At 67.6% G+C, this 57,671-nt stretch carries 46 protein-coding genes, 1 tRNA gene and 1 pseudogene (1 of these 48 running past the window's edge); 31 read left to right on the top strand and 17 right to left on the bottom strand.

Annotated features, from left to right (window positions below; all coding sequences use genetic code 11):
- Both N5J29_RS08410 and N5J29_RS08405 read left to right on the top strand, forming a co-directional pair.
- Positions 1-176: the end of a LysR family transcriptional regulator gene (locus N5J29_RS08410; RefSeq protein ID WP_279924338.1), read on the top strand. The gene continues 724 nt to the left of window position 1, outside the view; only the last 176 of its 900 coding nucleotides appear in the window; its start codon lies off the left edge, out of view; its stop codon occupies positions 174-176.
- 50 nt (positions 177-226) lie between these two features.
- Positions 227-311 (top strand) — tRNA-Leu (locus N5J29_RS08405).
- A gap of 176 nt (positions 312-487) precedes the next feature.
- Here the strand turns inward: N5J29_RS08405 and emrB are convergent.
- From emrB to emrR, 4 genes are read right to left on the bottom strand one after another with little or no spacing between them, the layout of a single operon-like run.
- Positions 488-2,074: a multidrug efflux MFS transporter permease subunit EmrB gene (gene emrB / locus N5J29_RS08400; protein WP_164150818.1), complete on the bottom strand. Its 1,587-nt coding sequence runs from the start codon at positions 2,072-2,074 to the stop codon at positions 488-490.
- A gap of 7 nt (positions 2,075-2,081) precedes the next feature.
- On the bottom strand, positions 2,082-3,260 hold the full coding sequence (gene emrA / locus N5J29_RS08395; RefSeq protein ID WP_053518354.1) for a multidrug efflux MFS transporter periplasmic adaptor subunit EmrA: 1,179 nt from the start codon (positions 3,258-3,260) through the stop codon (positions 2,082-2,084).
- Between the two features lie 11 nt (positions 3,261-3,271).
- Entirely contained in the window at positions 3,272-4,765 is a 1,494-nt protein-coding gene (emrC, locus tag N5J29_RS08390) for a multidrug efflux transporter outer membrane subunit EmrC (protein ID WP_065174708.1), read from the bottom strand.
- Positions 4,762-5,205: a multidrug efflux system transcriptional regulator EmrR gene (gene emrR / locus N5J29_RS08385; protein WP_053518351.1), complete on the bottom strand. Its 444-nt coding sequence runs from the start codon at positions 5,203-5,205 to the stop codon at positions 4,762-4,764. The genes emrC and emrR overlap by 4 nt, the downstream gene beginning before the upstream one ends.
- A 145-nt stretch (positions 5,206-5,350) precedes the next feature.
- Here emrR and N5J29_RS08380 point away from each other — a divergent pair, with 145 nt between their 5' ends.
- On the top strand, positions 5,351-6,259 hold the full coding sequence (locus tag N5J29_RS08380; protein ID WP_164150816.1) for a helix-turn-helix transcriptional regulator: 909 nt from the start codon (positions 5,351-5,353) through the stop codon (positions 6,257-6,259).
- Between the two features lie 59 nt (positions 6,260-6,318).
- Positions 6,319-8,562: a DNA topoisomerase IV subunit A gene (gene parC / locus N5J29_RS08375; RefSeq protein WP_164150814.1), complete on the top strand. Its 2,244-nt coding sequence runs from the start codon at positions 6,319-6,321 to the stop codon at positions 8,560-8,562.
- A 210-nt stretch (positions 8,563-8,772) separates the two neighbouring features.
- On the opposite strand, the gene bfr is transcribed toward parC, so the two are convergent.
- Positions 8,773-9,261 carry a bacterioferritin gene (gene bfr / locus N5J29_RS08370; protein WP_053518345.1) on the bottom strand — a complete coding sequence of 163 codons (489 nt, stop codon included), beginning with the start codon at positions 9,259-9,261 and terminating at the stop codon, positions 8,773-8,775.
- A gap of 123 nt (positions 9,262-9,384) precedes the next feature.
- Here bfr and N5J29_RS08365 point away from each other — a divergent pair, with 123 nt between their 5' ends.
- Positions 9,385-11,712, top strand: coding sequence for a penicillin acylase family protein (locus N5J29_RS08365; RefSeq protein ID WP_164150812.1), 2,328 nt, complete (start codon positions 9,385-9,387; stop codon positions 11,710-11,712).
- Positions 11,713-11,794: 82 nt separating this feature from the next.
- Here the strand turns inward: N5J29_RS08365 and N5J29_RS08360 are convergent, their stop codons facing one another.
- The 8 genes from N5J29_RS08360 to map form a co-directional block, all read right to left on the bottom strand.
- Positions 11,795-13,183 (bottom strand): cation:proton antiporter, encoded by a 1,389-nt coding sequence (locus N5J29_RS08360; RefSeq protein WP_164150810.1) that lies wholly within the window; start codon positions 13,181-13,183, stop codon positions 11,795-11,797.
- Positions 13,184-13,265: 82 nt separating this feature from the next.
- Positions 13,266-14,957, bottom strand: coding sequence for an asparagine synthase B (asnB, locus tag N5J29_RS08355; RefSeq protein WP_053518338.1), 1,692 nt, complete (start codon positions 14,955-14,957; stop codon positions 13,266-13,268).
- A gap of 364 nt (positions 14,958-15,321) precedes the next feature.
- Positions 15,322-16,449 carry a succinyl-diaminopimelate desuccinylase gene (gene dapE, locus N5J29_RS08350; RefSeq protein WP_164150808.1) on the bottom strand — a complete coding sequence of 376 codons (1,128 nt, stop codon included), beginning with the start codon at positions 16,447-16,449 and terminating at the stop codon, positions 15,322-15,324.
- Complete coding sequence (locus N5J29_RS08345; RefSeq protein WP_180875666.1) at positions 16,446-16,817, bottom strand: arsenate reductase; 372 nt, start codon at positions 16,815-16,817, stop codon at positions 16,446-16,448. Before N5J29_RS08345 ends, dapE begins: the two co-directional genes overlap by 4 nt.
- Before the next feature lie 31 nt (positions 16,818-16,848).
- The gene (locus N5J29_RS08340) at positions 16,849-17,715 is read right to left on the bottom strand and encodes a hypothetical protein (protein WP_164150807.1); all 867 of its coding nucleotides are present in this window, start codon (positions 17,713-17,715) and stop codon (positions 16,849-16,851) included.
- 2 nt (positions 17,716-17,717) lie between these two features.
- On the bottom strand, positions 17,718-18,767 hold the full coding sequence (gene dapD, locus N5J29_RS08335) for a 2,3,4,5-tetrahydropyridine-2,6-dicarboxylate N-succinyltransferase (protein WP_053518332.1): 1,050 nt from the start codon (positions 18,765-18,767) through the stop codon (positions 17,718-17,720).
- Positions 18,767-21,397, bottom strand: coding sequence for a [protein-PII] uridylyltransferase (locus N5J29_RS08330; protein ID WP_053518331.1), 2,631 nt, complete (start codon positions 21,395-21,397; stop codon positions 18,767-18,769). Before N5J29_RS08330 ends, dapD begins: the two co-directional genes overlap by 1 nt.
- A gap of 2 nt (positions 21,398-21,399) precedes the next feature.
- Positions 21,400-22,176, bottom strand: a complete 777-nt coding sequence (gene map, locus N5J29_RS08325; protein WP_111185881.1) for a type I methionyl aminopeptidase — start codon at positions 22,174-22,176, stop codon at positions 21,400-21,402.
- A gap of 240 nt (positions 22,177-22,416) precedes the next feature.
- On the opposite strand from map, the gene N5J29_RS08320 reads away from it, so the two are divergent.
- From N5J29_RS08320 to N5J29_RS08210, 23 genes and pseudogenes are all read left to right on the top strand, one after another.
- On the top strand, positions 22,417-22,947 hold the full coding sequence (locus tag N5J29_RS08320; protein WP_053518329.1) for a spore coat U domain-containing protein: 531 nt from the start codon (positions 22,417-22,419) through the stop codon (positions 22,945-22,947).
- On the top strand, positions 22,947-23,699 hold the full coding sequence (locus tag N5J29_RS08315; RefSeq protein ID WP_065174701.1) for a molecular chaperone: 753 nt from the start codon (positions 22,947-22,949) through the stop codon (positions 23,697-23,699). Before N5J29_RS08320 ends, N5J29_RS08315 begins: the two co-directional genes overlap by 1 nt.
- Positions 23,700-23,706: 7 nt before the next feature.
- Positions 23,707-26,061 (top strand): fimbria/pilus outer membrane usher protein, encoded by a 2,355-nt coding sequence (locus tag N5J29_RS08310; protein WP_164150838.1) that lies wholly within the window; start codon positions 23,707-23,709, stop codon positions 26,059-26,061.
- Entirely contained in the window at positions 26,058-27,104 is a 1,047-nt protein-coding gene (locus tag N5J29_RS08305) for a spore coat protein U domain-containing protein (protein ID WP_164150805.1), read from the top strand. The genes N5J29_RS08310 and N5J29_RS08305 overlap by 4 nt, the downstream gene beginning before the upstream one ends.
- Positions 27,105-27,188: 84 nt before the next feature.
- A complete protein-coding gene (locus N5J29_RS08300; protein WP_239519751.1) occupies positions 27,189-27,437 on the top strand; it encodes a hypothetical protein in 249 nt (82 codons plus the stop codon).
- A gap of 5 nt (positions 27,438-27,442) precedes the next feature.
- The gene (locus N5J29_RS08295; RefSeq protein ID WP_164150804.1) at positions 27,443-28,141 is read left to right on the top strand and encodes a molecular chaperone; all 699 of its coding nucleotides are present in this window, start codon (positions 27,443-27,445) and stop codon (positions 28,139-28,141) included.
- Between the two features lie 219 nt (positions 28,142-28,360).
- Complete coding sequence (gene rpsB / locus N5J29_RS08290) at positions 28,361-29,167, top strand: 30S ribosomal protein S2 (protein ID WP_053518321.1); 807 nt, start codon at positions 28,361-28,363, stop codon at positions 29,165-29,167.
- Between the two features lie 125 nt (positions 29,168-29,292).
- The gene (gene tsf, locus N5J29_RS08285; protein ID WP_053518318.1) at positions 29,293-30,171 is read left to right on the top strand and encodes a translation elongation factor Ts; all 879 of its coding nucleotides are present in this window, start codon (positions 29,293-29,295) and stop codon (positions 30,169-30,171) included.
- A gap of 203 nt (positions 30,172-30,374) precedes the next feature.
- Positions 30,375-31,910 carry a GGDEF domain-containing protein gene (locus N5J29_RS08280; protein ID WP_053518316.1) on the top strand — a complete coding sequence of 512 codons (1,536 nt, stop codon included), beginning with the start codon at positions 30,375-30,377 and terminating at the stop codon, positions 31,908-31,910.
- A 120-nt stretch (positions 31,911-32,030) separates the two neighbouring features.
- Entirely contained in the window at positions 32,031-32,759 is a 729-nt protein-coding gene (gene pyrH, locus N5J29_RS08275) for a UMP kinase (RefSeq protein ID WP_053518314.1), read from the top strand.
- Between the two features lie 97 nt (positions 32,760-32,856).
- On the top strand, positions 32,857-33,411 hold the full coding sequence (gene frr / locus N5J29_RS08270) for a ribosome recycling factor (protein ID WP_053518312.1): 555 nt from the start codon (positions 32,857-32,859) through the stop codon (positions 33,409-33,411).
- 5 nt (positions 33,412-33,416) lie between these two features.
- Positions 33,417-34,184 (top strand): polyprenyl diphosphate synthase, encoded by a 768-nt coding sequence (uppS, locus tag N5J29_RS08265; RefSeq protein WP_065174698.1) that lies wholly within the window; start codon positions 33,417-33,419, stop codon positions 34,182-34,184.
- On the top strand, positions 34,181-35,017 hold the full coding sequence (locus tag N5J29_RS08260; RefSeq protein ID WP_164150802.1) for a phosphatidate cytidylyltransferase: 837 nt from the start codon (positions 34,181-34,183) through the stop codon (positions 35,015-35,017). Before uppS ends, N5J29_RS08260 begins: the two co-directional genes overlap by 4 nt.
- Before the next feature lie 2 nt (positions 35,018-35,019).
- Positions 35,020-36,210 (top strand): 1-deoxy-D-xylulose-5-phosphate reductoisomerase, encoded by a 1,191-nt coding sequence (dxr, locus tag N5J29_RS08255; RefSeq protein ID WP_065174697.1) that lies wholly within the window; start codon positions 35,020-35,022, stop codon positions 36,208-36,210.
- Between the two features lie 60 nt (positions 36,211-36,270).
- Positions 36,271-37,629, top strand: coding sequence for an RIP metalloprotease RseP (rseP, locus tag N5J29_RS08250; RefSeq protein WP_053518305.1), 1,359 nt, complete (start codon positions 36,271-36,273; stop codon positions 37,627-37,629).
- A 74-nt stretch (positions 37,630-37,703) separates the two neighbouring features.
- Positions 37,704-40,124, top strand: coding sequence for an outer membrane protein assembly factor BamA (gene bamA, locus N5J29_RS08245; RefSeq protein ID WP_065181175.1), 2,421 nt, complete (start codon positions 37,704-37,706; stop codon positions 40,122-40,124).
- 373 nt (positions 40,125-40,497) lie between these two features.
- Positions 40,498-41,520 carry a UDP-3-O-(3-hydroxymyristoyl)glucosamine N-acyltransferase gene (gene lpxD, locus N5J29_RS08240; RefSeq protein WP_053519892.1) on the top strand — a complete coding sequence of 341 codons (1,023 nt, stop codon included), beginning with the start codon at positions 40,498-40,500 and terminating at the stop codon, positions 41,518-41,520.
- Entirely contained in the window at positions 41,517-41,975 is a 459-nt protein-coding gene (fabZ, locus tag N5J29_RS08235; RefSeq protein ID WP_053519893.1) for a 3-hydroxyacyl-ACP dehydratase FabZ, read from the top strand. Before lpxD ends, fabZ begins: the two co-directional genes overlap by 4 nt.
- A gap of 18 nt (positions 41,976-41,993) precedes the next feature.
- Positions 41,994-42,785 carry an acyl-ACP--UDP-N-acetylglucosamine O-acyltransferase gene (gene lpxA / locus N5J29_RS08230; protein ID WP_164150799.1) on the top strand — a complete coding sequence of 264 codons (792 nt, stop codon included), beginning with the start codon at positions 41,994-41,996 and terminating at the stop codon, positions 42,783-42,785.
- A 92-nt stretch (positions 42,786-42,877) separates the two neighbouring features.
- Positions 42,878-44,041, top strand: a pseudogene (lpxB, locus tag N5J29_RS08225) (lipid-A-disaccharide synthase); the annotation flags it as partial.
- Positions 44,038-44,697 carry a ribonuclease HII gene (locus N5J29_RS08220; RefSeq protein WP_065181173.1) on the top strand — a complete coding sequence of 220 codons (660 nt, stop codon included), beginning with the start codon at positions 44,038-44,040 and terminating at the stop codon, positions 44,695-44,697. The pseudogene lpxB and the gene N5J29_RS08220, both read left to right, overlap by 4 nt.
- Positions 44,698-44,915: 218 nt before the next feature.
- Positions 44,916-48,506: a DNA polymerase III subunit alpha gene (dnaE, locus tag N5J29_RS08215; RefSeq protein ID WP_053519897.1), complete on the top strand. Its 3,591-nt coding sequence runs from the start codon at positions 44,916-44,918 to the stop codon at positions 48,504-48,506.
- 150 nt (positions 48,507-48,656) lie between these two features.
- Positions 48,657-49,616, top strand: a complete 960-nt coding sequence (locus N5J29_RS08210) for an acetyl-CoA carboxylase carboxyltransferase subunit alpha (protein WP_164150798.1) — start codon at positions 48,657-48,659, stop codon at positions 49,614-49,616.
- Positions 49,617-49,734: 118 nt separating this feature from the next.
- Here N5J29_RS08210 and N5J29_RS08205 read toward each other — a convergent pair whose 3' ends face one another.
- Complete coding sequence (locus tag N5J29_RS08205) at positions 49,735-52,131, bottom strand: autotransporter outer membrane beta-barrel domain-containing protein (protein WP_164150796.1); 2,397 nt, start codon at positions 52,129-52,131, stop codon at positions 49,735-49,737.
- A 231-nt stretch (positions 52,132-52,362) separates the two neighbouring features.
- Entirely contained in the window at positions 52,363-52,818 is a 456-nt protein-coding gene (locus tag N5J29_RS08200; RefSeq protein WP_053519905.1) for a CopD family protein, read from the bottom strand.
- 144 nt (positions 52,819-52,962) lie between these two features.
- Between N5J29_RS08200 and N5J29_RS08195 the strand changes: the two genes are divergently transcribed.
- Complete coding sequence (locus tag N5J29_RS08195; protein ID WP_065181170.1) at positions 52,963-53,553, top strand: class I SAM-dependent methyltransferase; 591 nt, start codon at positions 52,963-52,965, stop codon at positions 53,551-53,553.
- A gap of 93 nt (positions 53,554-53,646) precedes the next feature.
- A complete protein-coding gene (gene phaZ, locus N5J29_RS08190) occupies positions 53,647-54,951 on the top strand; it encodes a polyhydroxyalkanoate depolymerase (protein ID WP_053519900.1) in 1,305 nt (434 codons plus the stop codon).
- 111 nt (positions 54,952-55,062) lie between these two features.
- Here the strand turns inward: phaZ and N5J29_RS08185 are convergent, their stop codons facing one another.
- Positions 55,063-56,052, bottom strand: a complete 990-nt coding sequence (locus tag N5J29_RS08185) for a sensor domain-containing protein (protein WP_111185795.1) — start codon at positions 56,050-56,052, stop codon at positions 55,063-55,065.
- Positions 56,049-56,414 (bottom strand): PadR family transcriptional regulator, encoded by a 366-nt coding sequence (locus tag N5J29_RS08180; protein WP_053519902.1) that lies wholly within the window; start codon positions 56,412-56,414, stop codon positions 56,049-56,051. Before N5J29_RS08180 ends, N5J29_RS08185 begins: the two co-directional genes overlap by 4 nt.
- Positions 56,415-56,550: 136 nt before the next feature.
- On the opposite strand from N5J29_RS08180, the gene N5J29_RS08175 reads away from it, so the two are divergent.
- Positions 56,551-57,453 (top strand): peptidylprolyl isomerase, encoded by a 903-nt coding sequence (locus N5J29_RS08175; RefSeq protein ID WP_111185799.1) that lies wholly within the window; start codon positions 56,551-56,553, stop codon positions 57,451-57,453.
- The last annotated feature ends 218 nt before the right edge of the window (positions 57,454-57,671 follow it).

The following is a 57,671-nucleotide window of genomic DNA, read 5'->3' as shown; positions in this document are numbered from 1 at the left end:
TGCCGCGCACCATCGCCCGCCAGCACCGCCGCGCGACACAGGCGCTGGCAGTGCCCCTCGCGGATGCGTGGGCACAGCGCCGCCTGTGTGCCTGCTTCGCCGACTGGACACGGCTGTCGACAGCGATGCGCAGCCTGCTGCTGCACCTCGGCGTGGAAGCGGAGAAAAAAGCATGAAATGGTGTTGACACATCCGATGCCGTACCGCAGAATTCCCCTCCTGAGTCGCCCAGGTGGCGGAATTGGTAGACGCACTAGTTTCAGGTACTAGCGGGTAAAACCGTGGAGGTTCGAGTCCTCTCCTGGGCACCACGACTCATGATGATGAAACCCGCGAAAGCGGGTTTTTTCGTTTCCGGAATCCGCAGCGTCAACGCAATGGCGACGCCTTCCGCGCGTTGCGCGAACGCCGCCTGGCAGAACTCACCACAGACAAAAACCCCGCCTTGCGGCGGGGTCGACATACAGCGCCGTGTTTGCGGGCAGTTTCAGTGCCCGCCACTGGCCGCTGCACCGGCACCGGCACCGAACGGCGGCTTGGCCAGCCACAGGAAGGTGATGATGGCCAGGAAGATCCAGCCCAGCAGGAAGAAGATGTCGTTGAAGCCCATCTGCGATGCCTGGTGGTTGATCATGGTGTTGAGCACCGCTGCACCATGCTGCAGGTCACCCTGCCCCATCGCCGCAACCTGGTCCTGCATGCCCGGCTGATAGGCCGAAATGTGTTCGGTCAGATCGGCGTGGTGCACCTGCGTGCGACGTGCCCACAGCCAGGTGGTCAGCGATGCTGCAAAGCTGCCGCCCAGCGTGCGCAGGAACGTGGCCAGGCCCGAACCCGCGGCAATTTCGCGACCATCCAGATCCGACAGCAGGATCTGCAGCACCGGCATGAAGAACAGCGCCACGCCGATGCCCATGATCAGCTGCACGCCGGCCACGTGCTGGAAGTCCACCTGCAGATTGAAGCCCGAGCGCAGGAAGCTGGTCATCGACAGGAACACGAAGGCGATGGTCGCCAGCATGCGCATGTCGAAGCGCGAGGCATACTTGCCCACGAACGGCGTCATGATCACCGGCAGCACGCCGATCGGCGCCGTCGCCAAGCCTGCCCAGATCGCCGTGTACCCCATGTCGCGCTGCAGCCACTGCGGAATCAGCAGGGCCACGCTGAAGAATGCGGCATAGGCCACCACCATCGCCAGCGTGCCGGCGCGGAAGTTGCGGTGGCGGAACAGTTTCAGGTCGACGATCGGGTCCTTGTCGGTCAGTTCCCAGATCAGGAACACCGTCAGCGCCACGACCGCCACGCAGGCCAGCACCACGATCCGGGTGGAGGAGAACCAGTCCTCGTCGTTGCCCAGGTCGAGCACCAGCTGCAGTGCGCCGACGCCGATCACCAGCGTGATCAGGCCGACGTAGTCCATCTTCGGCTTCTCCACGTGTTCCGGACGGCCCTTCAGCTGGTTGCCCACCACCAGCGCGGCGAAGATGCCCAGGGGCACGTTGATCAGGAAGATCCATTCCCAGCTGTAGTTGTCCGTGATCCAGCCCCCGAGAATCGGCCCGCAGATCGGCGCGACCACGGTGATCATCGCCAGCAGCGCCAACGCCTGCCCGCGTTTCTCGCGTGGATAGATCGAGACCAGCAACGACTGCGTGATCGGATACATCGGGCCGGCCACGAAGCCCTGCAGGGCGCGCGACACCACCAGCATGCCCATGCTCTGCGCCAGGCCACACAACAGCGAGGTGATGACGAAGGCCAGCGTGGCCCAGACGAACAGCTTGCGCTCGCCGAAACGGCGGCTGAGCCAGCCGGTCAGCGGCAGTGCGATGGCCGTGCTGACCGCGAACGAAGTGATGACCCACGTCGCCTGCTGCGAACTGGCGCCGAGATTGCCGGCGATGGTCGGCAGCGAGACGTTGGCGATGGTGGTGTCGAGCACCTGCATGAAGGAGGCCATCGCCAGGCCCACGGTGCACAGGGCCACGCTCGGCGGCAGGAACCCGGCGGCCGCACCCGGCGCCGCCGGTGCGCCCGGGCTTCCGGGCGCGGCTGGAGCTTGGGCGGACATGGCGACCTCAGCCCACCTTCGACTGCTGCGGCACGTTGCCCTGGATGATCGAGTGGATCACCTCGTCGGCATCATGCAGCTGCTTGGCATAGACGTCGGTGTCGAACACCGTGCCCTTGGCCGGGGCGCTCGGCAGCACCTCGCCCTTCTGGTCGCGCAGGCTCACCTCGGCCTTCATCGACAGGCCGATACGCAACGGATGTTCGGCAAGCTGCTTGGCATCGATGGCGATGCGCACCGGAACGCGCTGCACGATCTTGATCCAGTTGCCGCTGGCGTTCTGCGCCGGCAGCAGCGAGAACGCCGAGCCGGTCCCCAGACCCAGGCTCTGCACGCGGCCCTTGTACTTCACATCGCCGGCGTACAGGTCAGACTTCAGCTCCACTTCCTGGCCCAGGCGCATGTGGCGCAGCTGGGTTTCCTTGAAGTTGGCCTCGACCCACATCTGCTCGGTCGGCACCACGGCCATCAGTGCGGCACCCGGCTGCACACGCTGGCCCACCTGCACCGAGCGACGGGCCACATAACCGGTGACCGGCGCGACGATGCCCGCGCGGGCATTGTTGAGGTAGGCCTGGCGCAGCTGCGCGGCGGCCGCCTGCACGTCGGGCTGGGTGGCGATCACCGTATCGTCGACCAGCGCACGGTTGCGCTCGACGGTCTCGCGCGAACCGGCCACCGCTGCTTCCGCCGCCGCCAGCTCATCGCGGGCATGGGCGAGTTCTTCGTTGGAGATGGCACCGGTGGCGGCCAGATCCCTGCGGCGTGCGAAGTCCTCGCGCACGCGCTTCAGGGTCACCTGACGGGCATTCAGGTCTGCCTGCGCGCCTTCCACGCTGCGATACAGGCCACGGGTCTGGCGAACGGTCTTGGCCAGGTTGGCTTCAGCCTGCTGCAGGGCCACGGACGTATCGGCCGGGTCCAGCTGCACCAGCAGCTGGCCACGCTCCACGCGCATGCCGTCATCGGCATTGATGGCGACCACGGTGCCTGCCACCAACGGGGTGATCTGTACAAGGTTGCCCTGCACGTAGGCATCGTCGGTTTCTTCGAACCAACGGCCGAACATGAAATACCACAGCGCCAGTGCGGCAAGCAGCAGCACGACGATGACGAACAGGCCCCGCAGCAGGTTGCTGCGGCGGTTGGAGGCGGCCGGGGCCGCAGTGTCTTGGGTCTGGCTCATGGCGGGGATCTTCAGGAATGCGAGGAATCGGAATGGGAGGCAAGCGGCGCGCGATCGGCATCACTGGGCTGGAAGCCCCCGCCCAGCGCTTTGCTCAGGCGCACCGAGGTCTGCACCTGCTGCGACTGCAGGCTGGCCAGCTGCTGTTGTGACTGCAGCAGGGTGGACTGTGCGGACAGCACATCCAGGTAGCTGCCGATGCCGGCGCGGTAACGCTGCCCGGCCAGGTCGAACGCTGCACGCGCCGTGTCCACGGCCTGCTGCTGCGACTGCGCCTGCTGCGCCAGCGAGCGCACCGCATTGACCTGGTCGGCCACGTCGCGCAGTGCGTCAAGCACCGCCTGGTTGTAATTGGCCACCGCCAGGTCGTACTGCGCATCGGTGTCGGCCAGGTTGGCGCGCAGCTTGCCGCCTTCGAAGATCGGCAGGCTCAGCGCCGGGCCGATGTAGGCGAAGGTGGAACTGCTCTGCAGCAGATCGCCGACATTCGGCGCCACCACGCCGGCCAGCGCGGTCAGGTTGAGGCTCGGGTAGAACTTCGTCCTGGCGACCTTGATCTGCTTGTTGGCCGCTTCCACGCGCCAGCGTGCGGCGACGATGTCAGGACGACGGCCGAGCAGCTCGCTGGGCAGCACGCCTGGCAGCTGCAGGGCCGTCGGATTCAACGGCTGCGGACGCTCGATCGTCAGGCCACGGTCGGGGCCCTTGCCGACCAGGGCGGCCAATGCGGTGCGGGCGGCGTCGATGCGTTGCTGCGCGGCCTGCACCTGCTGTTGCGCGGCGGGCACGCGGGCTTCGGCCTGGCGCACCTGCAGATCGCTGTCGATGCCAGCGCGGCGACGCTGCCGGGTCAGTTCCAGCGACTTCTGCGACCGCGTCAGTTCTTCCTCGGCGACATCGTCGAGCTGCCACGCGTAAGCAAGGTCCGCATAGGCCTGGGCGATGCCGGTGGACAGGTTCAGGCGCGCGGCCTGGGCCTCCACGGTGGCGGCATGCGCGCCATCCACGGCCGCTTCCCAGGCGGCGCGCTTGCCGCCCCACAGGTCGATGCCGTAGCTGAAGTCGAAAGCGACCTGGCTGCTGCCTGCGTAGTGGCCACCGATCTCGTCGCCGGCCATCGACTCGGGCAGGCGAAGCCCGGTATAGCCGCCGGAAACGGAGAGACTGGGCAGGCGGTCAGCGCGTGCGGTACCGACCTTGGCCTGCGCCTGGCGCAGACGTGCGTCGGCGGCGTCCAGGCTCGGATGACCGGCCAGGCCTTCGGCGATCAGCGCGTCCAGCTGCGCATCGCCCAATGCCTTCCACCAGTCCTGTGCGGGGAAGCCGGTGGCACTGAGATCGGTGTCGGCCAGGGTGCGCTCGCTGTGCAGGCTGTCCACATCGAGCAGGCGGGCCTGCGGTTCGAGGCCGCGGCTGCTGGCACAGGCGGCCAGCGCCAGCGCCAGCGCCGACAGCAGCAGCGCGCGCCCGGACCGGCGGAATGAGGAATGCGGGATCGGGTTCATGGGGTCGTCAGGGAATCACGGATTCGGGTCAGGAGGGACAACAGCAGCGTGCGCTCGTCGGCGGACAGATCGCGCAGGGCGTAATCCATCACCGCGTCGCCGCGCAGCTTCAAGCGCGCCCACAGTGCGCGGCCTTCATCGGTCAGCACGATCTGCAGCGCACGGCGGTCCTGCGCATGTGCCTCGCGGCGAACGCAGCCCAGGGCTTCGAGCTTGTCCAGCAGGCGGGTGACGGCACTGGGTACCTGGTCGATGGCCTGGGCCAGTTCGTTGGCGGTACAGGGGGCCATGTTCGAGAGCACCTTCAACCCGATGTAGTGGGTGAAGCCGATGCCCAGGTCTTCTTCGGCCATGGACGCGTCAAGCTGGCGGACCAGGCCGTCGCGCACCTGGCGCAGCAGCAGGCCGAAGCTGGGGGGAGTGGTTGCAGGACAGATCATGGGAGTGCATTCTCTTCCAAAAAAAATATTTCTCAATGGAAATATTCGATCTGGCATCGAATGCTGTGTTGCAGCAGCGGGCTGGATCAGTGAAGGCGCCTACCTTAATGGCGCCCCAGGATGGCCCGGTAGTACCATCAAGCCAATGAATGACACATTCCAGCCAGCGGACAGGATGAACAAGGAGCACATCGCGCCGGCCCGGCAGCTGCTGCACAACGAGGCGCTGGACTGGTTCGAGCGCAACGATGGCCCGCCGGTCGTCGGTTTCCGCTTCGACAGTCCGCAGGGGCTCGCCCGTGAAGTCGACTGGCACCATCACCAGCGTGCGCAGCTGATCTGTGTCGAGCGCGGCCTGCTGACCACCCGCACCTCGCATGGAACGTGGTCGCTGGCGCCCGGTTCTGCCGGCTGGATGCCGCCCCTGGAACCGCACACGGTCGCTCTGGACGGCCCGCTGCGTGGCTGGGGCATGGCGCTGGCCGCGCCGGCCTGCACTGCCCTTCCCGCCGCCCCCTGCGTGCTGGGCCTGTCCAGGCTGGCGCAGGCACTGGCGGACCGGATCTGCGGCTGGTCGCTCGACCAGGTCGCCACGCCCGAGCACCAGCACATCATCGAGGTTCTGCTGGATGAGATCCGCACCGCACCGCGCCAGCGCATGCACCTGCCGATGCCGCACGATCGGCGCCTGCTGAAAATCGCCTCGCAGCTGCTGGCCGATCCCTCCGACGAGCGCAGCCTGGCCGAATGGGCGCATTGGGCCGGGCTTTCGCCGCGCAGCCTGACCCGCCACTTCCGCGACGAGACCACGCTGAGCTTCGCGCAGTGGCGCCAGCAGGCCCGTCTGTCCGAAGCGCTGCGGCAGCTGACCGATGGCCGCAGCGTGGCCGATATCGCCCATGCGCTGGGCTTCAGCAGCGCCAGCGCCTTCGTCACCGTGTTCCGCCGCCATTTCGGCCTGCCGCCCGGGCGCTACCTGGCGCGGGCCGGGAATGGACTGGAAACCGGCCTGGACCCTGCGCGCGGCTTGGCATCCCCGGCCGCATCCGGATAATCACAGGATTGCGAGCGGCGACCGCCGTCGCCGCCTCCCGACATAGGTAACAACGCCGCATGACCGAACTTGCCCGCCCCGTGTTCCACGGATTCGAACAACTGCCGTTGCGCGAGTACGCCGAACGCGCCTACCTCGACTACTCGATGTACGTGGTCCTGGACCGCGCCCTGCCGTTCGTCGGCGACGGCCTGAAGCCGGTGCAGCGCCGCATCATCTATTCGATGAGCGAGCTGGGGCTGAATGCCGCGTCCAAGCCGAAGAAGTCCGCACGCACCGTCGGTGACGTCATCGGTAAATACCACCCGCACGGCGACAGCGCGTGCTACGAGGCGCTGGTGCTGATGGCCCAGCCGTTCTCCTACCGCTATCCGCTGATCGAAGGCCAGGGCAACTTCGGCTCCAGCGACGACCCGAAGTCGTTCGCGGCGATGCGCTACACCGAATCCAAGCTCACCCCCATCGCCGAAGTGCTGCTGGGCGAGCTGGGCCAGGGCACCACCGACTGGGCGCCCAACTTCGATGGCACGCTGCAGGAGCCGACGTGGATGCCGGCCCGCCTGCCGCACCTGCTGCTCAACGGCACCACGGGCATCGCCGTGGGCATGGCCACCGATGTGCCGCCGCACAATCTCAACGAGATCGTCAGCGCGCTGCTGCACCTGCTGGACGATCCGGACGCCACCGTGCGCGACCTGTGCGAGCACGTGAAAGGCCCGGACTATCCCTCCAGCGCCGAGATCATCACGGCCGCCAACGATCTGCGCACCCTGTACGAGACCGGCAACGGCAGCGTGCGTGCGCGCGCGACGTTCAGCCGTGAAGCCGGCAACATCGTGGTCACCGCACTGCCGTTCCAGGTATCGCCCTCGAAGGTGATCGAGCAGATCGCCGCGCAGATGCGCGCCAAGAAGCTGCCGTGGCTGGAAGACATCCGCGATGAATCCGACCACGCCAACCCGGTGCGGGTGGTGCTGGTGCCGCGCTCGAACCGCGTCGATGCCGAGCAGCTGATGGGCCACCTGTTCGCCACCACCGACCTGGAGCGCAGCTACCGCGTCAACCTCAACGTGATCGGGCTGGACGGCCGTCCGCAGGTGAAGAACCTGAAGATGCTGCTCAGCGAATGGCTGACGTTCCGCAGCAACACCGTCACCCGCCGCCTGCAGCATCGCCTGCAGAAGGTCGAACGCCGCCTGCACCTGCTGGAAGGTCTGCTGGTGGCCTTCCTCAACCTGGACGAGGTGATCCATATCATCCGTACCGAGGACGAACCGAAGGCCGAACTGATCGCGCGCTTCGGCCTGTCCGAAGAACAGGCCGAGTACATCCTGGAGACCAAGCTGAAGCAGCTGGCCCGCCTGGAGGAAATGAAGATCCGCGGCGAGCAGGACGAGCTGGCCAAGGAACGCGAGAAGATCATCGGCATCCTCGACAGCAAGGCCAAGCTGAAGAAGCTGATCCGCGACGAGCTGCAGGCCGATGCGAAGAAGTTCGGCGACGAGCGCCGCTCGCCGCTGGTCCAGCGCCAGGCGGCGCAGGCCATCGACGAGACCGAGCTGGTGCCAAGCGAGCCGATGACGGTGGTGCTGTCGCAGAAGGGCTGGATCCGCGCCGCCAAGGGTCATGACGTGGACGCGTCGGCCCTGTCCTATCGCGATGGCGATGCGCTGCAGGGCGCCGTGCGCGCGCGCAGCACCCAGCAGGTCGCATTCCTGGACAGCGAAGGCCGGGCCTATTCAACGGCGGTGCACACCCTGCCTTCTGCGCGGGGCAACGGCGAGCCGCTGACCGGCCGTTTCTCGCCGGCGCCCGGCACCAGCTTCGTCACCCTGGCCAGCGCCGAGCCGGACGCACGCTTCGTGCTCGCGTCCAGCCATGGCTACGGCTTCGTCACCCGCTTCGAGAACCTGATCGGCCGCAACAAGGCCGGCAAGGCGATGCTGAACCTGTCCGCCGGCTCGTCGGTGCTGCCGCCGGCGGTGGTCGCCAATGTCGAGAGCGACCGCATCGTGGCGGTGACCAGCTCGGGCAACCTGCTGGCGATTCCGGCCAGCGATCTGCCCGAACTGGACAAAGGCAAGGGCAACAAGATCATCGAGATCCCCAAGGCCAAGCTGGCCACGGAACGCGTGGTCGCCATCGTGGCGATCGGGCCGGGGCAGACCCTGCAGGTGCGCGCCGGCCAGCGCACGATGGGCCTGAAGTTCAACGAGCTCGATGCCTACCTCGGCGCGCGGGCGACCCGCGGCCACCTGCTGCCGCGTGGCTGGCAGAAGGTCGAAGGCCTGTCAGTGGAATGACGCAGCGGGGTCGGATCCCTTTCCAACGGAAAGGGCTCTGACCCCAGCTCTGCCCGCCGGGCATGGCCCGGCGCTACCGAAACGCAGCACCAGACACGAAAAAGCCGGGGCATTCCCCGGCTTTTTCGTTGTCGGCTGGCGGGCGGTGGAGCGGCTGGCGGGCGAAGGCTGGCGAGCGATGCTCCGGTGCTGGCGGGCGACGGTACCGAATCAGTGCGCCGGGGCGCCGCTGCCGTCGATCTTGCTCAGCTGGTACAGCTCCAGGCCGATGCGCTTGATCAGGCCCAGCTGCTGCTCCAGCCACCAGGCGTGGTCCTCTTCGGTGTCCTTCAGCTGCGCCAGCAGGATGTCGCGGCTCACGTAGTCGCCCTTCTCTTCGCACAGCTTCATGCCGGCGGCGAGGTTGTTGCGCACGGCGTACTCGGTGTCCAGATCCTTCTGCAGCATCTCCTCCACCGTCGTACCCGGCTCGGTCAGGTGCGGGCGCATGTCAGGATCACCGCCAAGGAACAGGATGCGGCGCAGCAGCGCGTCGGCATGCTGGGTCTCTTCCTCCATCTCGTGGTTCAGGCGCTCATACAGCGCGAACAGGCCCTGGTCCTCGTAACGGCGGGAGTGGATGAAGTACTGGTCACGCGCGGCAAGCTCGCCGCGCAGCAGTTCCTTCAGGCAGGCGATGACGTCCGGGTTGCCTTTCATGGGGGGCTCCTGTGAATCGATGCGGCATAGGGTGCCCCATTTCAGGATACGGTGATCTAATCGGAATCAGTCGCAGTTGCGCCTGCGGCTACAATCGGCCCCGGCGTTCGGAAAGGACCTGCAATGCGACGTACATGGCGTTGGCTGCTCGGCGTGCTGATCGCCACCCTGCTGGTGGTGGCCCTGGCCGCGTGGCTGCTGCTGCGCGGCAGCCTGGCCGATCTGGAAGGTGAACATGCCCTGCCCGGCCTAAGCGCAGCAGTCACTGTCGAGCGCGACGCGCTGGGCGTGGTCACCATCACCGCGGGCAGCCAGGCCGACGCCATGCGTGCGCTCGGCCGTGTCCACGCACAGGAGCGCTACTTCGAGATGGACCTGATGCGGCGCAGCGCGGCCGGTGAACTGGCCGCGCTGTTCGGCCCGAAGGCCATCGAGGTGGACAAGCGCATGCGGGTTCATCGCCTGCGCGCGCGGACCGACGCCCATCTGGAGGCCGCCTTGCGCAGCAACGCCGCGGCGGTGAACGCGTATGTCGATGGGGTCAACCAGGGCCTGGCCGATCTCTCCGTGCGCCCGTGGGCCTACCTGCTGCTGCGGCAGGCGCCGCAGCCGTGGACCGCCAGCGACAGCGTGCTGGCCGGGCTGGCCATGTACGCCGATCTGCAGGATCCGGGCAACCGGACTGAACTGGCGCTCAGCCGCATCCAGGCGGTGGTGCCACCGGCGCTGCATGCGCTGATCGCGAACCAGGGCAGCGAATGGGATGCGCCCCTGTTCGGCGAGCCGCGCGGCAATGCCCGGCTGCCCGATGCAGGACAACTGGATCTGCTCACGCTGGCCGCCTCGCCCGCCCCCGTGTCGGTGGAAACCGGCGCAGTGGGCAGCAACAACTTCGCCGTGGCCGGCGCACTCACTGCCGATGGCCGTGCCATCGTTGCCGACGACATGCACCTGGGCCTGCGCGCACCCGGCCTCTGGTTCCGTGTGCGTCTGCGCTATCCCGATCCGCAGGCGGCCGGTGGCCAGGTCGACATCAGTGGCTTCTCGCTGCCCGGTCTGCCGGCTGTCATCGTCGGCAGCAACGGGCACATCGCCTGGGGATTCACCAACAGCTACATCGACACCGCCGATTTCCGCAACGAACCGGCCACGGCCCCGGTGACGGTGCATGAAGAGCGCATCGCCGTGGCCGGCCAGGATGACGTAGTGTTTCCGGTGCGCGAGACCGCCTGGGGGCCGATCCTGCACACCCACGCCGATGGCAGCGGCGACGCACTGCGCTGGGTCGCACATCTGCCCGGCGCGGTGCGCCTGGATTTCGCCGACATGGCCCGCGCGGGCGACCTGGACCAGGCCCTGCGCGTGGCCGACCGCGCCGGCATTCCTGCACAGAACCTGGTGATCGGCGACCGCAGCGGGCGCATCGCCTGGCGTCTGATCGGCGCCCGTCCGGACCGTGGCCCCGGATGTGCGGCGGCCGGCTACGCGCCAGCGCGCAATGACGCCTGCGCACCCTGGTCGCTGCGCAGCGACGCTGCTCCCGCACTGATCGATCCCACCAACCACCGTCTGTGGACCGCCAACGGCCGCGTGCTGGACGGCGCCGCACTGGCAGTGGCCGGCAATGGCGGCTACGACCTTGGCGCCCGCGCGCGGCAGATCCGCGACCTGCTGGCGGTCCAGGACCGTTTCGATGAGCACGACCTGCTGGCGATCCAGCTCGATGACCGCGCGGTAATGCTGCAACGCTGGTGGGCGCTGCTGCAGCAGATCACCGCACACAGCAGCGACCCTGCACTGCAGCGCCTGCATGAAGCCAATGCGCACTGGGAAGGACGGGCATCGGTGGACTCGGTGAGCTATCGCATCACCCGCGGCTTCCGTGGCAAGGTGCTCGATGCGGTCGAAGGCGCGCTGCTCGCGCCTGCCCGCGCACAGCTGGGCGCCGACTACCTGCCGCCGCGGCTGCCCGAGCTGGAAGGCGTGGTCTGGCCGATGCTGGAACAGCGCCCGGCACATCTGCTGCCACCCGGTATCGACAGCTGGGATGCGTTGCTGGCGAAGGCCGCACGTGAGCTGGAAGCAGATCTTGCCGGCCAGGGACCGCTGGCCCAGCGCCGCTGGGGAGAGCGCAACACCGCGTCGATCTGCCACCCGGTCAGTCGCGCCCTGCCCGCCTTCGCACGCCGCGCGTTGTGCATGCCGGCCGAGCCGTTGCCCGGCGACCGCGACATGCCACGGGTGCAGGCCCCGGATTTCGGTGCTTCGCAGCGGATGGTGGTCTCCCCCGGTCACGAAGCCGACGGCATCGTGCACATGCCCGGTGGCCAGAGTGGCCACCCGCTGTCCCCCTACTGGGGCGCGGGCCACGAAGACTGGGTGCATGGCCGCCCCTCGCCGTTCCTGCCGGGCAAGGCCCAGCACGTGATGACGCTGGTGCCGGCGAGATAGAGGGGTAGCGCCGGGCCATGCCCGGCGAGCGCGCAGCGCGGACGAACAGCAAAGCCGCCGGGCATGGCCCGGCGCTACCGGCTCAGGTGCGGCGGCGCTCGATCAGGTTCAACAACGGCCCGGTCATCGCAGTGGTCACCAGTGCCATGATCACCAGCACCGCGAACAGGCGATCCCCGAGCAGGCCCAGCTCATAGCCCAGGTTGAGCACGATCAGTTCCATCAGGCCGCGCGTGTTCATCAGCGCTCCCAGCCGCCATGCCTCGCGGGCCGGCAGGCCGGTGCTGCGGGCGGCACTGAATGTGCTCAGCAGCTTGCCGGCCGTGGCCACCGCGATCACCACCAGGCACAGCACGATGTCGCCGGCGTGCAGTGCGTCGGCGCGCATGCGCAGGCCGGTCATGGCGAAGAACAGGGGCAGCAGCAGGGTCACCGCGAACGGCTCGACGCGGGCCATCAGCAGTGCGCGCAGCGGCGCATTGGATGACACCGCCACGCCCGCAGCGAATGCACCGAACAACGCATGGATGCCCAGCATCTCGGTCACCAACGCACTGGCCAGCGACAACAGCAGGATGCCCAGCAACCACCGTCCTTCGCGTCCTGCCACGACCTGCTGGCGGGCAAACCACGGTCTCACCAGGCCAAGCATCAGCACCACGAAGGCCACCACGCCCAGCAGGTTGAGGCTTGCCGGCAGCCAGCCACCGGCCTGTGCAGCCGCCACGATCAGCGCCAGCAGGCACCAGGCCGTGGCGTCGCCGAGTGCCGCGCAGGCAATGGCGGTCTGTCCCAGCGGCGTATGGGTGATGCCGCGATCGGCGAGGATCCGCAGCAGCACCGGGAATGCCGTGATGCTCATCGATATCCCGACGAACAGCGCGAAGGACGTGAAGCCCACGCCCTGCGGACCGTGCTGCGGGTACAGCCAGATCGCCAGGGCCACGCCCAGCATGAATGGCACGGCGATACCGGCATGGCTGACGGTGAACGCGAACCGCCGTCGTCCGCGCAGTGCGGCCAGGTCGAGTTCGGCACCGGCCACCAGCAGAAACATCAGCACACCCAGCTGGCTGAGCAGGCCCAACGGCGCCAGCGACGCCGCCGGGAACAGCGCGCCATGCAACTGCGGCAACAGGCTGCCCAGCACCAACGGGCCCATCATCAGGCCTGCCGCCATTTCGCCGATCACCGCCGGCTGGCCGAAGCGCTTGAGCAGCGCTCCCGCGCCCTTGGCCACCAGCAGCAGGACCAGCAGCTGCAGCAGGAACAGGCCCAGCGGCGATGATAGATGCCGGGCCCAGCTGCCTTCGTCGGCAACCGTGGCGCGTGCGACCGCTTCAGGCGCCGCCGGCCCGGCATACCGCGCCAGCAGCAGGCCGGCCAGCAACGGCAGTCCGGCCCAGGCCACGTAGCGCCACCCCCACTTCATCGGCGGCGCCCGGCCCTCGCTCTGTACGTCCATGAACATTCCCCAATGTGCAGGGGGGCGATGATACGTCCTTGCCTGCGCCGACGCTGAGCGCCCGCCGGGCGTAGCCCGGCGCTGCCGGTCACGCCAGGGCCTGCTCGTGTACCCCGGCAATCGCCCGGCCGGACGGATCGGCCGCTGCGGCGAAACTCGCGTCCCAGGCAATCGCGGCCGGCGAGGAACAGGCGATCGATTTTCCACCCGGGACCGTTTCGGCCGCGGCCCTGCTCGGGAAGAACTGTTCGAACAGGTGGCGATAGTAGTACGCCTCCTTGGTCTGCGGCGGGTTGTGCGGGAAGCGCTTGTCGGCGGCGGCCAGTACCCGGTCGCTGACCTGCGCCTCGGCGTGCGCCTTCAATCCATCGATCCAGCCATAGCCGACGCCATCGCTGAACTGCTCCTTCTGGCGCCACAGGATGCTGTCCGGCAGATAGCCATCGAACGCTTCACGCAACACCGCCTTCTCGATACGGCGACCGCCGAAGCCGCTGCCTACCATCTTGTGCGCGGCGTCGATGCGCATCGCCACATCGAGGAAGTCGCGGTCCAGGAACGGCACGCGGGGCTCCACGCCCCAGGCCATCATTGACTTGTTGGCACGCAGGCAATCGTAGTTGTGCAGGGCATCGAGCTTGCGCACCAGCTCCTGGTGGAATTCGCGCGCGTCCGGTGCCTTGTGGAAGTACAGGTAGCCGCCGAAGATCTCGTCGCTGCCTTCGCCGGACAACACCATCTTCACCCCCATCGCCTTGATCCGCCGGGCCAGCAGGAACATCGGCGTGGACGCGCGGATGGTGGTGACATCGTAGGTTTCGATATGGCGGATCACCTCGGGGAGCACGTCGAGGCCTTCCTCGAAGGTGTACTCGAAACCGTGGTGCACGGTGCCCAGCGCTTCGGCGGCGACGGCGGCGGCGGCCAGATCGGGCGATCCCTTCAGCCCGATCGCGAACGAATGCAGGCGCGGCCACCAGGCTTCGCTCTGGCCGCCATCCTCGATGCGGCGGCGGGCATAGCGGGCGGCGACGGCGGCCACCAGCGACGAATCCAGTCCACCGGACAGCAGCACGCCGTACGGCACGTCGCTCATCAGCTGGCGTTCCACCGCATGTTCAAAGGCCTGTCGCAGCTCGGCCAGATCGGCCTGGCGCCCTTCAACGTCCGCATACTCGCGCCAGGGCTGCTGGTAGTAGCGCACCAGTTCGCCACTGGCACTGTCGTAGTAATGACCCGGCGGGAACTGGGCAACGTCGGCACAGGTATCCACCAACGCTTTCATCTCCGAGGCCACCCGCAGGCGCCCCTGCGCGTCGTGCCCCCAGTACAGCGGCACCACGCCGACCGGATCGCGCGCCACCAGTACGCGACCGGCATCGCGGTCCCACAGCGCGAAGGCGAAGATGCCGTTGAGCTGCTCCAGCCAGCGGGACGGCGAGCCTCCCTGCCGGTACAGCGCGTTGATCACCTCGCAGTCCGAGCCGGTCTGGAAGTCGTAGGGGTGGGCCAGCGCGGCCTTGAGCAGCTGATGGTTGTAGATTTCGCCGTTGACCGCCAGCGCCAGCTGACCGTCCGCCGACAACAGCGGCTGCGAGCCACCCGCCGGATCGACGATGGCCAGCCGCTCGTGCACCAGCAGTGCACCTTCATCAAGGTAGACGCCGCTCCAGTCCGGGCCACGATGACGCTGCCGCTGCGACAGCTCCAACGCATGCCGGCGCAGGGCGGGAAGATCATCACCGGCCTGCAGGCCGAAGATTGCGAAGATCGAACACATGGGGGAACTCCTGTTGTCGGTTCTACGAGGGCAAGGTGTTCGACCGGCCAACCAGGCCCGGGTGGGCTACGCCCGGGCACAAAAAAACCCGCATCGGCCGATGCGGGTTTTCTGGTGTCCGGGCGTGTGTTGCTGTCTATCTACCCAGGGCGCAGTCCCGCATCGGCCGCGCACGATTATTCGCGCGCAGATTATTGCGGTTGTTGTTGACGGCGGTGGCCAGGCGGATCGACATGACCCGACCCTAACCCGGTTTCCGGGGCCGCGCAACAGTTGCGTTGGCAACCAGGTGCGTCGTACGCCGGGCATGGCCCGGCGCTACCGTCGGCCAAGGGCGGCGCCGGGCCATGCCCGGCGTCGTGCCTCACACCAGCAGGCGCTCGACCAGCCGCAGGTACAGGCCCGGCAGGGCCTCAAGCTCATCCACACGCACGTTCTCGTCCACCTGGTGAATGCTGGCGTTGACCGGTCCCACTTCGATGCACTGCGCGCCCAAGGGCGCGATGAAGCGGGCGTCGGACGTTCCGCCACCGGTGCTTTCTTCCGGCGCACCGCCGATGTGGTCGGCCAGCACGGCGCGCGCGGCGGCACGCAGCGTGCCTTTGGGCGTGTAGAACGGCTCGCCGCTGCGGTGCCACTTCAGCGTGTACTGCAGGCCGTGACGGTCCAGCAGCGCGGTGATCTCCGCTTCCAGTTTCGGCGCATCCCAATGCGGGTTGTAGCGGACGTTGAAATCCACTTCCAGCTCGCCCGGAATCACGTTGTTGGCACCGGTGCCGGCATGGATGTTGGAGATCTGCAGGCTGGTCGGCGGAAAGCTCTCGTAACCCTCGTCCCAGCGCCGCGCACTCAGTTCGGCCAACGCCGGCGCCGCCTGGTGGATCGGGTTGCGTGCCTTCTCCGGGTAGGCCACATGGCCCTGCACACCCTGCACGCGCAACTTCGCCGACAGGCTGCCGCGGCGGCCGACGCGGAGCAGATCGCCCAGCGTTGCGGTCGACGAGGGTTCGCCGGTGATGCACCAGTCGATGCGCTGGCCACGCTCTGCGAACAGGCGCGCGACATGGCGCACGCCGTCGATCGCATCGCCCTCCTCGTCACTGGTCAGCAGCACCGCCAGCGTTCCCGCATGATGAGGGTGGGCTGCGGCGAACTGCTCGGCCGCGATCACGAACGCGGCTACGCTGCCCTTCATGTCGGCCGCGCCACGGCCGTACAGCACGCCATCGCGAATCTTCGGGACGAACGGATCGCTCTGCCAGGCCTCGCGCGGTCCCGGTGGCACCACGTCGGTGTGGCCCAGCAGGACCAGCACCGGCGCACCGCTGCCATGGGTCGCCCAGAGGTTGTCGACGTCGCCCAGGCGCAGGTGCTCGCAGTCGAACCCTGCACGCTGCAGCCGCGCCGCAAGCAGCGCCTGGCAGCCGGCATCGTCCGGCGTGACCGATGGCCGTGCGATCAGCTCGCAGGCCAGGTCCAGCACCGCGCTCACGCGCCACCCACGCCGAAGCGCGCCTTGAACCCGTTGTCGCTGAATCCCTGGCTGACCTTGCCGTCGGACGTCACCACCAGCGGGCGCTTGATCAGCTGCGGGTACTCGCGCAGCAGCAGCTTCCACTCGGCATCGGAGGCGGCCGCCTTGCGGTTGTCCGGCAGCTGCCGCCAGGTGGTCGATGACCGGTTGACCATTGCGGACAGGCCGCCCAGCTGCGCGGCCCACTCGACCAGCGTTTCCGGGCCGGGCTTGGTCTCGCGGTAGTCGACGAAGGTATATGGCACGCCGAAGCGGTCCAGCCACTTGGTCGCCTTCTTGCAGGTATCGCAGTTCTTCAATCCGTAGACAGTGGTGCTCATGGCCATCGGCAATGCTGGAAAACAGAGGGGCAGAATCTCACAACAGACGCTCGGACACGACCCGGAACGGCACGCGTGGCAGGTGGAAGGCCAGCCCGTCGGGCAGCGCAACGCCCATCGCCTGCAGGCGTGGACACTGCAGCGTACCCTGCAGGTGCAGCGGCCGCAGATGGGTCAGCTCCACCGGCAGGTCGATGCGGGTGCTGGCCCAGTGCCCGTCACAGGTACGGGCGATGGCCTCGTCCTGGCAGGTCAGGAAACGCAGCAGGGCGTCATGGCCGCCAAAGGCCGCCGACCACGTGGCATCGTCCCAGCCTGCGGCAACCTGCCACTGCAGTCGAAGCGCCGGCGCGCTGCCGTGCCCACCTTCGATCAGGGTATGGCCGCCGCCATTGGCCTCAAGCACATGTGCGAAGCGCACGGAGAGATGAGGTTGCATGGCATCGCTGAAGGCACGCGCACCGGCGACGAAGGCCAGCTGATCCATCACGTTGCGGTCGAACAGCACGACCGGGGTGCCGTCCGGATCGTCGTCGCGGCGCAGATACCACCGCCAGTTGCTCTGCTGCGGCGATGGCAGCAGCGCCCGCAGAGGGCCGGCCAGGGCCGGCCCGAAGTGACCGTGCCGATAGCTGAGGATGGTGTAAGGCGTACGACCGGCATGGACCACGTAGTGATGGCCAGGCGGCGGTGACGGCGCATGACGCACATCGACCCACCAGCTCGCGTAGACCACGTCGCGCACATCGCTGGCCAGCGCCGGCATCGGCCAGCGCCGCGACAGCGCGCGGCGCAGCCGGGTCCAGCGCGGTGCGTGCAGCAGGCGCGGCAGCATCCGCGCGAACACGTTGTCGAACGGATGCCGGTAGATCGCGGACTGCGCCAGGTCGTCCGGCGCAGCCATCGTCAGTCCGCCAGGCCGCGCAGAAGATCGTTGACGCTGGTCTTGCTGCGGGTGCGGGCATCGACCTGCTTGACGATCACCGCGCAGTACAGCGAGTGCGTGCCGTCCTTGCTCGGCAGCGAGCCCGACACCACCACGCTGTACGGCGGGATGTAGCCGTAGGTGATCTCGCCGGTGGCGCGGTTGTAGATGCGGGTGCTCTGGCTGAGGAACACGCCCATGCCGATCACGCTGTGGTGGCCGACCACTACGCCCTCCACCACTTCCGAACGCGCGCCGATGAAGCAATGGTCTTCGATGATGGTCGGGCTGGCCTGCAGCGGTTCGAGCACGCCGCCGATGCCGGCGCCACCGGACAGGTGGCAATGCTGGCCGATCTGCGCACAGGAACCGACGGTGGCCCAGGTATCGACCATCGTGCCCTCGCCGACATGGGCGCCGATGTTGGTGAAGCTCGGCATCAGCACCACATCCTTGCCGAAGTAGGTACCCCGGCGCGCGATCGCGCCCGGCACCACGCGTACCCCGGCACGACGGAACTTTGCTTCATCGTATCCGGCAAAGCGCGATTCGACCTTGTCCCAGAACGGGGCCGGACGGGCATCGACCACCGCCATGTCATTGACACGGAAGTACAGCAGCACCGCCTTCTTCAGCCATTCGTTGACTTTCCAGCCCCCCTGCCCGTCCGGCTCGGCGACACGGAACTCGCCGCTTTCCAGGCCGTCGATCACGCGGTTGACCAGCACCCGGGTCGAGCCCTCCAGTTCATGCAGGGTCAGCGTCGCGCGGCGCTCGAAGGCGCTTTCGATGCCGAACTTCAGTTCTTCCACGCCCGGCGCGGCCGGCCTGCGCAGCGACTTGCGGGCGATGGTCTCGGCGCGCGCGGCTTCCGCGCTCTTGGCCGGGGCCTTCTTCGGCGCCGGCTTCTTCGCGGCAGCCACCTTCTTCACCGGGGCAACGGTCTTCTTTGCGGCCGTCGCGGCAGTGGTCTTTCGGGCCGCCGCGCTCTTGGCGGTCGCGGCGGTCTTCTTTGCAGGCTTGGTGGCCATCAGGTGGGGTCTCCGGCGTTTCGATCAGGGTCCAGGCAGGCCAGCATCGCGTCATGCAGCTGCTGCCGGGCGGGTTCGGTCAGGGGGAGGTCGTGTTCGTCACTGATCACGAAGGTGTCTTCGGCGCGTTCGCCGAACGTGGCAATGCGCGCGTCATGCACGCGCAGGCCCTGGTTGCGCAGCACGAACGCCACGTCGGCCAGCAGGCCGGGGCGGTCGGGTGCGACCAGGGCGAATCGGGTTGCGCCAGGCTCATCGCGGAACTCGATGCGCGGCACGAAGCGGAAGTGACGCAGCTGCCGCGGCACCACCCGCCGCGACGGGCGCAGACGGCCCAGGTCACCGGCCAGCGCCTCGCGCAGCGCAGCTTCCAGGTTGGCGCTGCTGCCATCGGCGAAGGTATCGGCGGGGCTGACCTCAAAGGTATCGAAGATGGTGCCCGCGGGGCCGTCCAGTACCCGTGCGCGATGGATGCCGTAGCCCTTGCGGTCCAGCGTCATCACGATGGCAGCAAACAGGCCGTCGCGATCCGGCGAATGCACGAACACTTCCAGCGCGGGGTCGTCGACGCTGATGCGGCGCACCTTCACCAGCGCCTGGCCCTGCTTCACCGGCACCAGCGCAGCGGCCTGCCAGGCCAGCTGCTCCGGACGCAGGCGGATGAAGCCTTCATCAGGCATGACGGCGAACTGGCGGTCGATCGTGGCGTCGTCATAGCCCTGTTCGCGTACCAGCGCGCGCACGCTGTCACGCGCCTCGGCAACGCGCTCGGCGGCCGGCACCGGATGCTCCAGGCCCTCGCGCAGTGCGCGCCGCGTGGCGAAGTACAGATCGGCCAGCAGCCGGTCCTTCCAGGCGTTCCACAGCTTGGGGCTGGTGCCGGCGATGTCGGCGCAGGTCAGCAGGTACAGGTAGTCGAGGCGGTCGCGGCTGCCGACCAGGGTTGCGAAACGATGGATCACGGCCGGATCGGCGATGTCCTGCTTCTGCGCTGTCACCGACATGCGCAGGTGCTGTTCGACCAGCCACGCCACCAGTTCGGTATCCGAGGCACTGAGCGCATGCGCCTGGCAGAACGCGCGCGCATCCACCGCTCCCAGCTCGGAATGATCGCCGCCGCGGCCCTTGGCAATGTCATGGAACAGCCCGGCCAGCAGCAGCAGCTCCGGCTTGCGCAGCCGCGGCCACACTTCATGCGCGATCGAGAAGCGCTCGTCGGCACGGCTGCTGGCGAACTGGCCGATATTGCGCAGAACCATCAGCGTGTGCTGATCGACGGTGTAGACGTGGAACAGGTCGAACTGCATGCGCCCGCTGACCTGGGCGAACGCGGGAATCCACTGGCCCAGCACACCCAGCCGGGCCATCCGCGAGAGCGTGTCGACCGGGCGCTGGCCACGCAGCAGCGCCATGAACTGCTCACGCGCATCGGCATCGGCCTGGTCATAGGCGGGCAGCAGCGGCAGCGACTCGGCCAGTGCGCGCGCGGTCAGCGAATGCAGGCCACGCACCTGCGGGTTGTTGGCCCAGCCGGCGAACAGGGCGAACACCTGGCCGATGTCGCCGCGCGGCCACGCCGCCTCGTTCGCCGCCAGATAGCCGCGGCGCAGCGAGAAACCCACGGTCAGCGGTTCCGGCAGCGCTTCGCCGTCGAACTGCTCCTCGAAGCGTTGCAGCAGGCGGTCGCTGATCCGGCGCACCACCGAAGCGGCGCGATAGAACCCCTGCATCATCTTCTCGACGCCCAGGTTCTCGGCGTCGTCCTCAAAACCCAGCCGCGCGGCCAGTGTCTTCTGGTAATCGAAGCGGAGGCGCTCCTCCGGCCGCCGTGCCACCAGGTGCAGGCCGAAGCGCAGGCGCGCCAGCACCGCGCGCTCGCGCTGGAGCGCCGCGGCTTCGTCGGCACCCAGATGGCCCAACCCGACCAGCGCCTCAAGGTCGCGAACGCCGAACGCGCGCAGCGCCATCCACCCCAGCGTATTGAGATCACGCAGCCCGCCGGGGCCATCCTTCAGATCGGGCTCGAGGTTGTCGGCGGTATCGCCGAAACGCTGGTGGCGGTTGCGCAGTTCCTCCAGCTTGGCCAGGAAGAAGGTGCGCGCCGGCCACAGTCCGCTGTCGTCGTCGGTTGCTTCGCGCAGCGCCCGGCGCGCCGCATCGTCGGCCAGGATCGGGCGCGCTTCGATCAGCGCGGTCAGCACGGTCTGGTCGGCGGCCGCCTCGCGGCACTGCGCCGCCGAGCGCACGGCATGGCTGACCGCCAATCCGCAATCCCACAGCAGGGCGAACAACCGCGCCAGGCCCGCTTCGTGGGCGAGCTGCGCTGGCGGCGCGCCGAACACCAGCAGATCGATGTCAGACCGTGGGAACAGCTCCCCACGGCCGTAGCCGCCCACTGCGAACAGGGACAGCCCGCTGTCGGACGGCAGGCAGCGCTGCCACGCCAGCCGGATCAGGTGATCGGCCGCGCGCGCGCGCAGTGCCAGCAGGCGCTCGATGTTGTCGCCCTGGTCGAAACGGCGGTACAGCCGCGCATCGGCCTGCTGCAAGGCCTGCCGTGCAGCGGAAGCCCAGTCCGGGTCGTTGAGCGACGCGGCCGGCGTGTCCAGCAGCGAACTCGCCGGCAGCATCCTCAGGAGACCTGCGATTCGCCCGGCGACAGGGTCAGCACATCAACGCCGGTCTCGGTGACCGCGATCATGTGCTCCCACTGCGCCGACAGCTTGCGGTCCTTGGTCACCACGGTCCAGCCATCCGGCAGCACCTTGTTGTAGCGGGTGCCCTCGTTGATCATCGGCTCGATGGTGAAGGTCATGCCCGGCTGCAGCACCAGGCCCTGGCCCGGGCGACCGTAATGCACCACCTGCGGCTCGTCGTGATAGACCTTGCCGATGCCGTGGCCGCAGTACTCGCGCACCACGCTGAAGCGCTCGCCTTCGGCATAGCTCTGGATCGCGTGGCCGATGTCGCCCAGGGTCGCCCCCGGACGTACCGCGCGGATGCCGCGCCACATCGCTTCGTAGGTGGTCTCCACCAGGCGGCGCGCCATCACCGACGGTGTGCCGACGAAGTACATGCGACTGGTGTCGCCGTGCCAGCCATCCTTGATGACGGTCACGTCGATGTTGACGATGTCGCCGTCCTTGAGCACCTTGCCTTCGCTCGGAATGCCGTGGCAGATGACGTTGTTGACCGAGGTGCACACGGTCTTGGGGAAGCCGCGGTAGCCGACGTTGGCCGGAATGGCGCCCTGCACGTTGACGATATGGTCATGGCAGATGCGGTCCAGTTCCTCGGTGGTGACACCGGGCTTGACGTGGGGGGTGACGATGTCGAGCACTTCGCTGGCCAGGCGGCCGGCGATGCGCATCATCTCGATTTCCTGCGGGGTTTTCAGATTCACGCTCATGGCGCCCATTATCGCCGATCCGGCCGCAATCTGAACGAACGCCACCCAACTGGACGTTCCCGGCCATGCACAGTTCCGGCAAGGCGAGCGAAAGCGTGATCGCGCCCACATTCCGCAGCCCCTGTTTATCACGGATTACAGACACTTGGCGGTCCTAAGCTGGCGCCAGCGTCGCCGAAGCGGCCTCGAACGTGCCGCCTTCGCCTTGTTCAACGGACCTTCGGGTCAAGGAGGTTGTCCATGCGAATCCCACTGCGCTCCTCCCTTGCCGGGGCCATGACCGCGCTGCTGCTGGCCGGCCCGGCGCTGGCGGCCGATACCACCACCTTCAACGTCACCCTCGTGGTCACCAAGGCCTGCACGATCACGGCCGCGGCCGCCACCAACGTCGACTTCGGTACCGCCGCATCGACCACCGCGATACCTACCCTGGGCCAGGGCACGGTGACCGCCCAGTGCTCTGCGCTGACCCCGTATACGATCGCGCTGAACGCGGGTGCGAACGCCGGTACGGCCGGCGACGTCACCACCCGGCGCATGAAGAACACCGACGCGGCGGTGACCGCCAACAACTACGTCGGTTACCAGCTGTACCGCGACGCGGCACACAGCCTGGTCTGGGGGTCGACGACCGGCACCAATACCCAGGCCGGCATCGGCACGGGCCTGGCGGTCCCCTACATCGTCTACGGCCAGATCCTGAACCTGAGCACCAACAACGCGGCCGCCGGCAACTACCTGGACACGATCACCGCCACGATCACTTATTGATGGAGCACGCCTCCATGTCCCGACCCCGCCTGTGGCGCGCCGCCGGCGTGGCGTTGCTCGCCTGCCTGCTGGCCAGCGCCATGGCTACCTCCGCCGCCACCAGCCTGCAGGTCGCGCCCACCACCCTGCAGCTGGAGCCCCGCCAGCGTGCCGCCGAGCTGTGGCTGACCAACAGCGGGACCGCGCCGGTGAAGCTGCAGGTGCGGGTGTTCCGCTGGGTCCAGCAGGATGGCAATGAGCAGCTGCTGCCTGCCGATGGACTGCTGGCCACCCCACCGATGCAGGAACTGGCCGCAGGCCAGCAGCAGCTGGTGCGGGTGATGCGCACGGACAGCGAGGCACCGGCCTCCCAGCAGCATTACCGCCTGATCGTCGACGAAGTGCCGGACCTGGCCACCCGCGCCAGCGGCATGCAGTTCGTGCTGCGCTATTCGATCCCGGTATTCATCCAGCCGGCTGGGGGCACGCCGGCACCGCGCCTGCAGGCACGCCTGCTGCGGCTGGACGATGGTCGCAGCGGCGTCGAGATCGGCAATTCCGGCGACAGCTACGCGCAGATCGCCGACCTGGCGCTGGGCAGTGTCGAACGCCCGCGTATCGTCCACCCCGGCCTGCTGGGCTATGTGCTGCCCGGCCAGGTGATGCGCTGGCCCGTGGAGCGCACGGCTGTCGACCGGGACAACGACCAGATCACGGCCAAGATCAATGGCGAGTCGACGCAGACACCGCTATCGCCGCCACCGGCTCGCTGAGGCGGTGGTGGGCACGGTGCTCGCTGCCGCGTGGGTTCCCGCGGCTCCGGCCGCCGACGTGTCCGGCATCTCCGGCGTCTCCGCCGATGCCCTGCTGCCTCCCCCGACACCGCTGACGGCCAGCCAGACGCTGTACCTGGACGTCTCACTGAACAGCACGCCGCGCGGCCTGCTGCCCTTCACTGAAGCACGTGGCCGCCTGCAGGCCAGTCCGGAGGTGCTGCGCCAGCTCGGCTTCAGCGCCACCGGCGATGCACCGGTGTTTCTGGATCAGATCAGCGGCGTGGTCGCGCGCTACGACGCCCAGCTGCAGACACTGGCGCTGGATGTGCCGCTGGACCAGCTGACCCTGCCCACCACCCTGCTCGGCCGCCCGCAGGTGCGTACGCCGGCCGGCAGCGCCTCGCCGGGCCTGCTGCTCAACTACGACGTGTACGGCAGCCGCATCGAAGCACTCGGTAACCTTACCCTGAGCTCGGAACTGCGCCTATTCGGCATCGGCAGCGGCACCTTCGAGAACACGGCGGTCACCCGTCGCTACCAGCAGCCGGACGACCGTCACTGGCGCAGCGAAAGCGTGCGCCTGGATACGCACTGGACACTGGATTTTCCCGAGTCGGCGACCACGCTGGAGATCGGTGATTTCTACAGCGGCTTTGTCGACTGGACCCGGCCGGTGCGCCTGGGCGGCGTGCAGGTCGGACGCAACTACGGGCTGCAGCCCTACCGCGTGCTGACACCGACGCCCGGCTTCCTGGGCGAGGCGGTGGTGCCGTCAACGGTGGAGCTGTACGTCGACGGGTTGCGCCAGTACAGCGGCCAGGTGCCGGTCGGACCGTTCCAGCTGGCGGCACAGCCGGGCATCAGCGGCACCGGCACCGCGCAGGTTGTGGTGACCGATGCCTTCGGCCGCATGCAGACGCTGGATTTCAGCTTCTATGGCACCCAGCAGTTGCTGGCCAAGGGCCTGTCCGACTGGTCGGTCGGTGCCGGACAACTGCGCGAAGCGTTCGGCGAACGCTCCTTCGAGTACGACAGCCGCACGGTGGCCAGCGCCAGCTGGCGTGGTGGCATCAGCGACACCTTTACCGGCGAAGCGCACGCCGAAGGCGGTGGCGGCCTGCTGCAGGCCGGCGTCGGTGGCTGGTGGCTGGCGGGCGAGGCCGGCGTGTTCAATGCCGCCTATGCGCACAGCCGCCTGCAGGGCCTGCAGGGCGGCCAATGGGCATTGGGCTACAGCTGGAACAACCGCCGCTTCAATTTCAATGTGCGCAGCGTACGCACCCACGGCGACTACCGCGATCTGGGCGCGCTGCAGGACAACCTGCCCCCGCGCATCAGCGAACAGGCCACTGCCGGTCTCGATCTGCTGGGGCTGGGAACGCTGAGCGCAAGCTACCTGCGGCTGCGCTACCCCGATGGCGACGACAACCGCTATGCCAGCCTGTTCTGGTCGCGCACCTGGAGCCAGCGCTGGTCGGCCTACCTGTCGGTCAACCAGAACCTGGACAGCAGCGACGACCGCAACATCTACCTGTCAGTGAGCGCGAGCCTCGGCAACAACCGCCAGGCCAGCCTCTCCAGCCAGCGCAACGGCGACAGCCAGGCCTGGGTGGCCGATATCACCCAGCCGGTCCCCGGCGATGGCAGTGCCGGCGGCATCGGCTGGCGCGCGCAGGTGCGCGGGGGCGACGAGGGCACAGGCGGCCTGGCCGAGGTCGGCATCCTCAACGACGTGGGGCGTTACGCGCTCGGCGCATCGCGCCAGGCCGGCATTGACTACGCCTATGCCAGCGCCAGCGGCAGCCTGGTGTGGATGGACGGGCACACCTTTGCCACCCGCGAGGTCTCCGACGCCTTCGCGGTGGTCAGCACCAGCGGCGTCGCCGGTGTCCCGGTACGGCTGGAAAACCGCCTGATCGGCGTCACCGACGACCGTGGCCTGCTGCTGGTCAGCCCCCTGCTGTCGTGGCAGCGCAACCGGGTCTCCATCGACACTCTCGACCTGCCGGCGGACATGCGCGCCGACCGCGTCGAGGACTGGGTGACACCCCGCCAGCGCGCCGGCACCGGCGTGACGTTCCATCTGCGCTCGCGGCCGTCACTGACCCTGGTCCTGCAGGACATGGCCGGACAACCGCTGGAGGTGGGCAGCGAAGTGCAGCTGCCGCAGGGTCGCCAGGCCACCGTCGGCTACGACGGCCTGCTGTACCTGGAGGACGTGGCGCCGGGCAGCGTGCTGTACATCACCACCAGCCGCAGCCAGTGCCGGGTGAAAGTACCGGCCACACCGGAAGTGGCTGCCAGCGGCGCCCGGCCCCGCCCGGCACCGGTACCGTGCATTCCCGAGGTGGCGCCATGAAGGTGCCCCTGCTCGGCCTGCTGCTCGTGCTCGGCCTGCTGGCCGCCACACCGGCGCACGCGGCGGCGGTGTGCACGGCCACCGCCAACCCCACCCTGCCGTTCGGCAACGTCAACAGCAATGCCCCAGGGCCCACCTCGGCCACGCTGAACATCACCGTCACCTGCACGACGGCGGCGCTGAGCCTGCTGGCCACTACCGGCGTGCGCGTGTGCGTGGGCATCGGTGCCGGCAGCGGCGGTGGCAGCAGCAGCACCTGGCGGACCCTGCGCACCAGTACCGGCAGCCCTCCCGACACCCTGAACTTCCAGCTCTACAACAATGCCGGCTACAGCCAGGTCACCGGCCTGGTCCCCCGCGGTACACCCCCGGCGCAGGAGCTGGCCATGACCTACAACGTGCCGCTGGTGACAGGCGGCAGCGGCGCGCAGGCCACCCAGCTGTTCGCGCAGATCCCGGCCAACCAGGTGCTGGCCGCGGGCAACTACAGCAGCACCTTCAGCGGCGCCGACGTGGTGCTGACCTGGGCCTGGAACGAAGTGCTGCTGGGCAACGCGACCGTGCCGGCCACCTGCAACGGTGGCGCCACCGGCACCAACAGCGCCAGCGCGGCCTTCAGCTTCATCGCGACCGCGACCGTGCTGCCACAGTGCGGCAGCTACCTCACCACCCCCCTGGACTTCGGCAACGTCACCGGCAGCATCACCAGCAACATCGACCGGACCGCCACCCTGACCCTGACCTGCCTGAAGAACACGGCATTCCAGATCGGCCTGGACAACGGCCAGAACAATCCCCCGGCCACCCCGACCCGGCGCATGCGCACCACCATCGGGGGCAGCAGTTACTACCTGGCCTATGAACTGTACCGCGACAGCGCACGCAACCAGCGCTGGGGCAACACGCTCACGGTCGATACCGCCAGCGGAACCGGTACCGGCAGTGCCCAGCAACTGACGATCTACGGCCGGGTGCCGCCGGTCACCGGCCAGCCGCCGGCAGGTACCTACAACGATGTGGTGCAGGTGACGATCACCTACTGACCGGTGCCGCGAGCACCTGCCCCTACAGATCCGGCGCGCCCGGCCGATAGCGTCCAGCAGGTATCCCGGCACGGTGGATGACAGGTGGTTCGCGCAGTTCCGATCCTGGCGATGATGCTCGCCGCCCCCCTGGCCTGGGCCGAGCCGGCAGCCCCGGTGCAGGTGCGCCTGGTCGTAGTGGAAGCCTGCCAGGGCGATGCCGGCGGCCGCGCGTGTGCCGTTCCGCACCAGCGCAGCGATGCCACGCAGCTGCCGGCACAGCTGCGTGAACTCGCCCCCGCGCCAGCCTCGCCCACCGACGACGCTTCCGCCGCGCCGACATTCATCTACTGATGCCGATGCGCGCACTCCTCGCCCTGTTCCTGCTGCTGCCGGGGCTGCCTGCCGCCGCACTGGACCTGCTGCCCACGACCCTGCAGCTGCCCGCCGAAGGGGGCCGCACCGAACTCTGGCTGCACAACCCCGGCCCCGAGCGCTGGCAGGGCGAGGTGCAGATCCTGGCGTGGGAGCAGCAGCTGGACGCCGAACGGCTGCAGCCGAGCGACCGCATCCTGGCCAGTCCGACCCGACTGGATCTGGCGCCCGGCGCCCGCCAGCGGGTCTGGCTGCTGCCCCGCAGCGCCGTCCCGGTCGCCGCCGAGCAGGCCTACCGTATCGTGCTCGCCCCCGGCAGAAGCAGCCTGCCGCGCTACTCGCTGCCCCTGTTCCAGGGTGCGGCTGCGCCGTCAGTGCGCCCGGCCGTGCGTGCCCGCGTCGAATCCAACGGGTCGCAGACTCATCTGCGACTGGACAACCCGGGCCGCCTGCATGCGCGCCTGGACGGGCTTTCATTCGAGTCCGCCGGCGGCCATCGCAGCGTGCTGCTGCCGGGCCTGGCCGGCTATGTGCTGGCAGGACGGGAAAGGCGCTGGACGTTGCCGGCACGCCGCGACGGCTATCTCGGCGGCCGCTTCCGGGCCCGCCTGCAGGACGGCCGGGAGGTCGTTCTGGACGCATGGGACCCGTCAATTGCGGTGAACCCGCCCGCCGGGCTATAATCGCCGGGATGTCCTGCCGCCCTGTGCGCTGGACCCCGTCCACACCGGACGTCACCGGTGAATCCACACCTGCTGCCCCCATCCGTGCCGGGGTGCTCCGCAAGGAGTTCGGCCACGGAGGCAACAGGGAAGCCCAACCCCGGAACCGATCGCGCTTCCACGCGTCCCGCATACCTGTCCCGCGGGCGGAATCGCTGGTTCCATATCAGGAGTACTGCAATGCCCCAGGTCACCATGCGTCAGATGCTGGAAGCCGGCGTCCACTTCGGCCACCAGACCCGCTACTGGAACCCGAAGATGGCTCCGTACATCTTCGGCGCCCGCGGCAAGATCCACATCATCAACCTGGAAAAGACCGTCCCGCTGTTCAACGACGCGATGAACTTCATCTCGTCGGTTGCCCAGAAGCGCGGCACCGTCCTGTTCCTGGGCACCAAGCGCAGCGCCCGCGAAACCATCAAGGAAGAAGCCGAGCGTTGCGGCATGCCGTTCATGAACCAGCGTTGGCTGGGCGGCACCCTGACCAACTTCCGTACCGTCAAGCAGTCGGTTGCCCGCCTGAAGGAACTGGAAGCCGGTGAAACCGACGGCACCTTCGAGAAGCTGGTCAAGCACGAAGTGCTGGGCCTGCGTCGCGAGCGCGACAAGCTGGAAGCCTCGCTGGGCGGCATCAAGGACATGAACCGTCTGCCGGACGCCATCTTCGTCATCGACATCGGCCACGAAGACATCGCCATCAAGGAAGCCAAGAAGCTCGGCATCCCGGTGATCGCCGTGGTTGATACCAACTACAACCCGGAGCTGGTCGATTACGCCATCCCGGGCAACGACGACGCCATCCGCGCCGTGCAGCTGTACGCCCGTGCCGCCGCCGACGCCGTGCTGGAAGGCAAGGCCGCTGCTCCGCACGCCGCCTCGGTGCGCGAGGAAGAGTTCGCTGAAGCCGCCGCTGAAGGCGAAGAGAAGCCGGCCCGTCGCGCTCCGGCCAAGAAGACCGCCAAGAAGGGCGACGAAGCCCAGGCCTGATCCAGGCCCCGGGGTGGGCCCCAGCGCCCACCCCTCCTGCATGCCGCCCTCGGCGCGTGACAGGACCATGTCATACGGGCCGGCCACCATGCCGGCCCAACCCCTTTCTTTCGTGAGGTAATCCCGTGGAAATCACTGCTTCCCTGGTCAAGGAACTGCGCGAGCGCACCGGCGCCGGCATGATGGAATGCAAGAAGGCGCTGACCGAAGCCGCCGGCGACATCGACGCTGCGGCGGAACTGCTGCGCAAGTCCGGCGCTGCCAAGGCCGACAAGAAGGCTGACCGCGTGGCCGCCGAAGGCCGTCTGGGCCTGGCACAGGACGGCGGCAAGGCCGTGCTGGTCGAAGTCAACTCGGAAACCGACTTCGTCGCCAACGACGTCAACTTCAAGACCTTCGTCGACGCCGTTGCCGCTGCCGCCCTGGCATCGGGCGCTGCCGACGTCGAAGCGCTGAAGACCGCCAAGCTGGCCTCCGGCGAGACCGTCGAAGAAGCCCGCGCCCTGGCCGTGCAGAAGCTGGGTGAGAACATCCAGATCCGCCGCATCGCCAAGGTCGACGGCAACAACACCGTGGGTGCCTACGTCCACACCAATGGCAAGGTCGGCGTCCTGGTGGACCTGGTCGGCGGCGACGCCGAACTGGCCCGCGGCCTGGCCATGCACGTGGCTGCGCTGAAGCCGCCGCACAACAAGGCCGCCGACGTTCCGGCCGACTTCGTCGAGAAGGAAAAGGAAATCGAACTGGCCAAGATGTCCGAGAAGGACAAGTCGAAGCCGGCTGATATCCTGGAAAAGATCATCAGCGGCAAGATCAACAAGATCGTCAGCGAAGTGACCCTGTACGGCCAGGCCTATGTGCTGGACGGCGACAAGACCGTCGAGCAGGTGGTCAAGGCCGCCGGTGCCGACGTCGCTGGTTTCCAGCTGCTGGTCGTCGGCGAAGGCATCGAGAAGGTGGTGGAAGACTACGCCGCCGAAGTTGCCAAGGCGATGCAGGTCTGAGTCCAGCCTTCCGGCTGTGAAGCGACCAGAAGGAGCCGCGGGGAACCGCGGCTCTTTTTTTATGCCGTCGGTGAACTTTGCGTTGCGCGCGAATCAGGCCGATACTCGGCGCAGGGAATCCTCAGTCACATAGCAGGATAGAAAGTCGCAGACTGTGATGAATTCCTAGGTATTCTTGCCCTAATGGAATTGAACGATCCGCCATGCCTCCCGAGCTGACAGCTGCCCTGGCGCTCTGCCGCAACCTTCCCTCGCCACCCGGTATTGCCCTGCGCATCATCGAACTGGCCCAGGATCCGGAAGCGGACATCGCCACCGCCGCCGACATCATCGCCATCGACATGGCGCTCAGCGCCCGCATGCTGCGCATCGCCAACTCGCCGCTGTATGCCAGCCGGCGGCGCATCGAGAATCTCGGCCAGGCACTGACCATGCTGGGCCTCAACGCCACCATCAGTCTGGCGCTGGGTTTCACGGTCACCCAGGGACTGACCGGAAGCGGTGCCGATCACGACCTGCGGCAGCGGGCCTGGAAGCGCAGCATCCTCAGTGCACTGGCCGCCAGCCAGCTCGGCCAGGCGCGCGGGCTGCGCCGCCTGGAAGAACTGATGCTGGCCGGACTGCTGCAGGACATGGGCGTGCTGTGCCTGGCCCAGGCCGAAGCCGAGCGCTACCTGCCCCTGCTGCGTGAAGCACGCGACAACCTCGACCTGGTTGCCCGCGAGCGCGACGTGCTGGGCTGCAGCCACGCCGATGTCGGCGCCTGGGTGGCCGAGCAGTGGGGCCTGCCGCGCTACCTGGTGGAGAGCATCAGCCACAGCGAAGACGAGGACGCCGCCGATTCGCCCTTCCAGGCGTGCGTGCAACTGTCCGGCGCGGTCGCCGACATCTGGCTGGACGGCGACGCCGACGCGGCCCGCGAACGGGCGCTGCAGCAGGTGCATGACCGCCTGGATCTGGACAGCGCCCGCTTCGACCAGGTCCTGGCCCGCATCAGCGATGCCCTGCCCGATATCGCCAGCCTGTTCGAAGCCGGCCTGAATTCTCCGGCGCGGGTGCACGAACTGATCGATCACGCACAGGAGCTGGCCACCCTGCGCAACCTCCGCGAACTGCAGGATGCCGACCAGGCACGCCGACGCGCCGATGAATTCGAGGCGCGCGCCAAGCGGCTGGCCGACCAGGCCCACCGCGACGCGCTGACCGGCGTACTCAACCGGCGCCAGCTGGAAGCGGTGCTGGAGCAGGAATTCCTGCGCGCCGGCCGGCATGGCTGGCCGCTGTCGGTGGCCTTCATCGACCTGGACGACTTCAAGAAGATCAACGACGCTCACGGTCATCTGACCGGCGACGAGGTGCTGCGCGCCTTCGCCGGCAAACTGCAGGGCCAGCTGCGCAACAGCGACACCGTCGCCCGCTTCGGTGGCGAGGAGTTCGTGGCGCTGCTGCCCAATACCAGCGAATCGGTGGCGCTGGAGGTGATCCGGCGCGTGCTGGCGAACATCGTCGCCACGCCGATGGCCGAACTCGAGGGAGGGCCGCTGTTCGTCACCTTCTCCGCCGGCGTGGCCACGCAGGGGGGCTACGAACGCTTCGCCGACGTGCAGGACCTGCTGCGCGCCGCCGATGACGTGCTGTATCGATCCAAGAACCTGGGCCGCAACCGGGTGATTGCCCGCTCCCCCGGCGCGCTGGGCCACGACGAACTGTCCGCCACTGCCGGCCTCGAAGCGGGCTGAACGGGACGCCCCGATGAGCGGGGCGATCCAGCCGATTTTGCGCCGCAGTGCACAAAACACTTTGGCCGGGCGCCGCATGCGCGTAGAATCGCCCGCGATTTCCACGCACCCGAGGTCCCCATGTCCAAGCTCGCCTATCGCCGCATCCTGCTGAAACTCTCCGGGGAGGCGCTGATGGGAGACGAGGACTACGGCATCGACCCGAAGGTCATCAACCGCCTGGCCCGTGAAGTGATCGAGGCCCAGCAGGCAGGGGCCGAAGTGGCACTGGTGATCGGCGGCGGCAACATCTTCCGCGGCGCCGGCCTGGCTGCCGGCGGCATGGACCGGGTCACCGGCGACCAGATGGGCATGCTGGCCACCGTCATCAACGCGCTGGCCATGCAGGACGCCCTGGAGAAGCTGGGCGCCAAGGCCCGCGTGATGAGCGCGATCAAGATCAACGACGTGTGCGAGGACTACATCCGCCGCCGCGCCATCCGTCACCTGGAAAAAGGCCGGCTGGTGATCTTCGCCGCCGGCGTCGGCAGCCCCTTCTTCACCACCGATTCCGGCGCAGCCCTGCGTGCCATCGAGATCGGTGCGGACCTGCTGCTCAAGGCCACCAAGGTCGATGGCGTGTACGACAAGGATCCGAACAAGCACAGCGACGCGGTCCGCTTCGACAGCCTGAGCTACGACGAAGTGATCCGCCGCGGGCTGGAAGTGATGGACACCGCCGCCTTCGCACTGGCCCGCGACAGCGATCTGCCGATGCGGGTGTTCGACATGGGCCAGCCGGGCGAGCTGCTGAAGATCCTCAGCGGCGAGAACATCGGCACCCTGGTCCAGGGCCGCGACCCGGCCTGAGCCTGAGCGCAAGGCGACGCCCGGGCCGATCCAGGCCCGGCAGCGTCCCGTATTCGCCTATAATCGCCCGATTCCAGTTACATCCAGGACCCGGGCGATGCTCAACGACATCAAGAACAACGCGCAGACGCGCATGGCCAAGAGCATCGACGCTCTGAAGCACACCCTCACCTCGATCCGCACCGGGCGTGCCACTCCGGCCCTGCTGGACCGCGTCACCGTCAATGCCTACGGCAATGCCAGCACCCCGCTGAACCAGGTCGCCTCGATCTCCAACGCCGACGCCCACTCGCTGCTGGTCACGCCGTTCGACAAGAGCATGATCAAGGAGATCGAGAAGGGGCTGTACAACGCCGAGTTCACCCCGAATACGCTGGGCACCGCGATCCGCATCAACATGCCGCCGCCGACCGAAGAGCGCCGCAAGGAACTGGTCAAGCAGGTGCAGAAGGAAGGCGAAGGCGCCAAGATCGCGATCCGCAACATCCGTCAGGACGCGAACAAGGAAATCGCCAAGCTGGTCAAGGACAAGGCGATCAGCGAAGACGAGAAGAAGCGCGGCGAAGACGATATCCAGAAGCTGACCGACAGCAACATCAAGGATGTCGACAAGGTCGTCGCGGACAAGGAAAAGGAACTGTTGTCGGTCTGAAGTCGATGCCTTCAGTCCCGCCTCCCCTGCCGGCCGCCCTGCCCCGCCACGTCGCCATCATCATGGATGGCAACGGACGCTGGGCACAGCAGCGCCGCCGCCCGCGCGTGATCGGCCACCGTGCCGGCGCGCGCGCGGTCAACCGCACCATCGAGCGCTGCCTTGAACTGGGCATCCCGGCGCTGACCCTGTTCGCCTTCTCCAGCGAGAACTGGGGCCGGCCGCAGGACGAAGTCGATGCGTTGATGAAGCTGTTCCTGGGTGCGCTCGACCGCGAAGTGGACGAGCTGCACCGCCGGGGCGTGCGCGTGCGCTTCATCGGCGAGCGCGAGCGCTTCGGCGCCTCGCTGGTCAGCCGCATGCAGCTGGCCGAACAGCGCACCGCCGGCAACACCACGCTGACCCTGTCGATCGCCGCCAGCTATGGCGGCCGCCAGGACATCGCCCGCGCGGCGCGCGCACTGGCTGCCGAAGTGGCGGCCGGGCGCCTGCTGCCCGAACAGATCGACGAGGCGCTGCTGGGCCGGCAGATGGCCCTGGCCGACCTGCCGGCACCGGACCTGTTCATCCGCACCGGTGGCGACACCCGCATCAGCAATTTCCTGCTGTGGCAGCTGGCCTACACCGAGCTGTGGTTCACCGAGGCACTGTGGCCGGACTTCGACGCCGCGATGCTGCAACAGGCGCTGGATGCCTATGCGGGCCGTGAGCGCCGCTTCGGCCTGACCAGCGCCCAGATCGCCGCCCTGGCCACTGAGACGTCCAGCCCATGACCAAGACCCGAGTCCTCGCCGCGCTGATCATGGCGCCGGTCGCAATTGCCGCGATCCTGCTGCTGCCGACGCAATGGCTGGCCGCCGCGGCCGCCGCCGTCCTGCTGATCGGCCTGTGGGAATGGCTGAAGCTGGCCGACGTTGAAGACACCCTGGCGCGCACCGTGCTGCTGGTATTGAACCTGCTGCTGATGGTGCTGCTGGTGTGGGCCGACGGCAGTACCCTGGTGCTGTTCCAGATCACCACGCTGGTCGGCGTCGCCTGGTGGCTGGCGGCGCTGGTCTGGCTGCGCTTCTTCAACTTCGGTGCACAGCCGGGCAGCCCCGCGCGCATCCTCAAGCTGCTGGCCGGCACACTGGCCATCGTGCCGGCCTGGGCCGCGCTGGTGCTGATCCACGCCGGCGGCGACCCGCCCGGCCGGCAGGGGCATCTGTGGCTGCTGGCCGCGCTGGCGCTGGTCTGGGCCGCCGATTCGGGCGCCTACTTTGCCGGTCGCCGCTTCGGCAGGCACAAGCTGGCCCCGCGCATCAGCCCGAACAAGACCTGGGAAGGCCTGGTCGGCGGCCTGCTGGCCGGCGTGGCCGTGGCCGTCGGCCTGGGCTGGCTGGCCGGTATCGACCTGGCCCACCTGCCGGGCCTGCTGATCACGTCCGTGATCGCCGTCCTGGCCTCGGTGCTGGGCGATCTGTTCGAGAGCCTGATCAAGCGCCATGCCGGTGCCAAGGACTCGGGCAACCTGATCCCGGGCCATGGTGGCGTGCTCGACCGTGTCGACGGCGTCCTGGCAGCCGTGCCGGTGTTCGCGCTGGGCAAGGAAATCTTCGGATTCTGACCATGCATGCAGCAGCAGACCTGCGCCGGGTCGCCGTGTTCGGCGCCACCGGATCGATCGGTGCCTCCACCCTGGATGTGATCGCGCGCCATCCGCAGCGCTACCGGGCCACCGTGCTTGCCGCCGGCCGCCAGGTGCAGGCGCTGCTTGCGCTGTGCCGCCAGCATCAGCCCCTGCACGCGGTGATCGCCGACGAGGCCCTGTACCCTGCGCTGCGCGACGGTCTGCGCGAGGCCGGCCTGGCGACCCAGGCCCACGCCGGCCAGGCAGCGCTTGACCAGCTGGCCGCCAGTGACGCCTGCGACACCGTGGTGGCCGCCATCGTCGGCGCGGCAGGGCTGTCCTCGACCCTGGCCGCCGCCGCCGCGGGCAAGCGCATCCTGCTGGCGAACAAGGAATCACTTGTGCTGGCGGGCGAACTGCTGACCCGTACCGCCGAACGTGCCGGGGCCGAGATCATCCCGATCGACAGCGAGCACAGCGCCATCTTCCAGTGCCTGCGCTCGCGCGACGCCAGCCTCGAAGGCGCCGGGGTACGCCGGATCCTGCTCACCGCCTCCGGTGGCCCGTTCCGTGGCCGCAGCCGCGCCGAACTGGCGCAGGTCACCCCGGCCCAGGCCGTGGCCCACCCGAAGTGGTCGATGGGGCCGAAGATCTCGGTCGATTCCGCGACCCTGATGAACAAGGGCCTGGAAGTGATCGAGGCCCACCACCTGTTCGCCGTGCCGGGTGAACGCATCGAGGTGCTGGTCCATCCGCAGAGCCTGGTCCATTCGCTGGTCGAATTCGTCGACGGCTCGACCCTGGCGCAGATGGGCCTGCCGGACATGCGCACCACCCTGGCCGTTGGCCTGGGCTGGCCGCAACGCATCGCCTCGGGCGTGGCCGGGCTGGATCTGCTGGCGCAGGGCCGGCTGGATTTCGAGGCGCCCGATACCGAGGCCTTCCCCTGCCTGGCGCTGGCCTGGCAGGCGATGCGCGCCGGTGGCACCGCCCCGGCGATGCTGAACGCCGCCAACGAAGAGGCCGTTTCAGCGTTTCTTCAGGGCCGGATCGGTTTCCTGACCATCCCGGCGCTGGTTGCTAACGCTCTTTCAACACTGCCGACCGAGCCAGCCGATACACTGGAGGTCCTGTTGTCCGCCGACCAGCGCGCACGCCTGCTGACCCTGAACGCCATCGACGCCGCCTGAACCGCCCGCCTGCCCAGCCCTGCATGACGACGCCGCCCCTGCCCGCCAACGTGAGCCTGCATGACTGACTTCATCGGATCGGTCTGGTGGATGATTGTCAGCCTGGGGCTGCTGGTCACCTTCCACGAGCTCGGGCATTACTGGGTCGGCCGCCTGTGCGGAGTCAAGGTGCTGCGCTTCTCTGTCGGCTTCGGCCGGCCGCTGTGGTCGCGGCGCGACCGGCATGGAACCGAATTCGCCATTGCTGCGATTCCGCTGGGCGGCTATGTGAAATTCCTCGACGAGCGCGAAGTCGAGGTGCATCCGCAGGAACGCGGCCAGGCGTTCAACCACAAGACGGTCTGGCAGCGCATCGCCATCGTCGCTGCCGGCCCGGTCGCCAACCTGCTGCTGTGCATCCTGCTGCTGTGGGCGATGTTCGTGATCGGCAAGCAGGACTATTCGCCCACCCTCGGCCGCACCAGCGGCATCGCGGCGACGGCGGGGCTCAACAGTGGTGACCGCGTGCTGCGCGTGGACGACCGCCCGGTCAGCACCCTGGGCGAGGCCAGCATGGCCCTGACCGCGGCAGCGATGGACCGTCGTGATGTCACGCTGGACGTGATCGACCGCAGTGACCAGGTGCATGCCCGTACCCTGCCGCTGTCGCAGCTGCCGGCAGGCTTCGATGAACGGCGGGTGCCGATCCTGGCGGGCCTGTACTGGCAGTCATGGCTGCAGCCAGCCCTGGTCGACAGGCTCACACCGGATTCCGTTGTTGCGGGCCAGCTGCAGCCGGGCGACCTCATCGTGGCCATCGACGGGCAGCGCATTGACAGCGTCGACCAGGTGATCGGCGAAATCCAGGCCCTGGGCCGCACCGGCGGCCCCGGCATGATCGAAGTCCTGCGTGGCGGCGAGCGGCTGGCACTGGAAGTGACTCCGCGCCAGGGCAAGGACGGCAAGGGCGAGCCGGTCTGGCAGATCGGCGTCGGTTTCCCCACCACCTACAGCCCGGCCTACGACACCCTGCTGCGTTACGGGCCCCTGGACGCGGTCACCGTGGCGGTGCGTGAAACCGGCCGGCTGGCCGCCGACTCGCTGGGCATGATGGCCCGCATCGTGACCGGCAAGGCCTCGCTGCAGAACGTTTCCGGCCCGGTCACCATCGCCCGTGTGGCCAATGTATCGGCCAAACGTGGGCTCGACTGGTTCCTGCAGTTCCTCGCGCTGCTGTCGCTGAGCCTGTGCATCATCAATCTGCTGCCGATCCCGATCTTGGACGGCGGCCACCTGCTGTATTACCTTATCGAGTTGGTCAAGGGCAGCCCGCTGAGCGAGCGTGCCATCGCCGCCGGCCAATACATCGGCCTGGCGTTGCTGGCCGGGCTGATGGGGTTGGCGTTCTACAACGACATCCTCGGCCTGGTCCCGCGATGAACTTTTCCACGTTGTTGCCGTCTACAGCGTCGGCATCCCGCACCAATGAAATCGACCTTCCTACCGGACGTGACATGACGCGACTCCCCAATCGCCGCCTGCTGGCCCTCGCCCTCGCCGCCGTCACCGGCGCTCCCGCCCTGGCCCAGGCAGCCGAGCCCTTCACTGTCAGCGATATCCGCGTCGACGGCCTGCAGCGCATCAGCTCGGGTACGGTATTCACCTACCTGCCGGTGGAGCGTGGCGAGACGGTCACCGACAGCAAGGTCGGCGAAACCATCCGCGCCCTGTACAAGACCGGCTTCTTTGAGGACGTGCAGCTGGACCGCCAGGGCAACATCCTGGTGGTGACGGTCAAGGAACGCCCGGCGATCAACAAGCTGACCGTGACCGGCAACAAGGACATCAAGTCCGACCAGCTGCTGAAGGGCCTGTCCGACATCGGCCTGACCGAAGGTGGCACGTTCGATCGCCTGAGCCTGGACCGCGTGACCCAGGAACTGCGCCGCCAGTACAACGACCGCGGCAAGTACAACGTCGAGATCACCCCGACGGTGAGCCCGCTGGACCGCAACCGTGTGGACATCGCCATCGCGATCAAGGAAGGCAAGGCGGCCAAGATCCGCCATGTCAACCTGGTCGGCACCGAGAAGTACGACAGCAAGGACATCCTGGAAACCTGGGAATCCAAGGAGCACAACTGGGCCTCGTGGTACCGCCGCGATGACCAGTACTCCAAGGAGAAGCTGTCCGGCGACCTGGAAAAGCTGAACTCGTGGTACCTCGACCGTGGCTACGTCGACTTCAGCATCGACTCCACCCAGGTGTCGATCAGCCCCGACAAGCGCGACATGTTCCTCACCGCCGGCGTGACCGAGGGTGAGCAGTACAAGATCTCCGAGATCAAGGTCAGCGGCGACACCATCCTCCCGCAGGAGGACGTGGAGCGCATGGTGATCCAGAAGTCCGGCGACACCTTCTCGCGGGCGCTGCTGGAATTCAGCTCGGACACGATCACCAACTCGCTGTCCAACATCGGCTACGCGTTCGCCAAGGTGAACCCGATCCCGACCACCAACCGTGCTGACCAGACCGTTGCCATCAACATGCAGGTGGTGCCGGGCCCACGCGTGTCGGTGCGTCGTATCGTCTTCCGCGGCAATACCCGCACCTCCGACGAGGTGATGCGTCGCGAAATGCGCCAGTTCGAGAACAGCTGGTACTCGCAGGCCGCGATCGACCGCTCCAAGATCCGCCTGCAGCGCCTGGGCTATTTCGAATCGGTGGATGTGGAAACCCCGGCCGTCAGCGGCAGCAACGACCAGGTCGACGTCGTCTACAACGTCAAGGAAACCACCTCCGGCAGCTTCGTGTTCGGCCTGGGCTACTCGCAGTCCTACGGCATGACCACCTCCGTGCAGCTGTCGCAGAACAACTTCCTCGGCGGCGGCAACCGCGTGTCGGTGGAAGCCTCGCGCAGCAGCTACCTGCAGCGCTATGGCTTCAGCTACACCAACCCGTACTTCACCGATGACGGCGTGTCGCTGGGCTACAACCTGTCCTGGCGCGAACTGGACTACTCCGACTTCAACACCGCGCAGTACAACAGCACCAACGGTGCCGCGCAGGTGGTGTTCGGCGTGCCGCTGACCGAAACCGACTCGGTCTCGCTGATGTTCGGCATCGACAGCAACCAGATCTCGACGTACCAGAACGCAACGCCGCAATCGATCATCGACTACATCAACGCCGTCGGCCGCCGCACCTTCCATGCCTGGCGCACCGAGCTCGGCTGGGCACGCGACTCGCGCAACGACTACTTCATGCCGACCCGCGGTACCTACCAGCGCATCGGCCTGGAGACCACGCTGCCGGGTTCGACCGTCGAGTACTACAAGCTGAACTACCAGATCTCCAAGTACTGGCCGATCATGCCGTCGCTGGTGATCAACACGCGTGCGGAAATCGGCTACGGCGACAGCTACGGCAAGGACACCTCGCGTGATCTCTGCTACACCGCGCCGACCGAGGCCAACCCGAACCCGGTGCAGACCGTGAACTGCAACCCGGGCTCACCGGATTACAGGAAGACGGTCACCGCCAGCGGCCTGCCGTTCTACGAGAACTTCTACGCCGGCGGTACCAACTCGGTGCGCGGCTTCGAGGACAACACGCTGGGCCCGCGCGAAGTCACCATGGGCTATCCGGAGGGCCAGCCGCTGGGTGGCTCGCTGAAGACCGTCGGTTCGATCGAAGCCTACTTCCCGCGTCTGTTCGACAGTCCGTCGGCCCGCGTGTCGGCCTTCGTCGACTTCGGCAACGTCTACAACGGCGCCGACAACTTCAAGGCCAACGAACTGCGTGTGTCCACCGGTGTGGCCCTGCTGTGGCGCGCCCCGGTCGGCCCGATCTCGATCAGCTATGCGTTCCCGCTGAAGAAGGAAGACGACGACAAGATCGAGCGCCTGCAATTCACCTTCGGTGGGCAGTTCTGACGAACCGCCCTGCGGCTCATCAGAACTGCACGCGCATTCCTCCTATCCCCCGCGCCGCTGGCGCGCCCCCCTTAACAGAAGGGGGGCTCTCCACCAGACGGGGTACGAAGCGCCGGGCTCTGCCCGGCGTTTTCGTTGATGCAGATGACACTGCACACTGCACGGGCCCTTGGCCGCGCTCGCGGGAGACTGTCCTGAGGCGGCGGGTGGCCCTGGCCAGGACACGCAGAAGCCCCTCCATGGTGCTCGATGGCGCCATCCATGGCGCCAACGGTCCTGGCCAGGGCCACCCGCCGTCTCCCGCCCGTACCAGGCAGGCGCCACGCTCTGCCCCCCGCATGACCGCAATGGCGTCACACGTTAAACTCCCGCCGTGAATACTCCCTCCTACACCGCCCAGCAACTCGCCGAGCAGTTCGGCCTGCAGGTCCATGGCGACCCCGCCACCGCCATCCATGGCGTGGCCACCCTCGCCCATGCCGGCCCTGGCCAGCTGACCTTCCTCGCCAATCCGCGCTACCGCACCCAGCTGGCCGACAGCCAGGCCTCGCTGGTGGTGCTGCGTGCCGACGATGCCGAGGCGGCTCCCGGCGCCGCGCTCGTGGCCAAGGACCCGTACACCACCTTCGCCAAGATCGCCGCGCTGTTCGACATCGCACCGACGCGCCCGCCGGGCATCCATCCCAGCGCCGTCATCGATCCCACCGCCCAGGTCGCAGCCAGCGCCCATATCGGTCCGTTCGTGTCCATCGGCGCCCGCAGCGTGGTCGGCGAGAACTGCATCATCGGCACCGGCAGCGTGATCGGCGAGGATTGCAGCCTGGACAACGGCTGCGAACTGATCGCCCGGGTCACCCTGGTCACCCGCGTCCGGCTGGGCAAGCGGGTGCGCGTCCACCCCGGCGCCGTGCTCGGCGCCGATGGCTTCGGCCTGGCGATGGACGCGGGCAGGTGGATCAAGGTGCCGCAGCTTGGCGGCGTGCGCATCGGCGACGACTGCGAAATCGGCGCCAACACCTGCGTGGACCGCGGCGCGCTGGAAGACACCGTGCTGGACGAAGACGTGCGCCTGGACAACCTGGTGCAGATCGCACACAACGTGCAGATCGGCGCGCACTCGGCCATCGCGGGCTGCACCGGCATTGCCGGCAGCGCCAAGATCGGACGTTACTGCCTGCTCGGCGGCCACGTAGGCGTGGTCGGCCACCTGGAGATCTGCGACAAGGTCGTGATCACCGGCAAATCGGTGGTGCGCAACTCCATCCATGAGCCGGGCGAGTATTCGTCCGGCACCCCGTTGACCGACAACCGCACGTGGCGCAAGAACGCCGCGCGCTTCAAGCAGCTCGATACGCTGGCCCGGCGCATCCTGGCTGTGAGCAAGGAGAAAGAATGAACGACACGCTGCAGCTTCCGATCGATGTCCTCCAGATCCAGGAGCTGATCCCGCACCGCTACCCGTTCCTGCTGGTGGACAAGGTCCTCGAGCTGGATGTGGACGCCAAGCGCATCCTTGCCCAGAAGAACGTGAGCATCAACGAGCCGTTCTTCCAGGGCCATTTCCCGGGCCGCCCGATCATGCCCGGCGTGCTGATCATCGAGGCACTGGCGCAGGCCGGCGGTGTGATGACCCAGCTCTCGCTCGGCCGCGATGCGCAGTCCAAGCTGTTCTACATGGTCAAGGTGGAGAACGCCCGCTTCAACAAGCAGGTGGTGCCGGGCGATGTGCTGCTGCTGGACGTGCAGATGAAGCGGCTGATCCGCAACATGGGCTGGTACTACGGCGAAGCCAAGGTCAACGGCGAAGTGGTGGCCTCTGCCGAGGTCATGTGCGCCGGTGCCAAGGGCTGAGCCATAACGGAGCCAGGAATGACTGACAACGCCCCACGGATCCACCCCACCGCCGTCATCGACCCGTCCGCCCGGCTGGCCGACGATGTGCAGGTCGGTGCCTTCACCCTGATCGGTGCCGATGTGGACATCGGCGCAGGCACGATCGTCGGCCCACACTGCAGCATTCTCGGACCGACCCGGATCGGCCGCGACAACCGCTTCATCGGCCACGCAGCCATCGGCGGCGAGCCGCAGGACAAGAAGTTCGCCGGTGAACGCACCGAACTGGTGATCGGCGACCGCAACGTGTTCCGCGAGTTCGTCACCGTCAACCGCGGTACCGGCGGCGGCGGTGGCATCACCACGATCGGTGACGACAACTGGATGCTGGCCTATACGCATGTGGCACACGACTGTTACGTCGGCAACGCCTGCGTGTTCTCCAACAACACCACGCTGGCCGGCCACGTCACTGTCGGCGACTACGTGATCATCAGCGGCTTCGCCGGTGCCCATCAGTTCTGCCGCATCGGCGCCCACGCCTTCCTCGGCATGGGTGCGCTGACCAACGGCGATGTTCCGCCGTTCACCATGGTGGGCTCCGATTCGCTGGGCCGCCCGCGCGGCATCAACAGTGAAGGCCTGAAGCGCCGCGGTTTCGATGCCGAACGCATCTCCGCCATCAAGCGTGCCTACCGGACCCTGTACGTGGCCGGCCTGCCGCTGGCCGAAGCCAAGCAGCAGTTGGTTGAACAGGCGCGCGACAGCGAGGACGTGAAGTCCATGCTGGATTTCATCGAACATGCAGAGAGGCCCCTGCTGCGATGAGCAGCACGTCCGGCCAGGCGCCGGCCGGCGCCGCTGTCATTCCGCTGGCCTCCCTGGCCGGCAGCGTGCCTGCACAGCGGGTGCTCAGCGAGCGGCCGCTGCGGATCGCACTGGTGGCCGGTGAGGCCTCCGGCGACCTGCTCGGTGCCGGCCTGGTGCGCGAGTTGAAGGCCCGCTTCCCGAACGCCGAGTTCGCCGGCATCGGCGGCGATGCCATGCGCAATGCCGGTTGCCAGACCTGGCACGATGCCAGCGAACTGGCGGTGATGGGGCTGACCGAAGTCCTGCGCCACCTGCCGCGCCTGTTGAAGCTGCGCTCGGCCTTCCGCCAGCGCGCGCTCGAGTGGCAGCCGGACGTGTTCATCGGCATCGATGCGCCGGACTTCAACCTGGGCATCGAGCGCTGGCTGAAGCAGCGTGGCGTGCGCACCGTGCATTACGTCAGCCCTTCGGTCTGGGCGTGGCGCGAGAAGCGCGCCGAGAAGATCGGCAACAGTGCCGACCTCGTGCTGTGCCTGTTCCCGATGGAACCCCCCATCTACGCCCGGCACGGAATCGACGCGCGCTTTGTCGGTCATCCGATGGCCGATGACATTCCGCTGCAGGGCAACCGCGACGAAGCCCGTGCCGCGCTGGGCCTGCCGGCCACGGCCAAGGTGCTGGCGGTGCTGCCGGGCAGCCGCCTGGGCGAGATCTCGCGCCTGGGCGAGCCGTTCTTCGAGGCTGCGTGGCAGGTTTCCGAGCGGATTCCGGGGCTGCACGTCGTGGTGCCTGCCGCCAATGCCGCCTGCCGTCGCCTGATCGAGGAACAGCTGTCGCGTTCGGCGCTGCCGGTCGCCTACTCGCATGTGCTTGATGGCCAGGCCCGCGACGCCATGATCGCCGCCGACGTGGTGGTGCTCGCCTCCGGTACCGCGACCCTGGAAGCCATGCTGGTGAAGCGGCCGATGGTGGTCGGCTATCGCGTCAACGAACTGACCTACCGCCTGGTCAAGGCGCTGGGCCTGATCAAGGTCGACCGCTTCGCCCTGCCCAACATCCTGGCCGGCCAGGACCTGGCACCGGAGCTGATGCAGCACGACTGCACGCCGGACAAGCTGGCCGCCGCCATCCAGCAGTGGTTCGACCATCCGCAACGGGCCGCCGACCTGCAGGGAACCTATTCGCGCCTGCATGAACGCCTGCGCCGCAATGCCTCGGCACGCGCCGCCGACGCTGTCGGCGAGCTGCTGGTACGCGAACTGGACAAGGCATGAGCCGCCGCCACGCCGCCGCAGCCAGCCTGGCCCTGTTCGACGGTTCACTGCGGGTTGAACCGGACCGCCTGGTCGCCGGTGTCGATGAGGCCGGCCGTGGCCCGCTGGCCGGGCCGGTCGCCGTCGCGGCGGTGGTATTCGATCCTGCCCGCCCGCGCATCAACGGCCTGGATGACTCCAAGCAGCTCACCGCCGCGCGCCGCGAGCAGCTGTACGATCGAATCATCGATCGCGCCCTGGCCTGGCATGTGGTGCTGGTGGACGTGGCAGCGATCGACCGCCTGAACATCTACCAGGCCACCCTGCAGGGCATGCGCGACGTGGTGGCGGCCGTGGCCCACGTGGCCGGCTTCGCCCGCATCGACGGCAACGTGGTTCCGAAGGGGCTGGTACTGCCGGCGCAGGCGCTGGTTGGTGGCGATGGCATCGACCGCGCGATCATGGCGGCCTCGATCCTAGCCAAGGTGTCGCGCGACCGGTACATGCAGGACCTGCACGTACAGCATCCGCACTACGGTTTCGACCAGCACAAGGGCTACGGCACTCCGGCCCACCTGGCGGCACTGCGTGAACACGGCCCCTGTGGCGAGCACCGGCGCAGTTTCGCCCCGGTGCGTGAATGCCTGGAAAACCCGGCGGCCGCGGCCATCGCCTGAACAACCGCCGCCGGGCATGGCCCGGCGGCATCGTGCGCCCACATTGCGGCGGTAGCGCCGGGCCATGCCCGGCGGCATGTTCGCGCAATCGACGCGCCGTCAAGAGCTTGTCGCCTCTCCCTGCCCTCGCTACCCTGACCGGGCATTCCAGCGCTTCCCGACCCCGGCGACGAACTCCCGTCGGCACCCGGGGCCCCCGCGCTCCAACCTGGTCCGGCATGTCCAACTCCCGTTTCGTACATCTCCACGTCCACACCGAGTTCTCGCTGGCGGACTCGACCATCCGTGTGCCGGCCAAGCCGGACCAGGCCGACCCGAAGAAGGCAAAGCAGGCCAACCTGCTGTCACGCTCGGTCGAGCTGGGCCTACCCGCGCTGGCGGTGACCGACCTCAACAATCTGTTCGCCCTGATCAAGTTCTACAAGGCAGCCGAAGGCGTGGGCATCAAGCCGATCGCCGGCGCCGACGTGATGATCGCCGAGGAGGGCCAGGACCCGTGGCGGATGACCCTGCTGTGCCGCGACCGCGAAGGCTACCTGAGCCTGTCGCGGCTGCTGACCCGTGCCTGGATGGAGGGCCATCGTCCGGAAGGCGGCGTCGCCGTGCATCCGGACTGGTTGAAGGCGGGCAACGCCAACCTGTTCGCGCTGGCCGGGCGCGAGAGCCTGGCCGGGCGCCTGGCGCTGGACGGCAAGCACGACCTTGCCGAGCAGCATCTGGCCGACTGGCAGCGGGTGTTCGGCGATGGCCTGCACCTGGAGCTGACCCGCACCGGCCGCGACGGCGAGGAGGCCTTCAACCGCTTCGCGCTGATGGCCGCCGGCCAGCGCGGCCTGCCGGTGGTGGCCAGCAACGATGTGCGCTTCCTTGCACCGTCGGACTTCAGCGCGCATGAGGCACGTGTGTGCATCTCGACCGGCCGCGTGCTGGACGATCCCAAGCGGCCGCGCGAGTACAGTGACCAGCAGTACCTGAAGTCGGCCGAGGAGATGTGCGCGCTGTTCGCCGACATCCCCGATGCGATCGACAACACGCTGGCGCTGGCCGAGCGCTGCAACATCGAGATGCGGCTGGGCACCTACTTCCTGCCCAACTACCCGGTGCCGGACGACGAGACCCTGGATACCTGGATCCAGAAGATGTCGCGCGACGGCCTGGAAGAACGCCTGCAGAAGAATCCGCTGGCGCCGGGCAAGACCCGCGAGGAGTACTTCGAGCGCCTCGAATTCGAGCTCGACACCATCATCAAGATGGGTTTCCCCGGCTACTTCCTGATCGTGGCCGACTTCATCCAGTGGGGCAAGAACCAGGGCATCCCGATCGGCCCGGGCCGTGGTTCTGGTGCCGGTTCGCTGGTGGCGTGGGCGCTGAAGATCACCGACCTGGATCCGCTGCCCTACAACCTGCTGTTCGAGCGCTTCCTGAATCCGGAACGCGTGTCGATGCCCGACTTCGACATCGATTTCTGCATGGACCGCCGCGACGAAGTGATCGACTACGTCGCGCGCAAATACGGGCGCGAACGCGTCAGCCAGATCATCACCTACGGCACCATGGCCGCCAAGGCCGTGGTGCGCGATTCCGGCCGTGTGCTCGGTTTCCCCTATGGCCTGGTTGACGGCGTCTCCAAGCTGATCCCGAACATCCTCGGCATCCACCTGAAGGATGCGCTCGGCAAGGGCAAGGAAGGCCCGGGCTCGGAGATGGCATCGGCCGAGCTGATCCAGCGTTACGAGACCGAAGACGATGTCCGTGACCTGATCGATCTGGCGCTGCAGCTGGAAGACCTCACCCGCAACGCCGGCAAGCACGCCGGTGGCGTGGTGATCGGCCCCGAGCCGCTGAGCGAGTTCTGCCCGCTGTACGCCGAACACGACGAGAACGGCATCGGCAAGAATCCGGTCACCCAGTTCGACAAGAACGACGTCGAAGAAGTGGGCCTGGTGAAGTTCGACTTCCTTGGCCTGCGCACGCTGACCATCATCGACTGGGCAGTGAAGGCGATCAACAAGCGCCACGCGCGCGCCGGCATTCCGCCGGTGGACATCGCGGCGATCCCGCTGGACGACGCGCCGACCTACAAGGACATCTTCGCCAACGGCAACACCGGTGCGGTCTTCCAGTTCGAATCCTCCGGCATGCGCCGCCTGCTGAAGGACGCACGCCCCGACCGTTTCGAAGACCTGATCGCGCTGGTGTCGCTGTACCGCCCCGGCCCGATGGACCTGATTCCGTCCTTCAACGCGCGCAAGCACGGGCAGGAAGAGATCATCTATCCCGATCCGCGCACCGAAGCCATCCTCAAGGACACCTACGGCATCATGGTGTACCAGGAGCAGGTGATGCAGATGGCGCAGATCGTCGGCGGCTACTCGCTGGGCGGCGCCGACCTGCTGCGTCGTGCGATGGGCAAGAAGGTGCCGGCGGAAATGGCCAAGCACCGCGAGATCTTCCGCGAGGGTGCGGCCAAGGGCGGCGTCGACGGCCCCAAGGCCGACGAGATCTTCGACCTGATGGAGAAGTTCGCCGGCTACGGCTTCAACAAGTCGCACGCCGCTGCCTACGCGCTGGTCAGTTACCAGACCGCGTGGCTCAAGCGCCATTACCCGGCCGAGTTCATGGCGGCCACGCTGTCTTCGGACATGGACAACACCGACAAGGTGGTCGGCTTCCTCGACGAGGTGCGCAACCTCGGCCTGACCGTGCTGCCGCCGAAGGTGAACCAGTCCGCCTTCATGTTCGAGGCAGCCACGCCGGACACCATCCAGTACGGCCTGGGTGCGATCAAAGGTGTCGGCCAGGGTGCCTGCGAAGCGGTGGTGGACGAGCGGCTGCGGGGCGGGAACTACACCGACCTGCTCGATTTCTGTACCCGCGTCGGCTCGGCCAAGCTCAACCGGCGCACCCTGGAAGCGATGATCAACTGCGGCGCACTGGATGAGCTGGGCCGCAACCGCGCCTCGCTGATGCTGCAGCTGCCGGAAGTGATCAAGGCCACCGAGCAGATGGCACGCGAGCGCGCCTCCGGGCAGAACTCGCTGTTCGGTGGGCCGGACCCGAGCGCGACGACGATCCAGCTGGACCTGCCGGAGGCCGAAGAGTGGCCCCTGCTGCAGCGCCTGAACGGCGAGCGCGACACGCTGGGCTTCTACCTCAGCGGCCATCCATTCGATCCGTGGCGCGACGACGTGCGCGATCTGGTCGGCAACGATCTGGGCGCGGTGGAAAAGATCTGGAGCGCCAACAGCGGCGGTGGTGGTGGCGGTGAGAAGCGGTGGCGGCCGGAAGTGCAGACCGTGCTGGCCGGCCAGGTGGTCGGCGTTCGCCGCAAGGGCGAAAGCCAGATCTTCATCCAGCTCGAGGACGGGCGTGGACGCGTGGAGTGCAGCGCGTTCTCCGACACCCTGGCCGAGTTCGGCCACCTGATGACCAAGGACCGCATCCTGGTGGTCAAGGGCGGCCTGCGTGAAGACGAATTCAACGGTGGCTACGCCCTGCGCATCCGCCAGTGCTGGGATTTCGATGAGGTCTGCGCCAACTACGCTACGCGCCTGTCGCTGCGGCTGGACCTGCGCCAGCAGCGGCCGGTGTGGGAGCGCATCGATGCCCTGCTCGACCGCCATCGCCCCGGCCGCACCCCCCTGCGCCTGGACCTGCTGCTGAAGGGCCCGCACGGTGGCATCGCCGGCATGCTCGACGTGTCCGGACAGAGCGCCGTGCGCATCGACTCGAAGCTGATGGAAGCGCTGCGCGCCGACCCGGCCGTGCGCACCCTGAAGGTGCGCTACAGCCCGCCCTGGGCCAGCTGATCCCGCCCCGCCAGGTCCCGCGTCCAGCCGGCGCGGCCAAGGCAGCGCGCTGCCTGCCGGCCAGCCCCTCCGTACGCTCCAGACAGGGGCGTACGGGGAATTTCACCGGGTTCGGCTACACTTTCCTCCTTCTTTACACGACGGCTTCCGATGAATCCGAACTACCTCGACTTCGAGCAACCCATCGCCGACCTGGAAGCGAAGATCCAGGAGCTGCGCAACGCCAGTGCCGGTCCGGCGGTCAATGTCGAGGCCGAAGTGCACGCGCTGCAGGACAAGCTGCGCATGCGTACCGCACAGATCTTCCGCAACCTGACCTCCTGGCAGGTGCTGCAGCTGGCCCGCCACCCGTCGCGGCCCTACACCGCCGATTACATCCGCATCATCTTCGATGAGTTCCAGGAACTGGCCGGTGATCGCGCCTTTGCCGACGACAAGGCCATCATGGGCGGCCTGGCCCGCATCAATGGCCGCGCGGTGATGGTCATCGGCCACCAGAAGGGCCGCGACACCAAGGAGAAGATCAAGCGCAACTTCGGCATGCCCAAGCCCGAGGGCTACCGCAAGGCGCTGCGCCTGATGAAGATGGCCGAGCGTTTCGGCCTGCCGGTGCTGACCCTGATCGACACCGCCGGCGCCTGGCCGGGCATCGACGCCGAATCGCGCGGCCAGTCCGAAGCGATCGCGCGCAACCTGATGGAAATGGCCGAACTGAAGGTGCCGGTGATCTGCACCGTGATCGGCGAAGGCGGCTCGGGCGGCGCGCTGGCACTGGGCGTGGGCGACCGCACCGTGATGCTGGAGTACGCGGTGTATTCGACCATTACCCCGGAAGGCTGCGCCTCGATCCTGTGGAAGGACGCCGGCAAGGCCAAGGACGCGGCCGAACAGCTGGGCCTGACCGCCCCGCGCCTGAAGAGCCTGGGCCTGGTCGACAAGGTCGTGCGCGAGCCGACCGGCGGCGCCCACCGCAACCCGACGCAGATGGCCCGGCGCCTGAAGGCCGTGCTGCTGAACGAGCTGGACGCGCTGGACAAGCTGTCCACCGCGGAACTGCTCGAGCAGCGCTACAAGCGCCTGCGCAGCTACGGCACCTACGAGGCGGCGTAATCGCTGCTTCCGCTGCACGGTAACGCCTGAAGCCGGGCAATGCCCGGCTTCAGTGCCACATCCGTGTGGCGATACGTCCCTGTTCCTGCGCGTACGGGCCCGCCGTACGCCGATCTGCTTACCAGTTGTAGGACATGCCCAGCGTGGCGCTGACTTCGCGGTAGCCGGAGTCACCGCGGCTCACGTCCAGACCGCCCCAGCCCGTCCAGCCCTTGGTGAATTCCACCCGCGCGCCTGCACCCAGCGCGTAGCGGTTGCGCGGCGCGTCGCTGTCCATGGCCACGTCATCGAACGCCATGCCACCCGTGCGGGCGTCGCGATACCAGTTGGCGGTCAGGTACGGGGTCACCACGGCGCCATGCGTGCTGGTCGATTCCGCTTCCAGGCGCAGGCCGAGGCGGCCGGACAGGCCACTTTCGCCCAGGCCACGCACCACGGTGCCGTTCTGCTCGGTATGTCGATCCGTGCTGACGTTGGTGTAGACCAGCTGCAGCTCCGGCTGCAGGCTGACCCTGCTGTCGCCCAGCGTGCCGACGCCGAAGCGGTAACCCGCCTCCAGCGAACCCTGCCACAGGTCGCTGTCGTAGCGCTCCGCGGCCAGGCCATCGCCTTCCACCCGGTTGTTGAAGCGGCCGTGCTGCACCCAGCTGTCCACATAGGCACGACCATTGTTCCAGCTGCCGTACACCCCTGCGGCCACGCCGGCGACCTTGCCGCGTGCCGCAAAGCCGGTCAGCGCCGAGGTGCTGGTGCTGTCAGCACGCCCACTACCGAGCATCACGCCCAGGCGGCCACGCCCTTCATCGAACAGCCCCACGTCTGCGCCCACCTGCACCACATGGCGCTGCGTGCGCAGATCCAGCTGCTCCTGCATGGCCCCCAGGCGCGCCTGCTGGCTGTCCACGCGTGCCCAGCCGTGCACACCCTCGGCAACGGCGGCATTGCCGTCGCGATCACTGCGCTGCAGGCGGAACAACTGCCCTGCGGCGTACTGGTTGGCCAGGTACGCGCCGGTCTCCGGGCGCAGCACCGGCTTCGGATCCGGATTGATCGGACCGGTCGGGTCGCAGTCGGGCAGCGACGGATCCAGGTCACAGGGATCCGGCGGCGTCACCGGCAGTTCCGAACGCAGGTACCAGTTGCCGTCGGCCTCATCCTTGAACAGGAAGTACTCGTACTGCCCGCCGACCGCACGGCCGACCAGGTCGAACTGGGCGTCGGACGCGCCGTTGATCTCGATCAGCTCGATGCCCTTGTCGGTCTGCGCGCCCTGGCCGCCGGCGTTGAGCACCCGCACATTGGCCTGCCCGGTCGCATCACCGGCGATCACCAGGCGGTCGGTCTGCGAGTCGTCCTCGCCAAGCACCGTGTTGAATACCAGCGTGCCGCCGTTACCGACGAACTCGTCCAGGGACAGCGTGTTGAAGCCGCCCGCGCCGTCGCCCAGCTTGACCATGCTGCCCGCATCCAGCTGCAGACGGCCGACACTGCTGTCGCCGGTCAGCTGCCAGGTGCTCTGCTCACCCACCGCCACCGAGCTCGCATCGACGATGCGGCCGATCAGCGTGGCGCGGTTGCGCAGCGAGACATCCAGCTGGCCCGTGTAGGAGGCGCGATCGGCAATGATGTCGCCGGTCAGCGCCGCGTTCTCCACGTTGAAGCGCACAGCAACGTTGCCGACCTGCCCCTCCTCGCCATGCTTGACCAGCAGCAGCGTGCCATCGCCGGCAATCAGGCGCGCACCGTTGCGGATGTTGATCTCGGCGGATTCGCCGTCGACGTCGGCATGGGGACTGCCCCAGTCGACATCGGGATTGACCCAGATCGCCGGGCCGGTCTGCGACTCCAGGGTGGAATTGTCGACGTTCAATACCAGGTTGTCCGCACCCCGATATTCGAAGTACATGACGGCGCCGTTGCGGCTGGCCCGGATCGTCGAACCGTTGACGATGTCAGCCCTGCCCGCGCCCATACTCAGACCGATGTTGTGGTACCAGGCAGTGCTGTCGCGGTGCGCCACCGCCAGGTGGGAGTTGTCCATCAGAAGGTACACGTCGCCCTGTCCACCGCGGAATTCCGGGTACAAGGCGATGGCACCACCGATGGAATCGATCCGCGTGTTGTAGAGGCGTGCCGACGAATCGACCGAGATGTTGAACTGGGTCATGCCCAGGTCGATGCGGCTGTTGCGCGCGATCAGGCTGGAACCCGATTGCACGTGAATGTTCTGATTGGCATTGCGGACCAGCACATCCGCACGCGTGAGCACGACATTGGAGCCGTAGGTCGCATTGATGCCGTAAGTGGACGCGTCGGTCACCGTCAGGTTGGACCCATTGGTCACCTGCCATGCCTCGATCGGATCCCCCTGCACCACCTCGTGGTCCTCGCCGTTGAGGTTGCCGGCAGAAGCGTGCTGGGCCAACGGCAGGGCCAGTGCCAGCAGCAGGCATTGCGAGAGCGGACGCAACGCAAGAGAACGCCCGCGTGCAGCGGAACGATGGGTGTATTTCATGACGGATCTCCAGAGGGGGGCACGTAGGCGGCACAGCGTGCGTGCAGTACCTCGCAATCCAGCCTGTGCCCACGTGGAGCGATGGCGGGACTGCTGCAGGCAGCCGCTGTGTCGAAGGCGCGCAGTATCTGGAGACGCACGGGCGGGGCCCATGCAATTTGTTGCAAGGCGCGCCGCGCCGCTTGTCAGGTTACGCGGCGATTCATCTGGAGGTGCGCGATGTGCGCCGGCTCAGAAGGGTTTGGCCAGCACCAGCCAGACGATCGGAATGAAGGCCAGCAGCGGGATTTCGTTGATCCAGCGCAGCGCGCGCGAGGACGGCAGAGGCCGGCCCTTGGCGACGCCCTTGAGCAGGCGGCCGGTCCAACCGAAGTAGACCAGCAGCAGCACCACCAGGCCGAGCTTGGCATGCAGCCAGCCGGCACCGCCCGGCGCGACCATCGTCGGGAAGTCCGGAATGACCCGGTAGCCCAGCCACAACACCAGTCCCAGGACGAAGGCCAGGCCGAACATCGAGTGGCCGAAACGGTACAGGCGCAGGCCCATCAGCTGCAGGCGCTCGACCACCGCGGGTTGTCCCGCCGCCTCGGCCAGGTTCACCAGGATGCGCGGCAGATAGAACACCGTCGCCATCCACGCCACCACGAACACGATGTGGAAGGTCTTGACCCAGTAGTAGCTCTGCATGCGCTCGCTCCAGCGGCTGGCGTAGGTGGCGGCCATTCTCGCATGGCGAGCCGGTGTACCGGCTGCGGTCGGCGCGACCGATCGACGCATGGCGAGCGGCAACGCCGTACGATAGGCGCCGTTTTCAACGAAACCTCCTTCTGCGTGGACAAGACCTACGACGCCGCCTACTTCCAGCGCTGGTACCGCCGGGCCGACATCGGCGGCAGCGCCCGCCTCGCCCGCAAGGTGGCATTGGCGGTGGCCAGTGCCGAGTACTACCTGGAGCGGCCGATCCGCAGCGTGCTGGACATCGGCTGCGGCGAGGGGGCCTGGCGCGCGCCGCTGCGGAAACTGCGTCCGAAGGTCGAGTATCTGGGCTTCGACAGCAGCGAGTACGCTGTGCGTCGCTATGGCCGGACCCGCAACCTGCATCTGGCCCGCTTCGGCGACTTCGCCTGGCTGCGGCCGTGCGCGCCGGTGGACCTGCTGGTCTGCTCGGACGTGATGCATTACGTGCCCGACCGCGAGCTGCGCGCCGGCCTGGCGGGCGTGGCCGAGCTGACCGGCGGCATCGCGTTCCTGGAGACCTTCGCAGCCGAGGACGCGTTCGAGGGCGACCACGAGGGCTTCCAGGCCCGCCCGGCAGGCTGGTATCGCCGGACGCTGGCCCGGCACGGCCTGCAGCCGGCAGGGTCGCACTGCTGGCTCGGCCCCGCCCTGGCAGGCGATGCGGCCGCGCTGGAACGGATGTGAATCCGGATTCATTATTTTGAGCCAACTTAACCTGCGGGACACCCGGATGGGATATGCTGCGCGGCAACATATGACCATACATATTCGGTCGTCATGCTCTATCAACTGCACGAACTGACCCGCAACCTGCTCGCCCCCTGGGTGCACCAGGCCCAGGCCAACGCCAAGTTCTTCGCCAATCCCGGCCACTGGTGGTCGCAGATGCCGGGTGCCGAACGCCTGGCGGCGGTCAACGAACTGTTCCATCGCATCGGCAAGGATTACGAGAAGCCCGAGTGGGGCATCAACGAAATCGAGGTCGAAGGCGAGCGCGTGCCGATCGTCGTGCACGAGGAAGTGAGCAAGCCGTTCTGCAAGCTGCTGCGCTTCAAGCGTCACAGCAACGAAGCCGACCAGCTGCACACCATGCTCAACCAGCCCTTCGTGCTGGTGGTGGCGCCGCTGTCCGGCCATCACGCCACGCTGCTGCGCGATACCGTGCGCACGCTGCTGCGCGACCATCGTGTCTACGTCACCGACTGGGTCGATGCGCGCATGGTTGCGGCCAGCGAAGGTGATTTCGGCCTGGACGACTACATCGCCTACATCCAGGAGTTCATCCGCCACCTTGGCGTCGAGCGCCTGCACGTGGTCAGCGTGTGCCAGCCGACCGTACCGGTGCTGGCCGCGGTGTCACTGATGGCCAGCCGTGGCGAGCCCACCCCGCGCACGCTGGTGATGATGGGCGGTCCGATCGACGCACGCTGCAGCCCCACCGCGGTGAACAATCTGGCGACCCAGAACCCGCTGTCCTGGTTCGAGAACAACGTCATCCACAGCGTGCCGGCCGGCTACCCCGGTGCAGGCCGTCGCGTGTACCCGGGTTTCCTGCAGCACGCCGGCTTCCTGTCGATGAATCCCAGCCGCCATTTCAGCTCGCACTGGGACTTCTACGCCGACCTGGTCAAGGGTGATCTGGAAGACGCCGACGCGCACCGCCGCTTCTATGATGAGTACAACGCGGTGCTGGACATGCCTGCCAGGTACTACCTGGACACCATCCGCGTGGTCTTCCAGGACTTCCTGCTGCCGCGCGGAGAGTGGGTGGTCAACGGCGAAAAGGTCGACCCTTCGGCGATCCGCGATACCGCGCTGCTGAGCATCGAAGGCGAACTGGACGATATCGCGGGCCTCGGCCAGACCGAAGCTGCGCAGGCGCTGTGTACGGGCATCCCGGCCGAGCGCCGCGAGCATTTCATCGTCGAAGGCGCCGGCCATTACGGCATCTTCAGCGGCCGCCGCTGGCGCGAGGTGGTGTACCCGAAGGTACGCGACTTCTTCGCGGCGCACGCAGAAGCGCCAGCGGCAAAAGCGAAGAAGAAGAGCAACGTCACCCCGCTGCGCCGCAAGGCGGGCTGACCCTGCGCCGGGGGTCGGTTCCCTTTCCAACGGAAAGGGCTCTGACCCCGGCACCCCGCTCGAACGGAGTCAGGGCCCTGTTCTGCGAACAGGGATCCGACCCCTCGTCGCTTACAGGCGCACCAGCAGGTTCTTGGCGATCAGGCCATGCAGCCTGCCGATGCCGCGTGCCAGGTGCAGCGTCAGCAGCAGCAGCAGGGCACCCGCCGCGGCGACCACGATCCCGACCAGCGGCGAGGCAGCCATCGGCAGCACGTTCACGCCATCAACGTACACGCCCGGGATTTCCCCGCTGAAGATCGCTGCCACCGGCGCCCAGATCAGTCCCAGCGACAGCGACAGCAGCGTCACCGCGATGGTGAAGTAGACGATGCCCAAGGGCAGCATCAGCACGAAGTACAACAGGGTCAGCCAGGTGCGGCCGTCCGTGAACATGTCGCCGATACGCTGCAGCCAACTGCGGCTGCGGTCGGTATAGCGCGGCCGCCGCGGCATGCGCTCGCCCAGCAGCGCCTCGACCAGGCGCCCCTCCAGCAGTGCCAGCCCGCGCACCGAACCGAAGAACAGCACGGTCAACGGCACGCCGATGATCAGGATCAGCAGGCCGAGCGACAGCGACAGGCCGGTCACCACCCAGGTGAAGAAGAAGATGCCGGTGGCCAGCGACAGCAGCATGTAGAACAGCGCGCCATAGGTGTGCGGATCGGCCACCACGCCAAAGAAGCGCGACAGCAGCGAGCGCGGCACCGGCACCGGCGGTGCCGCGGCCGGTTCCACACCACTGGCCTCGGCTGCCACACGCAGCACCGGCGCGGTGTCGGCGCGCGGCGTGCGCAATGCGCGGTTCACGGTGACTTCCGTTTCGCGGTAGATCTCCGCCACTTCATCCGGCGCACCGTAGCTGCCGGCCACATCGGCAATCACCTCCGCCTCGCTGCGACCGGGCTGGGCGGCCAGCTCGGAACGCAGGTATTCCTCGGCGTCATACAGCGCGTCCTGCACCATCGCCGGATCGGCGCCCTGCAGCGCCTCGCGCAGTTGCGCCAGGTACTGCGGGATGGTGGTCGGCAGGGCGCGGCCTGCCAGGCTCGGGTCGTTCATTGCGGTACCCCCTCCAACACGGAATCGACGGAATCACGGGTGGCCTGCCAGGCCTGGCGCCACTGCGCCAGCACTTCGCGGCCACGGTCATTGATGCGGTAGTAGCGCCGGGGCGGCCCGCTGCTGGAGGGCTCGACATGGCTCTCCAGCAGGCCGCCGTTCTCCAGGTTGCGCAGCACCGGGTACAGCGCGCTCTGCTTGCCACTCAGCACGCCCTCGCCCACGCGCTCCAGCTCCTTGGCGATGAGGTACCCGTACAGCGGCTCGCCGGTACGGGCCAGCACCGCCAGCAGGGCCAGCGACACGGTTCCGGCGCTGAGCTCCTTCTGGAACTTCTTCAGGTGGATGTCGTCTTCCGACATGCCCGGCCCTCCACTACGTTGAAGTCCACAGTAGTGCGAAGTTCGGTATAGCGAATGTGTCGTTAGTCATCCTGCCGGTTGGCGTGGCCCTGCGGCTCGCGCAGAATCGAGGGCTCGTTCATGTTCCGGGGTTTCCATGCCGCACCGTCGTCGCCTTGCCCTGACCGCCCTCGCCCTGGCCTGCCTGTTGCCCTCGCTGGCCAGCGCAGCGACGCCCTACCGCAGCCCGCAGCAGATCCTTGACGCCTCGGCCGCCAGCGATTGGCGCACCCCCGACCCGGCCAACCTGCTGTACATGGATCTGCCTGCCGGCCGGGTGATCATCGAACTGGCGCCCCAGTTCGCACCACGCCATGTCGCCAACATCCAGACGTTCGCCCACGAGCACTTCTGGGACGGCACCAGCATCTACCGTTCCCAGGACAACTTCGTCGTGCAGTTCGGCGATGCCGACGCCGATGACCCGGCCAAGGCCAGGCCGTTCGGCAGTGCCGCGCGCAAGCTGCCGGCCGAGTTCGAGCGTGCCAGCGCCGGCCTGAAGGTGAGCGTGCTGCCGGACCGCGATGGCTGGGCGGCGCAGACCGGTTTCGTCGATGGCTTCCCGGTCGGACAGGATCCGCAGGCCGGCAAGGCCTGGCTGGCGCACTGCTACGGCATGCTGGGGGCCGGTCGCAACAACGACGAGGACAGCAGCATCGGTGCCGAACTGTACGTGGTGACCGGGCAGTCGCCACGTCAGCTGGACCGCAACATCACCCTGGTCGGTCGCGTCCTGAAGGGCATGGAACTGCTCAGCGCGATCCCGCGCGGCCCGGCGCCGATGGGCTTCTATGAAGACCCGAAACTGCGCACGCCGATCATTTCGATCCGCCGTGCCAGCGACGTGGCGGCCGCCGAACGCACGCCGATCCAGGTGTTGCGTACTGATTCAAAGACTTTCGCCGATACGGTGGAGGCGCGACGCAATCGCGTGGATGATTTCTACAAGCGCCCGGCAGGGCATATCGATCTGTGCAATGTTCCGGTGCCGGTGCGGTGATGGGTTCCTGCACGTGACGCGTGCTGAAGGTGCTTCACTGTTCATGGGCGTCACTTTTCTTTGTACGCAAAGAAAAGTAACCAAAAGAAACGTTCCGCCGACCGCGAGCCGATGCGCGTTGCGCATCGGTACCCTGCGCTCCTCGGCCCGTCGAGGGACGGCGCGGGAACTCGCTGCGCTCAGACACCCGCGCCTCTTCGCCCTCGCCGGACCTGCGG

The organism is Stenotrophomonas sp. GD03680 (assembly GCF_029844625.1).
Taxonomy (GTDB): Bacteria; Pseudomonadota; Gammaproteobacteria; order Xanthomonadales; family Xanthomonadaceae; genus Stenotrophomonas; species Stenotrophomonas maltophilia_P.
This window is presented reverse-complemented; position numbering and strand designations above follow the sequence as displayed.

Excerpts from the sequence above, each read along its gene's own strand:
- emrB (WP_164150818.1), bottom strand. The coding sequence starts at position 2,074 with ATGTCCGCCCAAGCTCCAGCCGCGCCCGGAAGCCCGGGCGCACCGGCG.
- emrA (WP_053518354.1), bottom strand. The coding sequence starts at position 3,260 with ATGAGCCAGACCCAAGACACTGCGGCCCCGGCCGCCTCCAACCGCCGC.
- emrC (WP_065174708.1), bottom strand. The coding sequence starts at position 4,765 with ATGAACCCGATCCCGCATTCCTCATTCCGCCGGTCCGGGCGCGCGCTG.
- emrR (WP_053518351.1), bottom strand. The coding sequence starts at position 5,205 with ATGATCTGTCCTGCAACCACTCCCCCCAGCTTCGGCCTGCTGCTGCGC.
- N5J29_RS08380 (WP_164150816.1), top strand. The coding sequence starts at position 5,351 with ATGAATGACACATTCCAGCCAGCGGACAGGATGAACAAGGAGCACATC.
- parC (WP_164150814.1), top strand. The coding sequence starts at position 6,319 with ATGACCGAACTTGCCCGCCCCGTGTTCCACGGATTCGAACAACTGCCG.
- bfr (WP_053518345.1), bottom strand. The coding sequence starts at position 9,261 with ATGAAAGGCAACCCGGACGTCATCGCCTGCCTGAAGGAACTGCTGCGC.
- N5J29_RS08365 (WP_164150812.1), top strand. The coding sequence starts at position 9,385 with ATGCGACGTACATGGCGTTGGCTGCTCGGCGTGCTGATCGCCACCCTG.
- N5J29_RS08360 (WP_164150810.1), bottom strand. The coding sequence starts at position 13,183 with ATGTTCATGGACGTACAGAGCGAGGGCCGGGCGCCGCCGATGAAGTGG.
- asnB (WP_053518338.1), bottom strand. The coding sequence starts at position 14,957 with ATGTGTTCGATCTTCGCAATCTTCGGCCTGCAGGCCGGTGATGATCTT.
- N5J29_RS08345 (WP_180875666.1), bottom strand. The coding sequence starts at position 16,817 with ATGGCCATGAGCACCACTGTCTACGGATTGAAGAACTGCGATACCTGC.
- N5J29_RS08340 (WP_164150807.1), bottom strand. The coding sequence starts at position 17,715 with ATGGCTGCGCCGGACGACCTGGCGCAGTCCGCGATCTACCGGCATCCG.
- dapD (WP_053518332.1), bottom strand. The coding sequence starts at position 18,767 with ATGGCCACCAAGCCTGCAAAGAAGACCGCCGCGACCGCCAAGAGCGCG.
- N5J29_RS08330 (WP_053518331.1), bottom strand. The coding sequence starts at position 21,397 with ATGCTGCCGGCGAGTTCGCTGCTGGACACGCCGGCCGCGTCGCTCAAC.
- map (WP_111185881.1), bottom strand. The coding sequence starts at position 22,176 with ATGAGCGTGAATCTGAAAACCCCGCAGGAAATCGAGATGATGCGCATC.
- N5J29_RS08320 (WP_053518329.1), top strand. The coding sequence starts at position 22,417 with ATGCGAATCCCACTGCGCTCCTCCCTTGCCGGGGCCATGACCGCGCTG.
- N5J29_RS08315 (WP_065174701.1), top strand. The coding sequence starts at position 22,947 with ATGGAGCACGCCTCCATGTCCCGACCCCGCCTGTGGCGCGCCGCCGGC.
- N5J29_RS08305 (WP_164150805.1), top strand. The coding sequence starts at position 26,058 with ATGAAGGTGCCCCTGCTCGGCCTGCTGCTCGTGCTCGGCCTGCTGGCC.
- N5J29_RS08295 (WP_164150804.1), top strand. The coding sequence starts at position 27,443 with ATGCGCGCACTCCTCGCCCTGTTCCTGCTGCTGCCGGGGCTGCCTGCC.
- rpsB (WP_053518321.1), top strand. The coding sequence starts at position 28,361 with ATGCCCCAGGTCACCATGCGTCAGATGCTGGAAGCCGGCGTCCACTTC.
- N5J29_RS08280 (WP_053518316.1), top strand. The coding sequence starts at position 30,375 with ATGCCTCCCGAGCTGACAGCTGCCCTGGCGCTCTGCCGCAACCTTCCC.
- pyrH (WP_053518314.1), top strand. The coding sequence starts at position 32,031 with ATGTCCAAGCTCGCCTATCGCCGCATCCTGCTGAAACTCTCCGGGGAG.
- frr (WP_053518312.1), top strand. The coding sequence starts at position 32,857 with ATGCTCAACGACATCAAGAACAACGCGCAGACGCGCATGGCCAAGAGC.
- uppS (WP_065174698.1), top strand. The coding sequence starts at position 33,417 with ATGCCTTCAGTCCCGCCTCCCCTGCCGGCCGCCCTGCCCCGCCACGTC.
- N5J29_RS08260 (WP_164150802.1), top strand. The coding sequence starts at position 34,181 with ATGACCAAGACCCGAGTCCTCGCCGCGCTGATCATGGCGCCGGTCGCA.
- dxr (WP_065174697.1), top strand. The coding sequence starts at position 35,020 with ATGCATGCAGCAGCAGACCTGCGCCGGGTCGCCGTGTTCGGCGCCACC.
- rseP (WP_053518305.1), top strand. The coding sequence starts at position 36,271 with ATGACTGACTTCATCGGATCGGTCTGGTGGATGATTGTCAGCCTGGGG.
- bamA (WP_065181175.1), top strand. The coding sequence starts at position 37,704 with ATGACGCGACTCCCCAATCGCCGCCTGCTGGCCCTCGCCCTCGCCGCC.
- fabZ (WP_053519893.1), top strand. The coding sequence starts at position 41,517 with ATGAACGACACGCTGCAGCTTCCGATCGATGTCCTCCAGATCCAGGAG.
- lpxA (WP_164150799.1), top strand. The coding sequence starts at position 41,994 with ATGACTGACAACGCCCCACGGATCCACCCCACCGCCGTCATCGACCCG.
- N5J29_RS08220 (WP_065181173.1), top strand. The coding sequence starts at position 44,038 with ATGAGCCGCCGCCACGCCGCCGCAGCCAGCCTGGCCCTGTTCGACGGT.
- dnaE (WP_053519897.1), top strand. The coding sequence starts at position 44,916 with ATGTCCAACTCCCGTTTCGTACATCTCCACGTCCACACCGAGTTCTCG.
- N5J29_RS08210 (WP_164150798.1), top strand. The coding sequence starts at position 48,657 with ATGAATCCGAACTACCTCGACTTCGAGCAACCCATCGCCGACCTGGAA.
- N5J29_RS08205 (WP_164150796.1), bottom strand. The coding sequence starts at position 52,131 with ATGAAATACACCCATCGTTCCGCTGCACGCGGGCGTTCTCTTGCGTTG.
- N5J29_RS08200 (WP_053519905.1), bottom strand. The coding sequence starts at position 52,818 with ATGCAGAGCTACTACTGGGTCAAGACCTTCCACATCGTGTTCGTGGTG.
- phaZ (WP_053519900.1), top strand. The coding sequence starts at position 53,647 with ATGCTCTATCAACTGCACGAACTGACCCGCAACCTGCTCGCCCCCTGG.
- N5J29_RS08185 (WP_111185795.1), bottom strand. The coding sequence starts at position 56,052 with ATGAACGACCCGAGCCTGGCAGGCCGCGCCCTGCCGACCACCATCCCG.
- N5J29_RS08180 (WP_053519902.1), bottom strand. The coding sequence starts at position 56,414 with ATGTCGGAAGACGACATCCACCTGAAGAAGTTCCAGAAGGAGCTCAGC.
- N5J29_RS08175 (WP_111185799.1), top strand. The coding sequence starts at position 56,551 with ATGCCGCACCGTCGTCGCCTTGCCCTGACCGCCCTCGCCCTGGCCTGC.